General features: G+C 40.5%; 51 protein-coding genes and 2 pseudogenes (2 of these 53 running past the window's edge). 31 read left to right on the top strand and 22 right to left on the bottom strand.

The features are described from left to right. Positions 1–397, top strand: partial view of an alanine/glycine:cation symporter family protein gene (locus F986_RS09600; RefSeq protein WP_004694456.1) — the end only. The gene continues 1,079 nt to the left of window position 1, outside the view; 397 of the gene's 1,476 nt are visible here — the last part of the coding sequence; its start codon lies off the left edge, out of view; its stop codon occupies positions 395–397. A gap of 52 nt (positions 398–449) precedes the next feature. Here F986_RS09600 and chrA read toward each other — a convergent pair whose 3' ends face one another. Then, complete coding sequence (gene chrA / locus F986_RS09595) at positions 450–1,637, bottom strand: chromate efflux transporter (RefSeq protein ID WP_004694454.1); 1,188 nt, start codon at positions 1,635–1,637, stop codon at positions 450–452. Positions 1,638–1,775: 138 nt separating this feature from the next. Here chrA and F986_RS09590 point away from each other — a divergent pair, with 138 nt between their 5' ends. Next, positions 1,776–2,774 carry a patatin-like phospholipase family protein gene (locus tag F986_RS09590; RefSeq protein WP_017396838.1) on the top strand — a complete coding sequence of 333 codons (999 nt, stop codon included), beginning with the start codon at positions 1,776–1,778 and terminating at the stop codon, positions 2,772–2,774. Between the two features lie 303 nt (positions 2,775–3,077). Next, positions 3,078–3,599 carry an acyl-CoA thioesterase gene (locus F986_RS09585; RefSeq protein ID WP_004694449.1) on the top strand — a complete coding sequence of 174 codons (522 nt, stop codon included), beginning with the start codon at positions 3,078–3,080 and terminating at the stop codon, positions 3,597–3,599. A gap of 245 nt (positions 3,600–3,844) precedes the next feature. Here the strand turns inward: F986_RS09585 and F986_RS09580 are convergent, their stop codons facing one another. Then, positions 3,845–4,048 carry a hypothetical protein gene (locus F986_RS09580; protein ID WP_004694446.1) on the bottom strand — a complete coding sequence of 68 codons (204 nt, stop codon included), beginning with the start codon at positions 4,046–4,048 and terminating at the stop codon, positions 3,845–3,847. 475 nt (positions 4,049–4,523) lie between these two features. Between F986_RS09580 and F986_RS09575 the strand changes: the two genes are divergently transcribed. The 4 genes from F986_RS09575 (at position 4,524) to F986_RS09560 (ending at position 8,521) form a co-directional block, all read left to right on the top strand. Then, positions 4,524–5,528: a CobW family GTP-binding protein gene (locus tag F986_RS09575; protein WP_197926863.1), complete on the top strand. Its 1,005-nt coding sequence runs from the start codon at positions 4,524–4,526 to the stop codon at positions 5,526–5,528. Positions 5,529–5,596: 68 nt separating this feature from the next. Beyond that, a complete protein-coding gene (locus F986_RS09570; protein WP_004694442.1) occupies positions 5,597–6,127 on the top strand; it encodes a YaeQ family protein in 531 nt (176 codons plus the stop codon). Positions 6,128–6,176: 49 nt separating this feature from the next. Continuing rightward, a complete protein-coding gene (locus F986_RS09565; protein ID WP_004694439.1) occupies positions 6,177–6,515 on the top strand; it encodes an FKBP-type peptidyl-prolyl cis-trans isomerase in 339 nt (112 codons plus the stop codon). Between the two features lie 158 nt (positions 6,516–6,673). Then, entirely contained in the window at positions 6,674–8,521 is a 1,848-nt protein-coding gene (locus F986_RS09560) for a sensor domain-containing diguanylate cyclase (RefSeq protein WP_017396839.1), read from the top strand. A gap of 32 nt (positions 8,522–8,553) precedes the next feature. On the opposite strand, the gene F986_RS09555 is transcribed toward F986_RS09560, so the two are convergent. Beyond that, positions 8,554–9,000 carry a GNAT family N-acetyltransferase gene (locus tag F986_RS09555; RefSeq protein WP_004694436.1) on the bottom strand — a complete coding sequence of 149 codons (447 nt, stop codon included), beginning with the start codon at positions 8,998–9,000 and terminating at the stop codon, positions 8,554–8,556. 337 nt (positions 9,001–9,337) lie between these two features. Here F986_RS09555 and F986_RS09550 point away from each other — a divergent pair, with 337 nt between their 5' ends. Continuing rightward, positions 9,338–9,814, top strand: a complete 477-nt coding sequence (locus tag F986_RS09550; protein WP_017396840.1) for a hypothetical protein — start codon at positions 9,338–9,340, stop codon at positions 9,812–9,814. Positions 9,815–9,823: 9 nt separating this feature from the next. Here F986_RS09550 and F986_RS09545 read toward each other — a convergent pair whose 3' ends face one another. The 3 genes from F986_RS09545 to F986_RS09535 form a co-directional block, all read right to left on the bottom strand. After that, positions 9,824–10,408: a TetR/AcrR family transcriptional regulator gene (locus F986_RS09545; protein WP_004694432.1), complete on the bottom strand. Its 585-nt coding sequence runs from the start codon at positions 10,406–10,408 to the stop codon at positions 9,824–9,826. 6 nt (positions 10,409–10,414) lie between these two features. Beyond that, positions 10,415–11,323, bottom strand: a complete 909-nt coding sequence (locus F986_RS09540; protein ID WP_004694431.1) for an alpha/beta hydrolase family protein — start codon at positions 11,321–11,323, stop codon at positions 10,415–10,417. Positions 11,324–11,390: 67 nt separating this feature from the next. After that, complete coding sequence (locus F986_RS09535; RefSeq protein ID WP_004694428.1) at positions 11,391–12,188, bottom strand: crotonase/enoyl-CoA hydratase family protein; 798 nt, start codon at positions 12,186–12,188, stop codon at positions 11,391–11,393. Positions 12,189–12,387: 199 nt separating this feature from the next. Here F986_RS09535 and pnuC point away from each other — a divergent pair, with 199 nt between their 5' ends. The 3 genes from pnuC (at position 12,388) to F986_RS09520 (ending at position 13,885) form a co-directional block, all read left to right on the top strand. Continuing rightward, the gene (pnuC, locus tag F986_RS09530; RefSeq protein ID WP_004694427.1) at positions 12,388–12,963 is read left to right on the top strand and encodes a nicotinamide riboside transporter PnuC; all 576 of its coding nucleotides are present in this window, start codon (positions 12,388–12,390) and stop codon (positions 12,961–12,963) included. Between the two features lie 8 nt (positions 12,964–12,971). Then, positions 12,972–13,241 (top strand): hypothetical protein, encoded by a 270-nt coding sequence (locus F986_RS09525; protein ID WP_004694424.1) that lies wholly within the window; start codon positions 12,972–12,974, stop codon positions 13,239–13,241. A gap of 134 nt (positions 13,242–13,375) precedes the next feature. Beyond that, complete coding sequence (locus F986_RS09520; protein WP_004694421.1) at positions 13,376–13,885, top strand: DUF2505 family protein; 510 nt, start codon at positions 13,376–13,378, stop codon at positions 13,883–13,885. Between the two features lie 71 nt (positions 13,886–13,956). Here the strand turns inward: F986_RS09520 and F986_RS09515 are convergent, their stop codons facing one another. Continuing rightward, positions 13,957–15,234 (bottom strand): MFS transporter, encoded by a 1,278-nt coding sequence (locus F986_RS09515; protein WP_004694420.1) that lies wholly within the window; start codon positions 15,232–15,234, stop codon positions 13,957–13,959. A gap of 214 nt (positions 15,235–15,448) precedes the next feature. Between F986_RS09515 and def the strand changes: the two genes are divergently transcribed. Continuing rightward, the gene (gene def, locus F986_RS09510) at positions 15,449–15,934 is read left to right on the top strand and encodes a peptide deformylase (protein WP_004694417.1); all 486 of its coding nucleotides are present in this window, start codon (positions 15,449–15,451) and stop codon (positions 15,932–15,934) included. A 14-nt stretch (positions 15,935–15,948) separates the two neighbouring features. Here def and F986_RS09505 read toward each other — a convergent pair. Further along, positions 15,949–16,727 (bottom strand): annotated as a pseudogene (locus F986_RS09505) (AraC family transcriptional regulator). 104 nt (positions 16,728–16,831) lie between these two features. Between F986_RS09505 and F986_RS09500 the strand changes: the two are divergent. Continuing rightward, entirely contained in the window at positions 16,832–18,052 is a 1,221-nt protein-coding gene (locus F986_RS09500) for an MFS transporter (protein ID WP_004694413.1), read from the top strand. Positions 18,053–18,188: 136 nt separating this feature from the next. Further along, positions 18,189–18,656, top strand: a complete 468-nt coding sequence (locus F986_RS09495) for a hypothetical protein (RefSeq protein WP_004694411.1) — start codon at positions 18,189–18,191, stop codon at positions 18,654–18,656. Here the strand turns inward: F986_RS09495 and F986_RS09490 are convergent. Then, positions 18,653–18,856 (bottom strand): hypothetical protein, encoded by a 204-nt coding sequence (locus F986_RS09490; protein ID WP_004694410.1) that lies wholly within the window; start codon positions 18,854–18,856, stop codon positions 18,653–18,655. The genes F986_RS09495 and F986_RS09490 overlap by 4 nt on opposite strands. A gap of 82 nt (positions 18,857–18,938) precedes the next feature. On the opposite strand from F986_RS09490, the gene F986_RS09485 reads away from it, so the two are divergent. Beyond that, the gene (locus F986_RS09485) at positions 18,939–19,319 is read left to right on the top strand and encodes an endonuclease domain-containing protein (protein ID WP_004694408.1); all 381 of its coding nucleotides are present in this window, start codon (positions 18,939–18,941) and stop codon (positions 19,317–19,319) included. 175 nt (positions 19,320–19,494) lie between these two features. Continuing rightward, positions 19,495–20,748 (top strand): RES domain-containing protein, encoded by a 1,254-nt coding sequence (locus F986_RS09480; protein WP_004694407.1) that lies wholly within the window; start codon positions 19,495–19,497, stop codon positions 20,746–20,748. A gap of 99 nt (positions 20,749–20,847) precedes the next feature. Here the strand turns inward: F986_RS09480 and metH are convergent, their stop codons facing one another. Then, complete coding sequence (gene metH, locus F986_RS09475; RefSeq protein WP_004694405.1) at positions 20,848–24,534, bottom strand: methionine synthase; 3,687 nt, start codon at positions 24,532–24,534, stop codon at positions 20,848–20,850. Positions 24,535–24,960: 426 nt separating this feature from the next. Here metH and F986_RS09470 point away from each other — a divergent pair, with 426 nt between their 5' ends. Beyond that, complete coding sequence (locus tag F986_RS09470) at positions 24,961–26,580, top strand: inorganic phosphate transporter (protein ID WP_004694403.1); 1,620 nt, start codon at positions 24,961–24,963, stop codon at positions 26,578–26,580. Positions 26,581–26,668: 88 nt separating this feature from the next. On the opposite strand, the gene F986_RS09465 is transcribed toward F986_RS09470, so the two are convergent. From F986_RS09465 to F986_RS09455, 3 genes are all read right to left on the bottom strand, one after another. After that, entirely contained in the window at positions 26,669–28,216 is a 1,548-nt protein-coding gene (locus F986_RS09465) for a hypothetical protein (RefSeq protein WP_004694401.1), read from the bottom strand. Between the two features lie 144 nt (positions 28,217–28,360). Beyond that, positions 28,361–28,528: a hypothetical protein gene (locus F986_RS18430; RefSeq protein WP_004694400.1), complete on the bottom strand. Its 168-nt coding sequence runs from the start codon at positions 28,526–28,528 to the stop codon at positions 28,361–28,363. Positions 28,529–28,657: 129 nt separating this feature from the next. After that, the gene (locus F986_RS09455; protein ID WP_026056446.1) at positions 28,658–29,275 is read right to left on the bottom strand and encodes a rhomboid family intramembrane serine protease; all 618 of its coding nucleotides are present in this window, start codon (positions 29,273–29,275) and stop codon (positions 28,658–28,660) included. A 160-nt stretch (positions 29,276–29,435) separates the two neighbouring features. On the opposite strand from F986_RS09455, the gene nfuA reads away from it, so the two are divergent. Beyond that, positions 29,436–30,074, top strand: a complete 639-nt coding sequence (gene nfuA, locus F986_RS09450; RefSeq protein WP_004694395.1) for a Fe-S biogenesis protein NfuA — start codon at positions 29,436–29,438, stop codon at positions 30,072–30,074. Between the two features lie 174 nt (positions 30,075–30,248). Continuing rightward, positions 30,249–32,309, top strand: a complete 2,061-nt coding sequence (locus tag F986_RS09445) for a TonB-dependent receptor domain-containing protein (RefSeq protein WP_004694394.1) — start codon at positions 30,249–30,251, stop codon at positions 32,307–32,309. Between the two features lie 49 nt (positions 32,310–32,358). Here F986_RS09445 and F986_RS09440 read toward each other — a convergent pair whose 3' ends face one another. Next, positions 32,359–33,360 (bottom strand): hypothetical protein, encoded by a 1,002-nt coding sequence (locus tag F986_RS09440; RefSeq protein WP_004694393.1) that lies wholly within the window; start codon positions 33,358–33,360, stop codon positions 32,359–32,361. 15 nt (positions 33,361–33,375) lie between these two features. Beyond that, positions 33,376–34,407: an alpha/beta fold hydrolase gene (locus F986_RS09435; protein ID WP_004694392.1), complete on the bottom strand. Its 1,032-nt coding sequence runs from the start codon at positions 34,405–34,407 to the stop codon at positions 33,376–33,378. A gap of 310 nt (positions 34,408–34,717) precedes the next feature. Here F986_RS09435 and F986_RS09430 point away from each other — a divergent pair, with 310 nt between their 5' ends. After that, positions 34,718–35,332: a carbonic anhydrase gene (locus F986_RS09430; RefSeq protein WP_004694391.1), complete on the top strand. Its 615-nt coding sequence runs from the start codon at positions 34,718–34,720 to the stop codon at positions 35,330–35,332. A 30-nt stretch (positions 35,333–35,362) separates the two neighbouring features. On the opposite strand, the gene F986_RS09425 is transcribed toward F986_RS09430, so the two are convergent. Further along, positions 35,363–36,004 carry an arylesterase gene (locus F986_RS09425; protein WP_004694390.1) on the bottom strand — a complete coding sequence of 214 codons (642 nt, stop codon included), beginning with the start codon at positions 36,002–36,004 and terminating at the stop codon, positions 35,363–35,365. Between the two features lie 11 nt (positions 36,005–36,015). Here F986_RS09425 and F986_RS09420 point away from each other — a divergent pair, with 11 nt between their 5' ends. Next, positions 36,016–36,744: an ABC transporter ATP-binding protein gene (locus F986_RS09420; RefSeq protein WP_004694389.1), complete on the top strand. Its 729-nt coding sequence runs from the start codon at positions 36,016–36,018 to the stop codon at positions 36,742–36,744. 1 nt (position 36,745) lies between these two features. Next, positions 36,746–39,235 (top strand): ABC transporter permease, encoded by a 2,490-nt coding sequence (locus tag F986_RS09415; RefSeq protein ID WP_004694388.1) that lies wholly within the window; start codon positions 36,746–36,748, stop codon positions 39,233–39,235. 29 nt (positions 39,236–39,264) lie between these two features. On the opposite strand, the gene F986_RS09410 is transcribed toward F986_RS09415, so the two are convergent. Next, the gene (locus F986_RS09410; RefSeq protein WP_004694387.1) at positions 39,265–40,080 is read right to left on the bottom strand and encodes a rhomboid family intramembrane serine protease; all 816 of its coding nucleotides are present in this window, start codon (positions 40,078–40,080) and stop codon (positions 39,265–39,267) included. A 77-nt stretch (positions 40,081–40,157) separates the two neighbouring features. On the opposite strand from F986_RS09410, the gene mtgA reads away from it, so the two are divergent. Then, positions 40,158–40,832, top strand: coding sequence for a monofunctional biosynthetic peptidoglycan transglycosylase (mtgA, locus tag F986_RS09405; protein ID WP_004694386.1), 675 nt, complete (start codon positions 40,158–40,160; stop codon positions 40,830–40,832). Positions 40,833–40,942: 110 nt separating this feature from the next. After that, positions 40,943–43,027, top strand: coding sequence for a polyphosphate kinase 1 (ppk1, locus tag F986_RS09400; protein WP_004694385.1), 2,085 nt, complete (start codon positions 40,943–40,945; stop codon positions 43,025–43,027). 88 nt (positions 43,028–43,115) lie between these two features. Here ppk1 and oxyR read toward each other — a convergent pair whose 3' ends face one another. The 4 genes from oxyR to rubA form a co-directional block, all read right to left on the bottom strand. Next, the gene (oxyR, locus tag F986_RS09395; RefSeq protein WP_004694384.1) at positions 43,116–44,018 is read right to left on the bottom strand and encodes a LysR family transcriptional regulator OxyR; all 903 of its coding nucleotides are present in this window, start codon (positions 44,016–44,018) and stop codon (positions 43,116–43,118) included. A 13-nt stretch (positions 44,019–44,031) separates the two neighbouring features. Next, a complete protein-coding gene (locus F986_RS09390; protein ID WP_004694383.1) occupies positions 44,032–44,970 on the bottom strand; it encodes an alpha/beta fold hydrolase in 939 nt (312 codons plus the stop codon). 57 nt (positions 44,971–45,027) lie between these two features. Next, on the bottom strand, positions 45,028–46,206 hold the full coding sequence (locus F986_RS09385) for an NAD(P)/FAD-dependent oxidoreductase (protein WP_004694382.1): 1,179 nt from the start codon (positions 46,204–46,206) through the stop codon (positions 45,028–45,030). 68 nt (positions 46,207–46,274) lie between these two features. Next, positions 46,275–46,439 (bottom strand): rubredoxin RubA, encoded by a 165-nt coding sequence (gene rubA / locus F986_RS09380; RefSeq protein ID WP_004694381.1) that lies wholly within the window; start codon positions 46,437–46,439, stop codon positions 46,275–46,277. Positions 46,440–46,954: 515 nt separating this feature from the next. Between rubA and F986_RS09375 the strand changes: the two genes are divergently transcribed. After that, on the top strand, positions 46,955–47,497 hold the full coding sequence (locus F986_RS09375) for an adenine phosphoribosyltransferase (RefSeq protein ID WP_004694379.1): 543 nt from the start codon (positions 46,955–46,957) through the stop codon (positions 47,495–47,497). A 36-nt stretch (positions 47,498–47,533) separates the two neighbouring features. Here the strand turns inward: F986_RS09375 and F986_RS09370 are convergent, their stop codons facing one another. Beyond that, positions 47,534–48,040, bottom strand: a complete 507-nt coding sequence (locus tag F986_RS09370) for a YqiA/YcfP family alpha/beta fold hydrolase (protein ID WP_004694377.1) — start codon at positions 48,038–48,040, stop codon at positions 47,534–47,536. A gap of 277 nt (positions 48,041–48,317) precedes the next feature. On the opposite strand from F986_RS09370, the gene lysS reads away from it, so the two are divergent. The 6 genes and pseudogenes from lysS to F986_RS09340 all read left to right on the top strand — a co-directional run. Continuing rightward, positions 48,318–49,844: a lysine--tRNA ligase gene (lysS, locus tag F986_RS09365; RefSeq protein WP_004694374.1), complete on the top strand. Its 1,527-nt coding sequence runs from the start codon at positions 48,318–48,320 to the stop codon at positions 49,842–49,844. Positions 49,845–50,017: 173 nt separating this feature from the next. Beyond that, positions 50,018–51,426 (top strand): annotated as a pseudogene (locus F986_RS09360) (capsule assembly Wzi family protein). Positions 51,427–51,897: 471 nt separating this feature from the next. Further along, positions 51,898–52,812, top strand: coding sequence for a sulfate adenylyltransferase subunit CysD (gene cysD / locus F986_RS09355; RefSeq protein WP_004694369.1), 915 nt, complete (start codon positions 51,898–51,900; stop codon positions 52,810–52,812). Between the two features lie 166 nt (positions 52,813–52,978). Beyond that, complete coding sequence (gene cysN, locus F986_RS09350; RefSeq protein ID WP_004694367.1) at positions 52,979–54,595, top strand: sulfate adenylyltransferase subunit CysN; 1,617 nt, start codon at positions 52,979–52,981, stop codon at positions 54,593–54,595. A 105-nt stretch (positions 54,596–54,700) separates the two neighbouring features. Further along, positions 54,701–56,431, top strand: coding sequence for an ATP-dependent nuclease (locus F986_RS09345; RefSeq protein ID WP_004694365.1), 1,731 nt, complete (start codon positions 54,701–54,703; stop codon positions 56,429–56,431). Then, positions 56,419–57,671: the 5' portion of a UvrD-helicase domain-containing protein gene (locus tag F986_RS09340; RefSeq protein ID WP_004694364.1), read on the top strand. The gene runs 82 nt beyond the window's last position; only the first 1,253 of its 1,335 coding nucleotides appear in the window; it begins with the start codon at positions 56,419–56,421; its stop codon lies beyond the right edge, outside the window. Before F986_RS09345 ends, F986_RS09340 begins: the two co-directional genes overlap by 13 nt.

Here is a 57,671-nt window from a genome sequence, read left to right as displayed (position 1 = left end):
TTTAGAGAGCCAAATTGGTTCTTGGGGTGATGACTTCCTTGCAACGATTTTGTTCATGTTTGCCTTTTCATCGGTCATTGGTAACTATGCCTATGCAGAAGGTAATGTGCAATTTATCAATAACAATGCCAAGGTGATGTTCGTCTTCCGTATCTTTGTTTTGATTATGGTATATCTCGGCTCAGTGATGAGTGTGCCTCTCATTTGGAACACTGCAGATTTGTTCATGGGTATCATGGCCACTATTAACTTGTTTGCTATTTTGCTGTTAACACCATTCTTATTGATGCTGTTAAAAGACTATTTGGCACAGCTGAAACAAGGTGTGAAAGAGCCTGTGTTTAAATTGGATAACCATCCTAAATTTAAAGACAAAGTGAAATCAGACATTTGGTAATCTTTTAGCCATAAAAAAGCCTCTACATTGATAGGGGCTTTTTTATGGCTATTTAACCGCTAAAGTAAAAGAACAGCTGATAGAGTGCAAAACTTAAAATCAGGCTTAGCCAAATCGGGAGTTTGGTTCGAAGCAGTAAAATCACCGCGATCACAAAACCTAAGTCAGTCCAATGCTTGAAATAACTTTGTCCCATTTGTATCACTAAACACAGCAGTAAACTTACCACTGCCGCATTAATCCCAATCACGGCTTTTCGTATCGCAGCTTGCTGCATAAGCCAAGACCAATAAGGCAAGGTTGCAAAGATTAAAAAGAATGAGGGCAGAAAGATTGCTAAAGTGGCTAGAACCACATTCAGCCAAACAAAGGGCGTTAAAGGCAATAAAGCACCTAAGTAACTGGCGAAACTAAATAAGGGGCCGGGCATGAGTTGAGCCAGCGCATAACCTAAGTCAAATTGTTCGGCAGATAAAATATGGCTGACGACGAAGTCCTGATGTAAAAGTGGCAAAATAATATGCCCGCCACCAAAAACCAAAGATGCTGCTTGGTAAAAACTAAACAGGCTCTGTGAGAACAGTGAAGAAGATGAATGCCACACCATAAAAACCACAAAAGGCAAAACAAAGGCAATCAGCCAAAGATAAGCCTGCTTTGCTTGGACTTTTGATTTTAAGCTGCTGTCTTGAAGCTTTGATGTCGAATCTGCTGCAAAATAAATACCGACGAGAGCAGCAACTAAGATGACGATAACTTGGCTGAATGACCATGGTGAAAAGTAAAGAAACAAGGTGCTAAGTAGCATCAGAACATATTGCCAAACGCTTTGGCAGAAACTTGTCAACATTTGCCAAAAGGCCCAGACCACCACAGCAAAAACGATCAACTGAATGCTATGTAGTGTCATCGCACTGAGTTGATTGAAGTACTGTTGACCCAGTACCGCAAGACATGCCATGAGAAGCATAGACGGTAAAGTAAAGCCGAGCCACGCCATACACGCGCCGCGGTAGCCTTGGAGCTGATAACCAATGGCAATACCCACTTGGCTGCTGGTCGGCCCAGGGAGCAATTGTGCGAGAGCAACCAGTTGGGCGTATTCAGCATCACTCAACCACCGAAGTTGTTGTACAAAATGTCGGTGAAAAAACACCAAATGAGCAGCAGGCCCACCAAAAGACAAGCAGCCCAATTTTAAAAAGTGCAGAAAAATTTGAGTGATATGCTGAGTGCTCATGTTGAATTATGCTGACAAATTGAAACAGATTATAATGGGGGAATATGACGCTTTTACGAAAAACAACAGTACTTGGACTGCTGATTTTCATACACTATGCTGCTGGAAAACTTCGCTCTATCTCAACCTCGGTGAATCATGTTAAACATTAAACTTAGCCTTATGTCGTTTACATTGCTCGCTTTAGTCGGCTGTCAAAGCATGCCTAAAGTTGCTCAAGAAACGCCAAATCAGGCGTTTTTAGCCGAAACTGAGTTAGGTGAAGCTCAAGAGCGACTCGACCAGATCAATTTTAAACAGCTCAAAAAAGAACAGAACCGTCCAATTATTGCCTTGGTGTTGGGGAGTGGTGGTGCACGTGGTTATGCACATATTGGCGCAATTCAAGTTTTAGAGCAGTCTGGGATTCGTCCCGACTTTATCGTGGGAACCAGTGCTGGCAGTATCGTCGGATCGCTGTATGCAAGCGGTAAAAATGCCAATCAAATTCGTGATATTGCGCTGAATATGAAAGCCAGTGATGTGCGCGATATTCGTTTGGACATGAAAGGTTTCTTTGATGGTCAAAAAGTTGAAGACTATGTCAATGAACAAGTGAGCGATATGCCACTTCAAAGCTTACCTATCCCGATGTATGTAGTGGCGACGCAATTAAAAGAAGGTAAAAAAGTTGTCTTTAACTATGGCAATACTGGGCAAGCGGTTCGGGCATCGGTATCGATCCCGAGTATGTTCATTCCAACCAAGATTGGTACTGATGAATATGTAGATGGTGGTTTAGTCAGCCCAGTACCTGTTGATGTCGCACGTAAGTTAGGGGCAGATATTATTATCGCGGTCGATATTCTGGCGCAGCCGATGTATACCGAAACCTCAAATGTCTGGGGACTGTTCAACCAAAATATCAATATCATGCAAAAGAACCTTGCACAAATTGAGCTGAAAAATGCTGATATTGTGATTCAGCCAGACTTGCGCGAGAAAGTACATATTTTTGATGTGAGTGGACGTGAGTTGACTATGCAAGCTGGGGTCGATGCAACCGTTGCGCAGTTAGGACAGATTCAAAAAGTTTTTGCGCAGAAAAATTATAAGCAAAAATTGAATATTCAAAGTATTCAAGTAAGAACGCATTGATCACGCGTGATTTCGACATAAAAGCCTGAATGGGCTTTTATACATCTCTATAACTCGAATTACAATTAATCAGGCTCAAAGCCATTTATATGCTGCGAAAATATCACAGCGACAATGTTTTTGAATAAATTAAAATTTAAAGAAGGCCTATAGATTCAAAAGCTTAGTCTTCTTTATATATATTTTTTTGAATGATACTTAAATCACTATAAATAATAATGATGGTTTTGTTACCAAATTTAGCGTTCAAAACCGATATAATAAATGTCACATATCCTATTATCTTACCAATTAGAGAACGCGATGTCCCCATTAGATCAAATTGCTGCGGCTGCGGATGACCAGTCTGAACTCACTATGTCGGTCTTAATGACACCTGATATGGCGAATTTTTCAGGAAATGTGCATGGTGGCACCATTTTGAAACTGTTAGACCAAGTGGCATATGCGTGTGCAAGTCGTTTTTCAGGAAGTTATGTGGTGACCTTATCGGTTGATAAAGTTAATTTTAAAGAGCCGATTCATGTGGGCGAGTTAGTGACTTTCTTGGCAAGCGTGAACCATGTCGGTCGTACTTCAATGGAAATTGGTATTCGTGTTGAAGCACAAAATATTCAAAAGCGTACAGTACGCCATACCAATAGCTGTTACTTCACCATGGTTGCGGTAGATGAAAATGGTAAGCCAAAACAAATTCCTGCATTGAATTTGGACAATGACTGGAAGCGTTGCCGTTTTGAAGCGGCAGAACAACGTAAGGTCGCGCGCTTACAAGAGAACCATCATCCTTCGTGCAGTATTTATAAAAAAGCATCGCATAGTTAAGTTTTAAAAAAAGATCTCCTACACAGGGGATCTTTTTTAATGTCTGACGTTTATGTTTTGAATAGAAGCTTATATGGGAAAACTATGCAAATTTGGCTTTCTGCACCTGTTGATCTTGAACTGCTATAGTCCATGCGCATAAATAAAAAGAAACCAAGATAGGATATATCTTGGTTTCAAGTGACGCTAAAAAGTTGTTGCGATCCAGCAGGAGAGTAAGGCCACTGGATCTCTCAATATTTCAATTATTTAGCGGCTTTTTCTTGATTCGGTTGCTCTGCTGATGCTTCCGAAGCTGGTGCATTTGCACTTAAGTCTGTAGTTTCAGCTGTTTCTTGGGTTGAGACCACAACTTTGTCTTCTTGAGCTGGTGCTTGTTGAGGTGCAGCAAAAGTTGCAAAGCTCGCAGCTGTTAAAGATGTTGCAATAATTAAGTGTGAAAGTTTCATGGTTTTGGCATCCTTATATTTTATAGATAAAAATAGTTCAGACTGATCATCACATCAATTTGAACTGAGCTTCATGCTATCGCCTGAATATCTGCGGTTCAATCGAAGCAACAATGTGAAAAGTGCACATTACCTAAAACTACAGATGATGAAAAAATAGTAAGCTTTAAGTAACAAGTAGAAGTTTTTTGTGAATAGATTGACATAAAAAGAAGAATTAATGATCAATGCAGATAGTAGAAAACTCACATAAACTGTACAAAGCATGCGAATTAAGTGCGGAAGCTTAATTTTGGTCCTGAGTAAAATGTAAGGAAGTTTGTCTAATACGGGTATCGATGAATGGAATGTCAGCCAATTGAATGCTGAGTGTTCGATGCCATGGATTTGAGATGAGAAAATTGGTGATTTAAATTAAGATGATGGCTTATTTTATTGTGTTGTTTTTATCATATTCCATGCTAGGTATAAAATTTTGAAACTGATGTCGATGCCGCAGGCGGTTCCTACGCATATTATTTCAGGCTTTCTTGGCGCGGGTAAAACTACTTTGCTCATGCATTTGTTAGGTCAGAAACCGGAACATGAAGTTTGGGCGGTACTGATGAATGAGTTTGGGCAAATTGGCGTAGATCAACAGCTCATGCCACAAACGGAAGGCTATGCGGTAAAAGAATTACTAGGTGGTTGTTTATGTTGTAGCAGCCAACTACCGATGCAAATAGCACTGTCTCGTTTGCTCTCAGAACAAAAGCCTGATCGGCTGTTTATTGAACCCACAGGCTTGGGACATCCAGCACAGTTACTGGAGCAACTGACCGAGCCACATTGGCACTCGACCCTGCACGTGCGTGCGCCGATCACCGTGCTGGATGGTTCGCGTTTACATGATTATGCTTGGACAGCACAAAATCTCTATCAGGATCAATTAAAAGCGGCGCAGATTGTGGTGGTTTCGCATCAAGCTCAAATGCAAAAAACAGATCAAGATGCTCTTGAAAAACTGCAAAGTGAATATCAGCCTTATGCTCAGCAGTGGTTGATGGCAGAGCAGGGCAAGATTGAGCTTACGCAAATCGATTTTGAGTACATCGGAACAAAACGACTCAAGCAGCCTTTACTGAACATTCAGCAACAGTTGAAAGCGACTCAACAAGATTTTCCCGAGATTAAACAGTTGCCGTATCACTATGTAGAAACAGCGCAAGGTTATAGTGTTGCAGGTTGGAAAATGCCGAAGCGTTGGTTTTTTGACTTTTACGATTTATTAGATTTACTTTGTGAACAGCAAGATTGGCGACGGATTAAAGGAATTTTCCATACCAATCAGGGATGGAAGGCATTTAATTTCAATCCTGAACAATTTAACTATCAAGATGTCGAAGAAGGGATTGATAATCGAGTTGAATTGATTGTTCAAAACGAAAGAGATTGGATGGATTTTGAAAGCGCACTTTTTGCATGCCGCATTGAGCAATGACTTAAATTGTTTTAAGCAAAAAAAGCCGAAATCTTATATGCTAGTCGGCAAATTTGAGGATGGTATGTATGGCGCTTAAAGCTACAATTTATAAGGCAGATTTGAATATTGCCAATATGGATGTCCACCAATATGGGGACTATCAACTGACTTTGGCATTGCATCCTTCAGAAACCATTGAGCGTTTGATGGTGCGTTTGTTAGCGTTTGCACGTTTTGCGGATGAAGCTTTAGAGTTTACCAAAGACTTATTTGAAACCAATGAGCCTGCGCTGTGGGAAAAGGACCTCACGGGTCAGTTGGTGAAATGGATTGAAGTGGGCAGCCCAGACGAAGATAAAGTGAAAAAAGCCAGTGCACGTTGTAAGCAAGTGGCGATTGTCACTTATGGCACAGCGGTCGATGAATGGTATAAGCGCAACAGTAAGTTGAAGACATTGAACAATGTTGAAATTTGGCAGTTGTCGACTGCAAGTACTGAAGCAGTTCAGGCCCTGTGTGAGCGTACCATGCAACTTCAGTTGAATGTGATGGATGGTGAGTGGACCTTAATTGGTGACCATGCACAAGCCATTATTGAATGGACGAAATTGCAATAAGCATGCAGTTTAACTAGATTTATTGATTGAACAGGTTGGGAGCGAAAACATGAGCGCAGAATTAGAAATTATTGATTTGGTTGTCGGTGAAGGTAAAGAAGCGGTTAAAGGTGCTTTAATCACCACGCATTATACGGGTTGGTTAGAAGATGGAACCAAATTTGACTCATTTTTAGACCGCGGGAACTACTTTGAAACTGTGATTGGGACAGGCCGTGTCATTAAAGGTTGGGACCAAGGGATTATGGGCATGAAAGTGGGTGGTAAACGTAAACTCATCGTGCCATCACATTTGGCTTATGGTGAGCGTAAAATGGGTAATATTATTCCTGCCAATTCAAATTTGATTTTTGAAATTGAGTTGTATGATGTAAAAACACGTGATTAATCAAAAATATTGATAAATAAAAGAGTCAATTACAAGGATGTATTTGATTCATTTGTAAAAACACTTGGTTTTTAAGAAAAACATTTGTAGATTAATTATTAGGCAGAGCGTATTTAAGGGAAGAGTCGCTTTTGTATAGCTCATTGAGCAAATGGTCTTTGTTTGGGTTTGTTTTAAGCTGTTTGTTGGTTTTAAGTTTGATACCTTCGACGTGGGCACAATATGAAGCTGAGCCCACGCAGTATTATTTGCATCAAAAAAATGTCAATGACATTCAATTCACCGAACAAACCACCAGTTATTTAAAAGGTACATGGTCTTATTATGACCAAGAGCTGATTTCTCAGCCTAATCGTAAACTCCCTTCTAAAACTACCGAATTGCCAATTTCATTTCAAGAACTTACAGGTAGTAATACGGGTTATGGGACTTTTGTCGGTCATTTCAAAATTCCGGATGAATTTATTGGCCGAAGGCTAGCCATTCATATCCCCAATCAAAATTGTGCTTATCGGGTTTATCTCAATGGCGATTTTTTAGTTCGTTTAGGGGATGTCGCGGATAATGCGGGAGCACAGCAAACAGAAAATGCACCGCGGATTGCTTATTTTGTCCCTGACAGCCCCTATTTTACTTTAAGTATACAAGCCTCAAACTTTAACAATTTACGCGGCGGCCTTGAAAGCCCCATGCATATTGGCATTGCTAAAACGATTAATCGACATTATCAGCAACTGATGATGAGTATCGCCATGATCTGTGGCGTGGTGTTTGGTGTAGGAATGTTCACCACCATGTTCTCGATGTTCCGTGGTTCAGATGAACGGAATAGTAAAAGTATTTTTGTTTTTGGTATTTTTATTTTATTTCTTGCCTTACATAATCTTTTTACTGCGCCATATGCTTATACGACCTTCCTAGATATCAACTGGTTGTGGGGCATACGTTTAGAATATTTATTTATCTATTTAGCGGTCATATTTTTTTTGAGCTATATGTATTTGCTCAATCAGTACTATTTACAGCGTTGGATTTATACCGTTTCCATTTTGGTTTTGACCTTGAATATCGTCATTACCTTGTTATCCGAGCAAGTTGTTTTTGAGCAGCTGGCTTTTTATAGCGCATTTTTCAGTATTGTTATTTTGCTTAATTTTGCCTATGGTTTTTACCTTACTTTAAAGACCAAACAAAAATATTCGAAAATCAATTTATACGCCGTGGTATTGCTGTGTATATCGGTCCTTCATGACTTTTTACTAACGCTACATGTGATTGATTCTATTCATCTATCTTTTATCTCTACCAGTCTGTATGCACTTTTGGTGATGTTCCGACAATCACGTAACTATGCTTATCAGACTTACCATACCGAACGTTTAAATAATAATTTAATTGAATTGAATGATTCTTTAGAGCAAAAAGTGCAACAGCGCACCTCTCAATTACATGACTTAAATGAAAAACTCGAATATCAAATTCAAATTGATGCCTTAACAGGCGCCTATAATCGGCGTGCATTGAATCAGGAAATTCAGCAGCGCTTTATTGAAACACAACAAAATAGTCATGCAACTTTGGTTTTTGCCATGATGGATGTCGATTATTTCAAAAATTATAATGATTTCTATGGGCACCTAAAGGGCGATGAAGTTCTGCAAAATCTGGTCAAAGTGATTGGTGCAGTACTGCCACATAATGCCTACTTAGCACGCTATGGTGGGGAAGAGTTTGCCATTGTTTTATATAATGTCCCAATTGCGATTATTAGTCAGATTATGCAAACCGTTTTAGATGCAGTGCGTAGTGCGCGCTTTGAGCATCATAACCGCCTAGATGGCAAAGATTATGTAACTTTGAGTATGGGGGTGTCGTGGATGGATCATGAAACGATTTATGCCAATATTCATGACCTTATGAAAGCGGCCGATTTAAAGCTTTATCAAGCCAAAGAAGCGGGCCGTGATCAGATGAAAATGCCCAATGAATCCTATGAAAATGAGTGAATTTAGTTGAGTCATACTTCTGTTAATAAACCTTAGGATAAGAGTTTAACCATGGTCACCATTTTGGGATTTGGAATGTCTTGGACATGGATTTGAAAGCCATGTTTTTGATAAAAAGAGCATGCTGTTTGGGTGCTTTCTAAACTCATTTGGTGAATTTTTTTACGTTTAAGATGTTCAATAACGGTTTCTAATAAGGCTTTCCCAATACCGCGCTGTTGTTCAGCGGATGAAATATAATTGAGTAAAATACGACCTTGATCACTGACCATAATAAAACCCACTACGTGCTGATTGAGTACATAAACCCAGCTGTCGTTATAGTGCATCCACATAATCAGGTTGGATTGGGTTTTATTTTCTAGCCAAATTTGAATCGTACTTTCATGGCGATGATGGTCTTTGATACATGATCGAATACTGTCGTGCACGACATCTAAAATTTCAGAAATGTCCTGAATTTGGGCTGCCCGTATCATCTTTTCTTCTTAGAGCTATAGAAGCAGCTATTTCATGCTAGCGACTATATTTATTAAATTGAATTACTGTTAGTACGGATGTAACTTTGTTGTTCAATCGCACTAAGTTAATTATTTTTTATAGTGATTTTGTGAGTGAAAAATCACATATCGTGATGCCTTTCACGTTTGTACGAATATGTGTTGAATCACTTGAATGGGTCTGAGAATCAATACTCAATTACAAGTCATCGAATTGAGCATTTGATTTCATACGTAGTCTGTTTTAATTAATTTGGTGTTTATTTGAGCGATAATGCTGTATTTTAAAAGGGAATATTTGTTACGAGAGCAGAGCATGGCGACATTTTTATTGATGATTTGCATACTCATTGCTTTGGTTGCAGCATCTATTATTGTAATCAAAATTCAAAAAAAGCAGCGCTTTCTGAAGCGACAAAAAAAAGCGGTTGAATCGGAAGCAGTATCTCCGCAAATGGCAACGCATACCAATATAGCACCTCAGGTAGAGCGTGTTATTGAAGTTGATGCTTATGAACAAGAGCTGTTCGATGATGTGGCGACTCTGTTTCTAGATCAAGCGATATTGCTTACAGCTGAAGAAGATGCAACGCTGATGCAAAGTACCTTATTGGTCAAAATGCCTGCGAAAACGCAGACGCAAATCCGTAAAATGGATCTTAATGAATGGTCTATTTTTTGGAGTTTTTATGATCAGTCACTTGAATACTATGTGAGTCGTTATGGTATGTTTTATACGCATATCGACCGTAGTGGACGCGAGCATAAAAAAAGCCATCGTACTCGCGATTGAGCTCTTCGCTTAAGCCTCTACAGTATCCATCACAGCTATGGATAACTGTTTAAGAATTCGCTCTGCAACATGAGTTAAATAGAAGTCATCCTGTTTTAAACGTGTCATTAAGATTGCGCCCTCATAATCAGCAACACTGATTTTAGCCAGTGCCTCCGCTTGAGCGATAGGCATGACTTGCTGAAAATAGTGCAACAATGCCAACTCCCAATCTTGAAAAATTGACTGAATTTTGAGATGAATTTGTTCGGATAAATGCGGGATTTCCAAAGACAGCATCCCGACTAAGCAGCCTTGAACACCCGTACTAAAAAAGCTGACAGCTTGTTGGTGCAAGTGTTCAAAGCGAACGTAATGCTCCAAGTGCGTATTACGCAAGATGCTGAACAGTTTATGGTTTAAGTATTGCTGGCTGACGTGCAAGATATCTAAAACTAAAGCTTCTTTATTGGGATAATAATAATAAAATGCTGCTTTACTGAGCCCACAAGACTTTGCTAGTAAATCCATACTGGTGCCTGCATAACCATGGGTTTTAAAGGTTTGCATGCAATGCAACTGGATTTGTTCTTTACTCAGTTTTTGTGGGCGCATAGAGCTTTAACGTTCCGTAGTGGTTTGTGATGATAAATAGCTATCGAAAGTGTTTAGCATATTGTCCCAGATGACTTCGGCTCCTTGGCGGAAATATCCCATGTGTCCAATTTCTTTCAAGCCGTAGTCATTGGCTTCAATATTGAGATAATGCATGTTCGCATGCCGATAATGCTGCATAAATGCGTGCCTTGAGTTAGGTAAAGCCCAGTCATCATCCAGTGCTGAAACAGCATAGATTGGGGTTTTAACCTGTGCATATTGTTCCAGTAAGTGTTGTTGCTCGGGATCTGCAAAAAAGTAGGTTGGATTTTTACACCATTTTCGCCACTGTGTGTAGACATCTACAGGTAAATCGGTACCCATTTTCAGTAGGCTCCAAGGCAGATAGCCCTTTAGTGCAACCATCGGCGGGAAAATAATATTCCACATGATATGCACTTTCATTTTCTCCCGAAACGGCATATAGCCATGCCAACCCGCACCCGTGCCAAAGCAATACATCGCAGTGACTTGGTCATGGTTGTGGGTTAAACCGAGTGCTTGGCCTCCATAAGAGTGTCCAACCACAAAAATAGGTTTGTCATCTTTGCGGATAGAGTCAATGACAGCCGACAAGTCTAGCTGCCCCCAGTCCAAATAGGACATGCTGAAACCTTTGAGTTGTTTCGGTGCAGAAAGCCCCACACCGCGATAATCAAAAGTTAGGACTTGATAACCTAGAGCTACTGCATACTCGGCAAAGCGGCGATAGAACTGCTGTGGTACACCTGTTGCACTGGCAACAATGATGTTGGCTTTGATTGGCTCAGATGAGCGATAACGTGTACCAACAAGTATATAACCATCGGTTGCTGAAAATTTTACAGTTTGTTTCTCTATTGGGGTCGAATCTAAATGGGCGGTGGCTTGCATTATCGTTTCTTCTTTTTTGTTAAATACTAAAGTGGGTTCCAGACTTTTAAGTTTTATTGCCCTTGCTTTACTGTCCCTTAAACTGAGCAGGGCGGCGTTGCAGCATTGCCATGACACCTTCTTGGACATCTTGGGTTTTGAGTAGCGGGCTGAGGTGCTCTTGTAAATGTGCAAAGGCATAGTCTGCGCCATGTTGTACTGCTTGTTGTGCAGAAGCCAGCGTGGCTTGAACGGCGAGTGGAGCAGCATGTGCAATTGATTCTGCAAGGGCCAATGCTCGTTCTAATGCAGCATTTGGCGTGGATGCTTCTACGACCTCGGTAATTAAATTGAGATCGAAAGCTACTTGAGCATTGAAGCTGTCACCTGTGAGTAGATAGCGCATAGCCTTGTTCCAACCCGCCGCTTGTACAAAGCGAACCGTTGCACCGCCAAAGGGTAAAATACCGCGCTGCACTTCCATTTGGGCAAATTGTGTATTGGCATCGGCAATCACCACATCGGCATTGAGCATCAGTTCAATTCCCGCGGTAAAACAAAAGCCTTGGAGTGCCACAACCACGGGTTTGGTACGAGGTCTTGAACTGGTGCCCCAAGGGTTAATTTGTGACGCGGGAAAGTCGAAAACGCCTGCAGTGAGTTTGGGTTGCAACTCAACCAAATCAAGCCCAGCTGTAAAGTGTTCCCCGTGTGCAAAAATCACGGCACAGCGCAGTGAAGGATCATCCTCATATTCGGTGAGGGCCAGTGATAAGTCATGAATCATATGACTATCGAAAGCATTGCGCTTGGCTGCGCGATCTAAACCAATTAAAAATAACGAACCGCGAACTTCGCGACTGACACGACCTTGTTGTTCTGACATTTTGATTATTCCTACATCGTTTTATAAGTTTTTAAACGATTGTTAGAAAACTGTCAAAACTTATGCGTATTCATTCTGTGACTCGATAGTTTGATCCGATTCCCCGAAAAAAGAGCGACGTTTAGATTGAGCGGAATTGTCTTGCCTTTATTGAGTTTTTTTTCATAATAGCAGCACTTCTTTGAATACCAGTTGAACCATGTCTAGCCTTGAAATATTTGCAGTCATCATTAGCTTAATTGGGGTGACGTTGACCATTAAGCGCAATATGTGGTGTTGGTGGTTTAACTTCGCTGCTTTCTTGTTATATGCCTATTTGTTTTATACCTATAAGCTATATGGCGAAACCATTTTGCAGTTTTTCTTTGTAGTGGTGAACTTTTACGGTTTTTATCACTGGCTCAAAGGTAAACAACAAGATCATGATATTCGGATTGAACCGATTACAGCTCGGCAAGTGATTTTGCAAATGCTGCTTGCCGCTACGGCTGGCGGAATATTTGGTCTGAGCTTAAAGTATTTGACCGATGCAGCTGTACCGCTACTGGATGCGCAGCTCGCAGCGTTTAGTCTGTTGGCGACCTATTGGACCAGTCGTAAACATATTGCGACATGGGTGCTGTGGGTATTTGTCGATATTGTTTATGTCGGTATGTTTATCTATAAAGATTTGTTCCTAACCGCGGCTTTATATGCAGGCTTTGTTGGCTTGGCGGCTTTTGGCTGGTGGCAATGGACTCAGGTACGTCATAAACAACAGCTCAAAAGTGTATAGGCTGGGTAGTGTTGATTGATTTTAAACAAATACAATTGGCTCAATTTGAGTCGGTCATTGAACGGTTAAAAGGAAGTCCACAGCAATATTTGGACTTTGCTTCGGTTGCGGATTTTTATCAGGCCACTTGGCTGGATGACTTACCCAGCAGTGCAAGTTGGGCGGTTACAGGACTGGATGATGGGGCCGAGCATTTTGATATTCGCTTGGCTTGTTTTGAGCGCGTGGTTTTTATTTATATTGCAGATGATATTGTCATACAGAATGGCGCACATTGATATCTAGATCAAGGTATAGTCGGTGCTGGAGCATCGTCTATATTTGACCCTTCTACAGGATGACGAGATCCAGTTTTTCAGTCCTGATCAGGGCATGGATGTTTACAAAAACAAAAAATAAAGGATTTAATGCTATGGCACATCAGTTTGTAGTCAATGCCACCATCAACGGTGTTTCGTTGGATGACTTCCGTCGACTCGCAGCCAATATCAGCTTACATGAAAATGTTTGTCGTCGTATTCCCGGTGAGAAGTTGGAAATTTTGGAGTCGAATAAAGTCGGCGATATTTATACCCTTAAGCGCGCGTATAATTTGGATGTCAATATTCCCGATATTGCGAAGAAATTTCTAAAAGATGCCTTTCGCTTACAACGTACCGACGTCAGCAATTTAGTTGTGCTCAGTTCGGAAGTCCGTTTAGACCCCAATCTACCTTTAGAAGCTGTGTGCCAACGTAGTGTATCGGGTAATGATGAGCAGATTCACTTTCAACTGGAGTGGACGGTAAAAGTAAAAGTGCCATTGATTGGTGGTATGTTAGAAAAACATGCTGAAGGCGAAATTCGTAAGTTTAGCCAAATCGAGCTTGATATTGTGGAAGATGAACTGCGCCAAAATCTGCATGCAGAAACCTTAAGCTAAAGGTTTTGACATCATATTTTCAAATTAGGTTATATAAAAAGAAAACCCTTCGATTGAAGGGTTTTATCATTTTAGTGCTTCGTCTCGAACCGAGTTCGATAAACCAAAGCTGTGAAGAAGCAAACCAAACAAACCAGCCAAATATAATACATCGCGCCAATGTTGCTATAGAGGCTGAGCCATTGAACCAAAGGCAGTGTGATGCCTCCTGCAATGGCATAGGCAACATTGTAGGAAAACGAAATGCCTGAAAAGCGGATCGGAGCAGGGAACATCTTGACCATGCTATAGGACACAAGTCCAACCGTGCCTGAAAAGAATCCCAAGAGCATATACAGTACAAAAACCGTAGTTGGACTGACCGCACCTAAACTGTGATAGAAAATGGTTGCGATAGCGGCGACACCGAGCGAGCCAAAAATCAAGACCTTGGCTGCACCAAAACGATCTGCCAATGTCCCAGCGAGTATACATCCCAACATTTGCATGATGATCGCAGCACTTTGCATTTGAAAAGCATCGCTACGTTCAAATCCAAAGGCACCCGTCAGTAAGTTTGGCATGGCTAAAATTAGGACTACCACACAAGCAGTTAAGAACCAGGTCAAGAGCATGCCAATCACCACGGCGGTTTTATGGCTGCCTAAGACTTGTTTCACCGGCATTTCTTTAGACAGCTCTTTACGTGCTTGGATGGCTTTGAATACAGGCGTTTCTTTCAAATAACTACGTAAATACAAGGCCACTAAGCCAAAAATACCGCCCACAATAAAGGGAATACGCCATGCCCAATCATGTATAGCTGCTTCACTAAACTGAAGAGAAATGAACAGTGACATTAAAGCACCGAGCAAGATGCCGAGAGACAAACCTGCTGTGAGCAAGCCATTGGCAAAACCAATTTTTTCAGATGGGACATGTTCGGAAACAAATGTCCATGCCGCTGGAATTTCTCCACCAATTGCAATGCCTTGTATCACTCGCATAAGGAGCAAAAGCAGCGGCGCAGCATACCCAATTGTTTCAAAAGTTGGCATGACCCCGATCATGAGGGTGGGTAAAGCCATGAGTAAAATAGACAAACTAAAGAGTCGCTTACGACCAATGAGGTCACCAAAGTGAGCCATGACCACCCCGCCAAGTGGACGGAAGAAGTAACCTGCGGCAAAAATACCGTAAGTATTTAGCATGGCCCAAAATGGGCTGAGCCCTGCGGGAAAGAATAGCTCAGAAATAATTTTGGCGTAAAAAACATAAATAACAAAGTCATAGAACTCAAGTGCACCACCGAGTGATGACAGCCCAAGGGTACGCTTGTCTTCTCTGGTCAAACGTGGTGTTGCATCCATGCGTATATTTCCAAAGCTGAATAAAGGTTTATATTTGATTTTAAAGAAGTCTTTTTTGAATGAATAATCAATCTTTCTTTACTGGGTTCGAACTAAAAATTATACATGAATCAACATCGTTGATTTGACGGTCAACGTAAATTTATAACGCAGGTGAGATAAAAGGCTTATGATATAAAAAGAATAAATAGGTATAAAAATTTAGGATTTGTGTATGAGCGTCATTTTACCTGTTGCACAACGTGGTGAAGATATTTTAAGACTCAAAGCTGCTCGCGTCGCAGATGCAGAATTTAATAGCGACTGGCTCATGCAGTTGGCTTCTGCCATGATTGCGACCATGTTGGAGCGGAGCGGTGTGGGCATTGCCGCACCACAAGTCTATATTTCAAAGCGGGTCATTATTGTGGCTTCACGGCCAAATTTACGCTATCCCGATGCACCTGAAATGGACGCCGTGGTGATGGTCAATCCTGAAATTTTAGAGTTTTCGCAAGCAACGACCTTAGGTGAAGAAGGCTGTTTAAGCGTACCGAATGAGCGTGGTCAGGTACAGCGTGCGCAAAGCATTAAGGTGCTGTATCACACTTTGACTGGTGAGGTAATGGAAAGCACTTTTGAGGGTTTTCCTGCACGCATTGTGCAACATGAAATCGATCATCTAAATGGTATTTTATTTGTCGATCGCCTGAGTGCTTAGTCGCGAGTGTCATTTTATTCATCTTTATATTTAAACTGTTGTGGGGTCTGCCCCAAATGACGTTTAAACATGGCACTAAATGCACTCGGATTGCTATAGCCAAGAGATCTTGCAATCTGCGCGACAGATTCACCACTGGCAATTTTACTTAAGGCATGGGCAATATGCATTTGCTGAACCCATGCGCGATAAGACAGCCCCGTTTCCTTTTGAAACATGCGCATCAAGGTTCTGGAGCTGGTGCCAATTTCATCTGCCCATGTGCTTAAATCTTTTAACTGATCGGGCGTACTTAATAGTGCTTGGCAAATATTCATTAAGCGTTTGTCTTGTGGCCACGGAATTTGAATGGGCAACAGATTGGCTTTATGAATTTCATCAAAAATTAAAATCTGTAAAGATCGAGACAGTTCATCAGAGCTGATCAGCTCGGAAGGTGGAATGTGTTCAATCGCATTGAGCCGAATAAGCAGTTCATGCAATAACTTACTGACCCGAATAATAAAACAATGTTGCCCCAGCAGTGCAGCTGCATCGGCTTGAACCAATGCCGTATTGAGCTTTGGCTTAATGAAATCACACTGTGCTCGACATGGGTCGGGATCCATAGCGCACACATTGGTGGCACGATCCAGACATGATTCGGGGTGAATACTTGAATCATCCCGGTCGAAGCATATAGAAACTGCGCCCGTGAATGGGTATGCGCAGGGGTAATCTCTCGATAGGTATGCTCAGAAGAGAGTCCAATCACCAATTCGGACATTTCGGTTTGAATCAGAGAATTTGGCATGTGTGTCTTTAAGTTGTCAGTTATACAATGATTATTGGAAGATAGTCTTATGAATGACATTTTACAATCAATGCCTGATGAAAAATACATGGAGTTTGCGAGGTATGTCGTCTTCAATTCAAATGAAAGAAGGTATGGGCGAAGCTACGATCAATGAGCAACAACAAGGCATGATCATAAAAGTGGTGGGAGCTGTGGCGGTTGCACATCTGCTCAATGACTTGATTCAAGCCGTTTTGCCAGCCATTTACCCGATGCTGAAAACCAATTTTTCCTTAAGCTTTGCACAAGTGGGACTGATTTCATTGGTGTATCAAATTACGGCATCGCTACTGCAACCTTGGATTGGACTCTATACCGACAAACATCCGAAACCTTATCTATTGCCACTCGGCATGGTAGTGACTTTTAGCGGCATTTTACTGTTGGCTTTTTCTCCGAATTTTATTGTACTGCTCATGGCTTCGGCATTGATTGGTGTCGGGTCTTCAACCTTTCATCCTGAAGCCTCACGTGTGGCGAGAATGGCTTCGGGTGGGCGCTTTGGCACAGCACAATCGACTTTTCAGGTCGGTGGCAATGCAGGTACAGCCATTGGGCCTTTATTGGCAGCGTTGATCATTGTACCGTTTGGACAGCACGCCGTGGCATGGTTGATTGTATTTGCCTTACTGGCGATTTGGGTGCTATTCGGTGTCAGCCGTTGGAGCATCAGCCACAGTAAAAAACAATTGGCTGCGAAAGCGTATCAAGTGCAAAGCAAACTGCATGGGCGTCAACTCGTCATCGCGCTGTCGACCATTTGCGTTTTGATGTTTGCCAAATTTACCTACATCGCCAGTATCAGTAACTATTTTACTTTTTATTTAATGCACAAGTTTCAGCTCAGTTTGCAAAGTGCGCAGTTGCATTTGTTTGCCTTTTTGGCAGCGGTGGCTTTAGGTACATTTGCAGGTGGGCCGATTGGAGACCGAATTGGACGTAAAGCAGTAATTTGGGTGTCTTTTGTTGGCATGGCACCGTTTGCTTTAATGATGCCGCATGCCAATCTATTTTGGACGACTGTACTGTCGATTATCACAGGTTTAGTACTTTCCTCTGCCTTTGCCGCAATGGTGGTTTATGCACAAGAAGCCGTTCCGGGACGAGTTGGCATGATTGCAGGTTTAATGTTTGGTTTAATGTTTGGGGTGAGTGGCATCGCCGCAGCAGGCTTAGGATATTTGGCTGACGTCAAAGGCATTGAATGGGTGTTTGGTGTGTGTTCGTTATTGCCTTTACTCGGTTTAGCGACCTTCTTTTTACCGAAGACCCAAGCAAACTAACTAAATACTGCTGACCTATAGTTTCAATCGCGCTATCTTATCAAACTAAGATGGCGCGATTGCATTTTGGCCTGATGATTATTGTTATGTATAAATGCACTGGGGTTGTGTGGTTTGATTTTAGAGGATTGATGTAATGACTGATCTGAATGCTGTACTCAAATTTTCATTAGGCGTAGATCGACTTTCATTTGAAATGGATGGACAGCATATTCGGTTAGACCACGGTTTAAGCTTTATACAGTCAAACAGTATGCGTCATGGGTTACTGGATGAACTTGCGATTGAGTCGATGATTTATGTGATTGAAGAGTTGTTAGAATCCGTTCAGATGAAGTATGTCCAACCTAAGACCGCCATGACTTCAGATGTATTATTCCAAAAGGTTTTAGCATTATTTTTCTCAGATCAGCAGCAACTTGACCGTGTGCAACTTGAAAGTGCTTTTAATACCTTTGTTGAGCGCAGGGAATACTATGTGTCTCAAGTGGCTGATGATGGTCTTTCTAGTTTGGTTTACTTTATTGTACTGCGGGAGATGATGCATCACTGGAATGTGGTCGACATTCAATTTGAATCGCTTGAAGCGGCTCAATTGCATTAAAAACGTAAAAAATAGGGAATGACAGACAGCAGAATCCCAATGCCACTCAGCAAGAAATGGCTTTCTATAAAATAAGGGAAAACCATTAAAACCAGACCAGCAACTAAGGGCACAGTCATTTTTTGTTTTTTGCCATAGAGAAAATAGCCTAAACCAATTGAGCTAAAGATCACGCCGAGTAAGAGTTGAGTGCTGTTCATGATGATGTTTCGTGCATTGTTATTCTCTGGAAGATATTATGCCAAGATTTTTAAAAGAAGATATAAAAACTAAGAGCGTGTGATGCAACCTTATAACAAGAGCTTAAAACTTCCATCGCGTAATTTACGTAGCAATATGACCGATGCAGAACAATGGCTATGGCAAAGATTACGCCGTAAACAAATTTTAGGATTACAGTTTTATCGGCAAAAGCCAATTCTCAACTTTATCGTGGATTTTTATTGTTCCGCTGCGAAGCTTGTTATTGAGTGTGATGGGGGACAACATTACACCGAAGATGGTCGTTTAGCTGATCAAATTCGAGATCAGGTTTTAAGTGAATTAGGGCTTGTGGTGCTGAGGTTTAGTAATAGGCAGATTTTGACTGAAACTGATGCTATGGTGGAACAGATTTATTGGATTGCGAAACAGAGATTGGAATCCCTCTCTTGCGAAACGTAGTTTCTCACTTTAAAAAAGGGGGACTTTACGTGAATTTGCTGATTGTATTTGATTCGTGAGGCTCCTTCTTTTTAAAGGGAGGTTGGGAGGGATTACTCATAAAAACATAGGTTAATATAATTGTTTGTAATATATTGAATTTACTGTGATAAAGAAATCAGAGGTGGTTGTCTAAATGTTGCTTTGTAAAATGTGTATTGAAAAGAAATTACCACCTTATAAATATAACAATAATGATTTTGAGCTTAAATTTTGTGAAGAGTGCCAGTGTGAAACTCAATATTTAGATTATGAATTGTTTAAAAATAAATTATTCGATGTGATATCTACTAATTATAAATTTTTAAGTGATCTACCTTATAGAGCAGGTTGGTTTTATGAAGTGCATGATGAAGATGGTGTAAATGATTACTATAATTTTATAGAGTCATTAGATTTAGGTGAGGTTTTAACGGAAAAATTAGCAGAGGACTGGGGGGAGAAGTTTGGGGATGAATTATTAGTACTTTATGATGATTCTTTAGAGGAGTATGAAGGGTGTAATAAGGAATTTGAATGGGAAGGTATTCAGGAAAGTTTTAAACATGAATTCAGATTCTTTAACACTAAACTAAAGGATTTTTTAGATCATACATTTGAATACTTGCTAGATAATCAAAATATCAATCAATCACTTTTGAATAATATTCAAGCAAATACTATTTTATATCGTGGCAGAAGTTTTGATAGCCTTAAAGATCTGATGAAAGAAGTTAACGAGGATAATTTAGCAATAGAAGTGGAAATAGAAAATGAAATAATAGCAAAAAATATTAGGGATAAATTTGGATTAGTACCCTCATTCTTAGCTAGTGATCAACGAATGACACCTTTTGGGATATCTGCTCTTTATTTATCTACAGAGAAAATGGCATGTGTCGCTGAAATTAGAGCTTTAGTTGGACAATATGTTGGTATTGCAGAATTTTCGAATAGGATAGAATTGAAATTATTAAATCTAAATAAATTAGCGGAGGGTTTATATCCTCATCATTTAGATGAAGACTATTTAGGAAAATTGGATGTTTATATATTTTTCAAAAAACTCATAGCAAGTGTATCTAAGCCAAAACTTGAGAATGGAAAATTTGATTATTTAATAAGCCAATACTTTTTTGAGTACTTGAGAGTGAAATTCGGAGATCAGATTCAGGGGATTTTTTTGAAATCAGTTCAATTACCTACTGCAGATAATATCATCTTATTTCCTGAGGTTACCGATGAAGGAATTGATAGTTCTTTTTTAGCAGGAAATAATAAAATTTATTTTTCATGGAATAAGGAATCAAGGCTTGGTTTAAGTATTTCACAAGTTAAATCAATAGCAATTACAACTGAGATTGAATATATCTCTCATCCAAGAATGAAAGAATCAACGGACTGGATTTAATCCCTCCCAACCTCCCTTTGAAAAAGGGAGGAGCAGTCACGAAACAAATTGAATCACATGACATCCCCCTCTTTTTAAAGAGGGGTTAGGGGAGATTATTTAAACAATCGAATCATCTAAATTCGGTGCTAACCAACGCTTCGCTACATCCAGTGTCCAGCCTTTACGCTTCGCATAATCCTCAAGCTGATCTTGAGAAATCTTGCCCACATTAAAGTATTCACTTTCAGGGTGCGAGTAATAGAAACCACTTACAGAAGAAGGCGGCATCATTGCAAAGTGTTCAGTCAACTTCGTACCAATCTTCGCTTCCGAACCTAACCAGTCAAACAACACCGCTTTTTCAGAATGTTCAGGACAAGCAGGGTAACCAGGAGCAGGACGAATACCGACATACTTCTCTTTGATCAATTCTTCATTGCCCAAAGTTTCATCGGCTTTATAGCCCCAGAACTCTTTGCGGATACGCTCATGCAAATGTTCGGCAAACGCTTCGGCAAAACGGTCAGCCAAAGACTGAACCAAGATCGCAGAGTAATCATCACCTTTGGCTTTATATTCATTCGCCAATTCCTCTGCACCAAAGATCGACACAGTGAAACCACCGAGATAATCCGTATTGTCTTTAGAGGTGCTAATAAAGTCGGCTAAAGATAAATTCGGCTTACCCGTGACTTTGTCAGACTGCTGACGCAAGTGTTCAAAAGTATGCGTAACCTTCTGCGCTGTTTCATCAAATACACTGACTGTATCTGCACCTGTACGTTGTGCAGGGTATAGACCAAATACAGCACGAGCATCGAAACGATTATTCTCGATCACATCTTTGAGCATGGCTTGCGCTTGATTATACAAATCCGTTGCAGCTTCACCGACAATCTCATCTTCTAAGATTTTCGGGAATTTACCTGCCAAGCTCCAAGAAATAAAGAATGGTGTCCAGTCAAAATATTCCACCAATGTTGCAAGTGGGTAGTTGGTCAGTACATGTGTACCCATCGTATTTGGAATAGGTGGCACATAATTCGCATCCACTTTAAAGCCATTTTCAATTGATTCTACATAACTGAGTTTGGCTGCTTTTGGTTGCTTATTGGCTAAACGTTCACGAATCTTGGCATATTCAGCACGATGCTCAGCAATAAAATTACCGCGCATTTCTTTCGAGAGTAGGGTGGTTGCCACACCAACTGCACGCGATGCATCAGCCACATAAATCACTGCATCATTTGAATATTGCGGATCAATTTTAACGGCTGTATGCGCTTTCGATGTAGTTGCACCACCAATCAACAGCGGAATGTTAAAGCCTTTACGCTGCATTTCTTTGGCAACAAACACCATTTCATCTAAAGATGGTGTGATTAAACCTGATAAACCGATGATGTCACATTTTTCATCAATTGCGGTTTGCAGGATTTTTTCCGCAGGAACCATGACGCCAAGATCAACGATGTCATAGCCATTACAACCTAAGACCACGCCAACGATATTTTTACCAATATCATGTACGTCACCTTTTACGGTTGCCATTAATACACGACCTTTGGATTGTGCATTGCCTTTTTCAGCTTCGATGTACGGGTTCAGCCATGCTACGGCTTGTTTCATCACGCGTGCAGATTTTACTACTTGCGGTAGGAACATTTTACCCGAACCGAACAGGTCACCGACCACGTTCATGCCATCCATCAATGCACCTTCAATGACATCTAAAGGACGTTTGGCTTTCAGGCGAGCTTCTTCAGTATCTTCATCAATATAAGTGGTGATACCTTTAACTAACGCATATTCGAGACGTTTTTCTACCGACTCATTGCGCCATTCAAGGTTTTCAGCTTCGCGTTGTGCGCCACTATGGCCACGGAATTTTTCTGCGACTTCAAGCAGTTTTTCTGTGGCATTTTGACCTGATTCACCTTGGTTTTGATTCAGAACCACGTCCTCAACGGCTTCTTTCAGTTCTTTTGGAATATCGTCGTAAATCGCCATTTGACCCGCATTGACGATACCCATAGTCATGCCTTGTTTAATGGCATAGTAAAGGAACACAGAGTGAATCGCTTCACGTACAGGTTCATTACCACGGAATGAGAAGGAGACGTTAGAGACACCGCCTGAAATCATGGCATGCGGCAAGTTCTGCTTAATCCAACCTGTCGCTTCAATAAAATCGACGCCATAGTTATTATGTTCTTCAATCCCTGTTGCCACGGCAAACACGTTCGGGTCAAAAATAATATCTTCGGCAGGGAAGCCAACTTCATTGACCAAAACATCATAAGAACGTTTACAGATTTCACGTTTGCGTTTTGCGGTATCTGCCTGACCTGTTTCATCAAAGGCCATGACGATAATCGCAGCACCATACTGGCGACATAAACGTGCTTTTTCGACAAACTCGTCATAACCTTCTTTTAAGGAAATCGAGTTTACGACAGGTTTACCTTGAACACACTTTAAGCCTGCTTCAATGATTTCCCATTTCGATGAGTCAATCATGATCGGTACACGAGAAATATCAGGCTCAGATGCCACTAGATTGAGGAAATGCACCATCGCATTTTGCGAATCGAGCATCCCTTCATCCATATTAATGTCGATAATTTGTGCGCCAGCTTCGACTTGTTGCTGCGCCACTTCTAAAGCTTCAGCAAATTTCTCTTCACGGATTAAGCGGAGGAACTTTTTTGAACCTGTAACGTTGGTACGTTCACCGACGTTAACGAATAGTGAATCATCATAAATATTAAATGGTTCTAAACCACTTAAACGGCAGGCAGGTCTGGTTTCTGGAATCTGACGTGGCTGAATGTCTTTAACAGCATTGTAAATGGCACGAATATGATCAGGCGTCGTACCACAGCAACCGCCTGTAATATTGATCAAGCCACTTTCAGCAAATTCTTTGATGAATGCTGCGGTTTGTTCAGGGGTTTCATCATATTCACCAAAGGCATTTGGTAAACCTGCGTTTGGATGGGCAGAGACAAAAGTATCAGCAACATCCGCAATGGTTTTCACGTGGGGGCGCATCGCATCCGCACCTAAGGCACAGTTAAAACCGATCGAGAGTAAATCACCGTGACGAACTGAGTTCCAGAACGCTTCTGCAGTTTGGCCTGTTAAGGTACGGCCTGATGCATCGGTAATGGTACCTGAAATCATCAATGGCAGTTCATGACCGATTTGTTTGAATACTTCTTTGACTGCAAAGATCGCGGCCTTACAGTTTAATGTATCGAACACGGTTTCGATCAAGAGGATGTCTGCACCACCCTCGATTAAGGCATGCGTTGCTTCAATATAGTTTTCTTTGAGTTCATCAAAGGTAATATTACGAAAAGCAGGGTCATTTACATTGGGTGAAATTGAACAAGTACGCGATGTTGGACCCAATACACCTGCCACAAAACGTGGTTTATCTGGGGTTGAATATTTGTCACATGCCGCACGTGCTAGACGTGCAGCTTCACGGTTGATCTCTGGAACGAGGTCTTCCATGTGGTAATCCGACATTGAAACACGTGTGCCGTTAAAGCTGTTGGTTTCAATAATGTCTGCACCTGCATCGAGGTAAGCTTCATGAATGCCTTGGATAATTTGTGGCTGAGTCAGTACCAAAAGGTCATTGTTGCCTTTGAGGTCAGAAGCCCAATCTACAAAGCGTTCACCACGATAATCTCCTTCTTCGAGCTTGTGACGCTGAATCATGGTACCCATCGCACCATCGATAATAAGGATGCGCTCGGCAAGAAGTGCTTTTAAGGTGGCAAGTGTAGACATTCAAAACTCACAAACAGGTTTTCAAAACGTGCAATATTTTAGCAGAAAAGCAGGTTGATTGATGCCTAATTCAAGTGGTATTGGCTATATGGCAAATAAAAAAGGCTGATTTAGCTTTAGTTTTCACGAAAGTGAAATATAGACCCGCTATGTTTATAGATCAGAATAAATAGAGATGAAAAATATTGATTGGAGCAGATTGTTACAGACAGCATAGTCAAATGTAAGAAAATAATTCAGCGTAATCCGCACCGAAAAGTTAAATTTTGAGCCAGTACATTGCGTTCAAGGCTTATAAGCGATTTACTGCTGATCTAAAATAAGCCAATTATGAAAAAATTGGCTTCATGTGACACGCATTTGTCATATAATTGTCACAATTAAATTGAACAATAGGGGATATTGATATCCTCTTTAGCCGTCTGCATGAATTCTAATATTCCTCCCGTCCAAGATCAGGTGCACGTGACACAGGTCAAGTCGACGAATGTGCACGTACCTACACCGAAATTTTTTATGCCGGTGTTTTTAACGGTCATTATTTCAACGCTAATTTATATTGGCTTTCAGCTTTCTGCTGACTTATCGCATGTTCCTGCACTGAATCTTTACTCTTTAATTCTTTTAGCGACGGCATTGTTCATTGCTTTGGGTTTTGAGTTTGTAAATGGCTTCCACGACACTGCCAATGCGGTTGCAACGGTCATTTATACCAATGCACTGTCTGCACCTGTTGCGGTGATGTGGGCTGGTTTCTGTAACTTCCTTGGGGTTATGGTCGCAAGTGGTGCAGTGGCTTACGGTATTATTGCGTTGCTGCCTGTTGAGTTGATTATGAATGCCAGCTCAGGTGCAGGTTTTGCCATGGTGTTTGCCATGTTGATTGCTGCGATTTTGTGGAACTTGGGCACATGGTTCTTGGGTATTCCAGCATCAAGTTCGCACACTTTAATCGGTTCGATCTTGGGTGTGGGCATCATGAACTACCTGATGCATTCAGGCAGTGGTGCTTCGGGTGTCGATATGGATCAGGTGATTAAAGTCGGTAAAGCTTTACTGTTTTCACCCATGATCGGTTTTGCTTTTGCAGCAGTGTTGTTCTTATTGGTGAAAAAAATCTTTAAGAAACAACTGGAACTGTTCCAACCACCTGAAGGCAACAAACCACCACCTCCACTGATTCGTGCCATTTTGATTTTTACCTGTACAGGTGTGAGTTTTGCGCACGGTTCAAATGACGGTCAAAAAGGTATGGGGCTAATCATGCTGATTTTGATTGGTATCGTGCCTTTGGCTTATTCTTTAAATAAGAATTTAGATTCACAGCATATTCAGTCATTTGCTCAACTTTCAGATCAAACTGCGGCTGTGATTTATCCGAATCATAACGATATTGCCGATGAAAAAGCCCGTACGGTGATCACGCAATATATTCAAACCAAAGAAATGACCCCAGAAGTCGTACCTGCTTTAGCCAGTTTGACAGATCATTTGGGTGAGCGTGTTGGTCATTATGGAGATCTTAAAGATATTCCTGAAGCTGAAGTTTCTGCACTACGTAATGACATGTACTTAAGCACGACAGCGTTCAAACGTTTGGATAAAGCGGATCAATTGCCAGCGATGTCGGAAGCGGACAAGAAGACAGTAAAAGAATATCGTAGTAACTTAGATTCATTCTTACAGTACATCCCAACATGGGTGAAAGTGGCTGTGGCATTGGCTTTAGGTCTTGGTACGATGGTCGGTTGGAAGCGTATTGTCGTGACTGTAGGTGAGCGTATTGGTAAAAACCATATGACTTATGGTCAAGGTATGTCAGCCGAATTGGTGGCGATGACCACAATTGCAGCCGCTGATGGCTTTGGTATGCCCGTATCGACTACACACGTATTGAACTCTGCGGTAGCAGGGACCATGGTGGCGAATAAGTCAGGTCTAAACTTTGCAACAGTGAGAACCATTCTTTCGGCTTGGATCTTTACCTTGCCAGCAACGATCTGTTTATCAGGTGGTTTGTTCTGGTTGTTCCTACAGTTTGTTTAATCTGATTGGTAAAAACCAATAATAAAAAACGCTACCCAAGGTAGCGTTTTTTTAGCTCAGTATTTTATTGAAGCGGGTATTCAAGGTCTTATTTTTTGAGTAAAGCAAATACTTTGTTGAGTGGTAGCTTGTCTGCGGCAAAGCCATAAAGTGCTGCAAAGGGCAGTGCAGTGCGTGCTAAATAAGCTACACGCCATAAGCCGCCGTGATTGGCACCGTGCATCATTAGTTCTAAAGGATGTTCAAGTTTGTTCTCTGGATTGGCTACAGACGCAGGATTACGCAGGTCATGGATCCATAAAGCTGCCATGATGGCATTGGTCGTTTCAGGCTTAAAGGCTTCAACATCAAACAAGCTCGCCCCATTAAATGCGGCTTTGAGCAGTGGATTTTTGGTGACGGAATGCGTGGTGGTTGATGGTGCAATGTTGATGCTGACGCGCTGACCTTCTGATCGAGCAAGTATTGCACGCCATTGTTGAATACGTTTAGCCAATGCGTAGTTCGGCCCTTGCTCAATCACTAAACAGTCGGTGATGCCATAAGACTTGTCATTATCCGACTCGACGAGCTCATGTAAGTTTTTCTTAAAGAACAGTTGCCCGCTGAGGGTTGAAATACTTTTACTGATCATCTGCTGCGTTTTAGAGCGACCACTGAACTTTTGCTCAGACGCTGTAATGACTTCCTCTGGAACTGCATAGACATCGGTAGGTGTACACATATACATCAAACTGGTATCTGCTTTTTGTGCACTGACATATTGCATGATCGCATCCATTGCAACGGAAACGCGGACATGTTTTTCACCATCCAAATAAGCAATCGCAGCCAAATCTAACTGATGTGGGTTTTGTACTAACCATTGTGCAATTTCAGGCACTTGTGTCAGTAAGTTCGCACCAAGTTTTTCTTTAAGCACAGACGCAGGTGTTTCCGCGCTCAAAGCTTCAACTGATGGGGCATATAACGTGGCATTGCCGTGTTGAATGGTGTCTAAAATTTTGCCCCATACACGGCTATTGGGTAAATCAACCGCCACAATATTGGCTTTCCATTGGGCTAACCATGTGAGTGGACCAGCTTCAGATGCCGCACCGAACAAAACCATAGTGCGGTCAGATAAATCAAACCATTCAGGATGTTCCACACAGGCAATCAGTGCTTCAGCATGACTGGGTTCAATCACACCTGCATCTAACCACGTTTGGATTTGTGCAAGTAAAGCACCTCCTTTGAGTTGTTGGCCTTTATAAGGCACTGACCACTCAGGTGCAGCATCACTTTCACCTTTGAGTTTGATGGTGTGTAGCGGTGTCGTTTTAAGTGACATTACATCTTTGAGGAGATGCTTTTGGCCATCGCGATAAAACTCAAACACATTCTGTGCTTTGTTGAGCCCATCTTGTGCCATTTGAATCGGTGCAATTTGATTACGAATCCCAAATTCAACTAAGGATTTAAAATAGCGTGGATATTGTTTACGCCAGTTCTTTTCTGTAAGTGCAGTAACAGAGCTTTGGTGATCAACATTGGCTAAGGCCTCTGCAATAATCTCTTTCCCTGTACGTGAGGTGCTAACTTTTTGTGTTTTCGAGTAAATTGGAAATTGAAGACCATCTAAGGGATTGGACATGCAAGAAATCTCACTGGCATTTGCTATTTATATACAGTTGTAAACATTATCTATGCCAAATCAAATTCCTGCTTGGCATTTCATGCCAAATTTATGTAAAAATATATGTAATAAAAAAGCCTTCTGAATAGAAGGCTTTTGAGTTTAGCAGCGACCTTTTTTGGCCTGTCCGGGTGGGCAGAAATCGCCTTGGCCATGAGGATAATAAGAACGATCAGGATCGACGATGATACTCCCTTCAGGGGTGTGTACCGCACAGGCTGTAAAACTGAGGCTGATCATTAAGGCTGCAAATATAGACATTATTTTCATCGCAATTTCCTTGGTTTATAGTTGTCCTGATGTTTATTGTAAAAATCAGGACCACCCATTGCTGTGAAAAAATGTTACTGAGCCTATATGCGTACTAAAGCAATTCATTTGCAACTTAGGTGCTGAGCTTTAAAAAGGTAATTGGGTTAATTTGCTCAGAAAATGTGGAATAAGACGCGGCTCTAAAATTAAGGTCATGATGACCCCATAAGCAGCTCCCCAAAGATGGGCGCTATGGTTGATGTTGGAGTTGCCTTTTTTACCTGACCAGATGCTATATGCCACGTACAACACTGCAAAAATAATCGCAGGTACGGGAATAAAAAATACAAAAATCAGCTTCCAAGGTTCAAACAACACATACGCAAACAATACCGCGGAGACCGCACCAGAAGCACCAAGGCTTGCCCAGCGCACATCATTCTTATGTTTTAAATAACTTGGTAAAATGGCAAAAATTAAGCCACCCAGATAAAACAAAATAAAACCTAACTCATAGAAGTATTGACGGTAAAAACTTTCAATAATGCTACCAAAGAAAAACAAGGTGAACATATTGAACAGGAGATGCATACCATCGGCATGAATAAAGCCATGTGTAATAAAACGATCGTATTGTCCACGTTGCATCGCAGGAGGCCAGAAAATCAGACGGTTCATCACGTTCTGATTTGAAAATGCCACCATAGAAATAATGACCGTAATAATAATGATCGTAACTGTATGATTAAAAGGTAAATCCAACATTTCTGAGATGTTCTGCATATAACTATCTTGTGGTCATAATGCCATTAAATTCAGCGAAAAGATGAACTTTCACAATAAATCCGACAATTTTGGTTGATTTTTTTTAATTACCCCGCATCTTCAGTTAAAATAGCAACTTCAGCTTGAGGAAATGATTGTTATGTCGACTGAGAACAGCAGCACTGCAGTTGCAGAGGAAATTCCAAACTTATTGATTACTCCGACTGCACAAGAGTATTTACGTGATTTATTAGAAAAACAAAATACACCGGGCATTGCTGTACGTGTATTCGTTGAAAATCCGGGTACACCACGTGCTGAATGTTGTATGGCATATAGTGCGCCTGAAGAAGTGATCCCAACCGATTACCGTCAAGATTATCCAGACTTTCCTGCGTATATCGACACACCGTCTATTCCATACTTATTAGATGCGGTGATTGACTACAACAAAGACCGTTTTGGTGGGCAGTTGACATTCCGTGCACCAAACTCGAAAGTACCACGCGTTGGTCCTGATGCATCGATTGAAGAGCGTATTACATATATTCTTCAGTCTGAAATTAACCCAGGTCTAGCAGGGCATGGTGGTAACTGTGCATTGGTTGAAGTTGTTGAAGATGAAGAACATGGTTTAACGGCTGTACTGAAATTCGGTGGTGGTTGCCAAGGTTGTTCAGCAATTGACGTCACCTTGAAACAGGGTGTTGAAACGACCCTGCAACAACACATTCCTGAGTTAGGTCGTGTGATTGACCAGACGGATCATACGCAGGCTGAAGGCGCGTACTTCAAATAAATTTGAATCCACTTTACCAAATAACCTCCTTAAATTAGGGGGTTATATTTTATCTAAAGCTAAAATGTAATTAAGAATAATTATCAATATTTATTGCAATATGTTTATCGTTTGTTAAAATGCCCTACGAAATTTACACAATCTCTCCTTTTTTTGTATTTGGGTGTATGCGTTATGGGTAAAAATCTGACGAGATCAACTTTGGCTTTAGCGGTTGTAGGGGCAATGAGTTCATTTACGATGGCAAATGACGTTGTGGAAACCACAAAAGAGAAAGAAGCAACACAATTACAGACGATTGTTGTATCGGCAACGGGTTATGAGCAGGATGTTTCAAAAGCACCAGCATCAATTACTGTGATTAGCCGTGAAGAATTAGATAAACGTGAATATAACGATATTACAGATGTTTTGAGAAGTGTTCCGGGTGTTGTTATTACGGGTGAAAATGCAAGTCAAACAGTTAGTATTCGAGGAATGTCTTCGAATTACACCTTGTTCTTAGTCGATGGAAAGCGTCAATATTCTAAAGACGTTAACCCAAATGGCGATGACTATGGTATGGAGAAAAATATTCTTCCTCCAGTTGCATCCATTGAGCGAATTGAAATTATCCGTGGTCCAGCATCTACATTGTATGGTTCTGATGCTATGGGTGGTGTAATTAATATTATTACTAAAAAGGTGACGGATGTTTGGACTGGGAATGTTGAGTTAGGCACAACTATTCAGGATAAAAATAATTCTGGAGACATTCGTAATGGTTCTGTTTATTTAGCAGGGCCGATTATTCAAGATAAAGTTGGCTTGCAGTTAGGTCTAAATCGTTTAGAGAGAAAAGAAGACTCTTATTTAGGTGGTTTTACAGGCCATACAACGGAAAGTTTAAATTCACGTTTAACTTATGTGCTTAATGATCAACACGACTTAGCTGTAGAGGCAAATTTCTTCACACAAGAGTCTGAGGCTACGGCAGGTAAAACGGTTGCGGCAACAAGTACTGACTCTGCAAGTCGAAATATACGTAGTGTTTATGCCTTAACGCATAATGGGCGATATAACGATAATTTGGATAGTAAATCTTATATTCAATATGAAAATTCTAAAAACCCAGATCGTGAAAATACAGTCGTGGGAACGAAGGGTATTGATTTAGAAACATGGACTGCAAATACACAATGGAATTGGTTGTTAGGTAATCATACACTGGCTTTTGGTGGGTATTATAAAGATGAAAGTTTGTTAGATCGAGCAACAAACCGAAATCCGTTGGTTCCAGAGTTTGATGAATTGACACGCTGGTCAGCTGCTGCATTCTTAGAAGACACATGGAGTTTAACCGATCGTTTTAATTTAACGCTTGGGGCTCGTTATGACCATGATGAACTATATCAAGGAAATATTTCTCCGAGAGTTTATGGTGTTTATAACTTTACTGACCAATTTACCGTGAAGGGTGGGGTTTCTACAGGTTATAAACAACCAGATATTCGTTCTGTGACTGACGGCTTCTATAGTGTGACAGGAGGAAGTGGTTCTCCAACAACAACGGGTCGAGGAATTATTAAAGCAAATCCAGACCTAGAACCAGAATCAACTGTTACTTCAGAATTAGGTTTTTACTGGAACAATGATTACGTTAATACCTCTATTACAGGTTATTTAACTCAGTTTAAAGATCGAATTGAAGAAATTCGTGAATGTGATTCAACGGGTAATGCTGACTACAACCGTAATGATGTTTCAACGTGGAAATGTTCTGAAAACGGTATTCCATTTGCATTTATCAGCACACGTGAAAACATTGGTAAAGCTGAGTTACGTGGTGTAGAGGTGACATTTGATGCCAAATTAGCTGAATATACAACCTTAACTGCAAATTATACGTTTACAGATACAGAAATTAAATCAGGTCAATTTAAAGGGCAGCCTTTAAATGGCATGCCTGAACATGTATTTAATGTAACAGTAGATCATGACTTAACCGATGCTTTGAATATTTGGAGCCGATTACATGTGCGCGGAGAAACTACACCGTATTTAGGTCGTTCAAGTATGTCTGACCCAATTCCTGGATATAACTTCCTCGATGTTGGTTTTAACTATAAATTTGCACCAAACTTGAAAGGTAAATTTGGTGTTTATAATGTGTTAGATGAAACTGCACAGAATGCTGATGGCGAGCAAACTTTAGATGGTCGTCGCTATGGTGTAAGTTTTGTTGCTAATTTCTAATACATAGAAATTAGAATTAAAGACCCGTTTCTTCAACGGGTCTTTTTATTTAGGGGATTAAAATACTCTGTGCTTGGTCAGAATAATAAAACTGTTCTAAATAATAGCGTGCTCGATCACGTAAGTAATCAGAACGAATGAGCTCTTGAATAATAGGGTTCAACAAATCTTGAAGTTCATTTTGAATTAAAGCTTCGTCGATATTTAAGTCACGTAGGAGTAAATCAAAAGTTCGTTCTTGGTTGCGAATGTACCAAGCGTAAACACCGTCATGCACCTGTTGTTGGAGGTAGTCGGTTTGACGCATGTGTGCCCAAATTTCGTGACCCATTGCGACGGTTTGAGTTAAGTCCTGTACTTCAATATAATTTTTCAAAACTGATAAAGGCATGTCTTTGATTTTGTGCCAAAGGTTGGCTTGAAAGTGATATAGCTTTTCATCATTAAAGTTTTGATTTAACACCTGTTCGCTCATTTGACTGAGTTTTAAAATGTTCTTTTGTAAATAATGCCCAATAGTGTCATTTAGGTTTGAGTCTGTGACGGTTTCCAGTACGGACTTGCCCATTTTCATAAAACTAGAAACACCCGGCACACGTTTAGTCATCACCGAGTTGTTCAAATAGTCTTGAATCGAGTGTTGAATCAGCTGGGTAATCATGGCTGAAAAAGCTGGGTTATTTACCACAGTTTTAATCAGGCGTTGACGGTGCCCACTTTTACTCGCGACATACTGCGCAATTTTGTCGATGGTAAGTACAGGAATCACATCGGCAATTTTTGTTGATTCATTGATGGGATGAATTAAAGCAAACTTGATGTGCTCTGCAATTTGTGAAATTAGATGCTCGGTCGCAGGTGTGGCTAGGATTTGTTTTTGCAAAAGCGCATTGATGTCTTCAAAGCTCCACAGTTGCTGCAAAGTTTGTTTTCTAAACCAGTGATAAAATAGGATGAATTCATTTTGTACGGTACTTGCTTGCGAAAACTCATGATCTAAAAAATTAAGATGAGCTTCAATGAGTTGCTCAATCATCGGGTGTTTCTGCATACGTACTCAACAAAATTAATTTAGTGGAATCAGTTTATCAGCCAATGGATTTTTTAACTTTTGTGTTTTTGCAAGAAAAGGCAGGTAGTGCTGTGCAACTGCTTGTTCTGCCTCCAAAAGTGGCATATGACCAACATTGTTAAGGATGACAGGAGCTTCAGCACGTTTCAATAAGGATTTGAGCTCATTCGCCACTTCGACATTGATAATTTTGTCCTGCTTACCCCACAAAATGAGGGTGGGTGCTTCAATATTTCGGGTCACTCGAGCAAAGGAGTCAGTGGTATAAATTCGGTTCAAGGTCACCAATTGATCAATCACTTTACTGTTTTTTTCAGCCTGAGTAATTAACTGTTTTTCTTGGGCGCGTTTTAAATAATAGGGCATTTTGATTGGGGTTTGCATGACACGTTGCATCACATCATCCAAATCGCCCGGCTTGCTCACAATCAAGTGCTTTAAATATTGAGGGTCTTTGGCATAGTTGGTGTTGGCGTTTTTATAAATGCCCGCACTGTTCAATAAAAACAAACTTTGCGTGTCAAAAGGGTATTGTGCGGCATATAGAGTTGCAATTGAACCACCAATGGAATGTCCTGCAACATTCAGCTTATCTTGTATATGAATAGCTTCAACAAAACGACGGAGTCGCTCTGTGACATTTGGCATAGAGAGATCAAAATCATCTGGGACTTTGGTGTCGCCGTTGGTTGGAAGGTCAGGGATAACCACGTGGTAATAAGGCGTTAGAAACTGTGCTACACGGTTCCAATTGTCTCGATTTCCAGCAAAACCATGAATCAGCAAAATCGTTGGCTTATCAACGGCACCGCCTTCGTTATAGCTCCAAACGATATCATCCACTTTAAGTGTTTTGGTTTTTAAGCCGGCGGTGACGCGTTCTTGTAGAAGGTAGCTTTGTAAACTGAGTTTGTCTTTGATGATGGTATTTTCGACCGCATGGCTGGCGAAAGAAAATGACAAAGCTAAAGCGAATAGACTGGCCTTTAGACTTTGTTTCAAGACGGATTTTAAGCGCATCATCATGGTTCATCCTTAAACGGAGATGAATGAAAAAACTGACCGAATAAGATAAAAATGCTCTGATTTTGAATAGTTTTTATGTTTATTTATAGGTCTGTTTGATTCTAATAGCTTTCATGCAAATGTCATTAATTATTTATTTGAAAGGATATACTGCATTTGGATAAAGTGTGAACTGCGTAACGATTTGTTTGAGATAAAATGCAAATTTAAAATTAAGCAAAAAAAGAAGCCGCTATGTTTTTTGCAAGTGACAATCAATTTCGCTGGGATTAAACTAGTCCAACTTAATAACAATCGGGTGGGAAAGGGAATGCTAACAGCTCAAGAAGCTTTAAGCCGTCTAAAACAAGGTAACCAACGTTTTGTAGCGGGTGAGACAACCCACCATAAGCAATTGTCTCACCAAGAACGAGCAGAGATGGCGGAAGACCAAAACCCATTTGCAATTGTACTCGGATGTTCTGATTCTCGTGTGCCTGCAGAAATGGTGTTTGACCAAGGCTTGGGTGATTTGTTCGTCATTCGTGTTGCTGGAAATGTGGTTGCACCTTCGCAAGTTGGCAGTGTTGAGTTTGCGGCTGAGCGTTATGACTGCGCGGTCGTTGTGGTTCTTGGTCATAGTCACTGTGGTGCGATTCAAGCCACCATTGACACCCTGATGAACCCAGATAGCCCACCATCTGCAAACTTGATGTCGATTGTAAACCGTGTCCGTCCTTCGGTTGAAACCTTGATGCAAACCGAACTGAAACATGACTTATGCAAACTGTCTAAACACGCGGTGCGTTCAAATGTATTTGCCTCTGTAAATCAGTTACGTCATGGCTCAGCTGTGCTTGAAAGTTTGATTGCCAAAGGCAAGTTACAAGTGGTTGGCGCTGAGTACTCACTTGAAAGTGGTGAAGTGGTTTTTTTTGACTTCTGATCAGCGGATATGATCAGAATAAAAGGCGCTTTACAAAGCGCCTTTTATATAGGGATAAGCTAAATTTAATAAAATAGGCTGTGCCTTGCCATTTGGATGAACCAAATCTTTTTGCATCAAGCTGTTATTTCCCGCTACACCTTCTAAGAAAAAGGGCAGCAATTTAACTTTGTATTGTTGACTGACTACTTTGTAATTATTTTCAAATGCCTTGCTATAGGCTGTGCCATAGTTTGGTGGCATTTTCATTCCCAAGACAACCACAGTGGCATTGGTTTTTTGACTCTGTTGAATCAATTGCGCTAAATTTTTTTGAATCATCTGAGGGGGTTGACCCCGTAGCCCATCATTCCCGCCAAGCTCAATCACCACCACATTTGGCTTATGCGTTTGCAACAGTTTGGGTAAACGAGCCAAAGCACCACTGGTGGTTTCACCACTCACACTGGCATTGACCACTTTGTGTTGTTTCGGATACTGTTGGTCTAACCGTTTTTGCAGTAAATTTACCCATGCTTGCTGTGGTTCTATGCCATAACCTGCACTAATGCTATCTCCTAAAACCATCACGGTTTTTGCAAAAACCCAAGTGGGGCTTAAGCACAGTGCAAGCAAAACCAAGTATGAACTGATACATTTTTTAAATTTGCGATTTTGCACGAATATTTGCATATAGGGATGTTATGACCCAAGTTCATAGTGATGTAAGCATCATGCCACAAGTGATTATTTCTGCCCAGCAACTGACACAAAAGATTAAACTTCCGCAAAAAGAACTGACCATTTTCTCAGATTTGAGTCTCAGCATCGCAGCAGGTGAACAAGTCGCAATTACAGGACGTTCAGGTTCAGGAAAGTCTACCTTACTGGGTATTTTGGCGACCTTAGATCAGGCTAGCGGTGGTGAGTTAATCGTTTGTGGTGAAAGTATTTCCAAGCTCAATGAAGAACAGCGTGCACAGGTGCGTTTAAAGCATATTGGCTTTGTGTTTCAGTCCTTTCAACTGCTACCACACCTGACTGCTGTTGAAAATGTGATGCTGCCGTTACGGCTTCATCCATCATTTAACTTCGCTGAAGCGGAGCAACGTGCTTTGAGTTTGTTGCAAAAGGTTGGATTAGAGCGACAGGCCACCCAAACACCGAAGGTACTTTCGGGTGGGGAGCAGCAGCGCGTCGCAATTGCCCGTGCGCTGATTGCTGAGCCAAAAATTATCTTTGCCGATGAACCAACAGGAAACTTAGACAGTCAAACTGCGCGAGAAATTGAGCAACTATTGTTTCAGTTGAACCGTGAGTTGGGTACGACCCTGATTTTAGTGACGCATGACCATACGCTTGCAGAACAGTGCCAGCGCCATTTTGAATTACTCGATGGTCAGTTGATCGAACATCCTCGAACGGGAGGATAAAATGAATTCTCTATTTCAGCCCTTACTGAAGCAAAGTTTTAAAAGTAGCGGTGTGTATTTATTGATTATTGCGTTGATTCTCGCGATCAGTGCAACGACCGCGCTGAAGTTTAGTAATGAGCAAATTCAAAATGCCGTAGCGCTTCAAGCCGCTGAGATGCTAGCAGGGGATTTGGTTCTAACGGACAGTCAAAAGCTCGATCCGAAATGGAAAGCGCAAGCGACAGCTCTTAATTTAAAACAATCCGAAGTCACTGTCTTTAGTTCGATGGCATATACCGATGATCAGTTTGTTATGGTCAATGTCAAAGCCATCGATCAAGCCTTTCCTCTGCGTGGAGAGTTACGCATTCAGCCTGCTGCGAAGCATATTGCTTCAGGTGAAGTTTGGTTGAGCCAGCGTGCTATGGATTTGCTACGGGTTAAACTGGGCGATCAGCTGAATATTGCAGATGGTACTTTCAAGGTGACAGGCTTGATTGAGCATGATTCCAATCAAGAGTTGGGCTTTTCAGGTTTCTCGCCAACGGTGATTATTTCTGAAGCGGATATTGCCAAGACCAATGCCATACAAGTCGGTAGTCGTATTGACTATCGTTTACTGATGGCAGGTGCAACACAAGATACCCAGCAGTTTGAAGCAAATTTTAAGAAGCAGAATGTAGCATCTGAAGAGGTCAGTGCGACAACTCAAAGTCCTAATGCGGAAGAACCACAAAACAGCTTACGCTTACGTAATGCCAGTGAGGGCAATACCCGTTTAATGAAACCGATTGAAAATTTGGACACATTTTTGCAGTTGGCGAATATCTTAACGATTTTACTATGTGGAATTGCGATTGCTTTGACCAGTCAGCGTTTTGTGCAACAAAACCAAGATCACATTGCGCTATTACGTTGTATGGGGGCTGCGAAGTCACAAATTCTCTGGGCTTATCTCAGCTTGTTGGGTGTGGTGTTCTTGCTTGCCATGCTGGTCGGGAGTGCAGTGGGTGTCGGCCTGGGCTATGGCCTGTTACAGCTGATGTTACAACTGATTCCACACTTAAGTATTGCGTTTTCAGCTTGGGATATGTTGCTCGGGCCGATTCCGATTGCCATGTTGACCAGTGCCGTAGTGCTTCTGGGTTTTGTCTTACCGAGTTTTTGGGAACTGTTGAATACCCCACCGATCCGAGTCATTCGCAGTCAAGAAAAATCAGTTTCGTCTATGTTTTGGATGTTACTTGCAGGCACGGCAAGTCTGGTATTATTTAGTATTGTTCTGACTGAAAACATGGTGCTGACAGCCATGGTCATTGGTGCGATTATTATTCTGTGTGCAGTGTTATACGTTGTGGTCTGGCTGAGTTTGAAGTTCCTGCGCGGCTTGAAAAATGCGGTTTCTGCCTATGTCCGCACGCCTTACCAAACTGCGTTTCAGATTACTGCTTTGGCTTTGGGGCTCAGTTTAATTACGGTCTTAGCCGTGCTACGCACTGATTTGTTAGAGCGCTGGCAACAGCAAATTCCTGTAGGAACGCCGAATCAGTTTGTATATGGTTTACCGCCTTTTGACATGCCTGAGTTAAAAGCGAAAATTGAACAAAACCATTGGAACAGTACGCCGCTCTATCCGAATATTCGGGGCAGGCTGATTGCCAAAAATGGACAGCCTTTTGCTACGGATTTGGTGAAGCAAAATAATTCCTTACGCCGCGAATTAAATCTGACCCAAGCAGACAGTTATCCTAAAGACAATGTAATTGTCTCTGGAGTATCAAAACTGACAGCAAAAGGGCAAGTTTCGGTGGAAGCCAATACCGCAACAGAGCTTGGGATAAAAGTGGGGGATCAACTGACCTTTAGCTTACCAGAGGGCGTTATTCATGCCAAAGTGGCGAATTTAAGAACCGTGGAATGGGAAAGTTTTAGTCCAAACTTCTTCTTTATTTTTGCGCCACAGACCATGGATGAAAATGCGGGCAGTTATTTAGGCAGTTTTTATGTACCTGAGTCTGACAAAGCGAAATTGGTCAGTATCATTCAACAATTTTCCAATACCGTCTTTATTGATGTCAGTTTAATTTTAGATGAAATTAAGCGCATCGTGACGGTACTGGTACAGATTGTCACGATCCTTGCAGTTTTAGTGAGCATTTCGGGCATTTTGGTTTTAATTGCTTGCCTGAACTTACTTATGGATGAGCGTAAACGTGAAGTCGCATTGTTACGCTCATTTGGGGGTTCCAAGCAAAAACTTAAAACTATGCTTAGCTTAGAAATTGGCTTTATTGGTTTTATGGCGGGTGTAGTTTCTTGTTTGTTTGCTGAAGCGATAAGTGCGGTCGCATGTTATCGCATGGGCTTAGCTATTCAGCCACACTGGGAAATCTGGCTCATTTTACCGCTCTTTATGACTGTACTTTGTGCGTTGATTGGGCGTTATCGCTTAAGTTATCTCAGTGATATTCCACCCTTACAAAGTTTGAGAGAGATCAATCAATCGTGATTGATCTCTTATGTGTGAAGAATTGAATCTTAGAAATTGAGCTGTTGGCGCATCATCATTAATACTTCAGACCATAGGGGCTGAATGTGGGTTACCAGATTTTGGCAGTGTAAGTAAAACCAATACGAGCCGCAGGCCGCCAAAACAAGGCTCAGTGGCATAATCCAACGCTGTTGGGTTTTTTGGGAGAGATACCAAAGTGCTGCCAAAATAGCACCCATTAACATGCCGCCAATATGTGCGGCATTGTTAATCCCTGAAATCATAAAGCCCATGGCTAAGTTGATTCCCATCACGATGAGCAAAGTCTTTTTATCTAAAATAAAACGTTGCTGTGGGAGCATCGGCAGTAGCGATAGAATCGTCAGTGCTGCCCCCAGTCCCATGACGGCACCTGAAGCCCCTGCACCGACACGCGGCAAGAGTTCAGGGTTTGCTAAACCCACACGAATTAGTTCATAACTGTCTTGAATGGCAATATAACCACTGAGCAAGCTACCCATGAGGCCCGCAAGGACATATAGCACAAGAAAATAGACACGTCCAAACATTTGCTCCAGCACACTGCCAAAAATATACAGCGCCCACATGTTCAACATGAGGTGAACCAAGCCAAAATGAAAGAACATACTGCTCAATAAACGCATCGGTTCAGCCAAGAAGGTAAGTGGTGCATAGTCTGCTCCCCAGCGTATGGCATCGGCTGTACTTGGATTGCTGACATCCATGCCCTGCAGGACTTGCCAAAAAAACAACCCAACATTCACGGCAATAATGACGGCGGTAATCCACCATAAATGTACGTCAAATTTTGTTTTGATTTGCGGAGGTGTAAGCTCGGTCATGCTATTCTTGCTAAAATTTTGCTATATTTGCCCAAGCTTAGCATGAATAAAAATGATTTTTGGAGTAAGCCACTGGCATGAAAGCTTTTATTGTTCGTAGTTTGTTAGTCGTTGTCAGCTTCGTGCTTTTGGTACAGTTGTGGATTTTTGCAAGTCTAGCGTGGTGGCGTTACAAGCCAGTGGAAACCACCATGTTTATGCGGATTGATTATTGGTCTGAGCCATCTAAGCCTATTCAACATGAATGGCGTGATTATGACGAAATCAGTGAGTACATGAAAAAAGCCATTGTTGCGGCTGAAGATGGCAAATTTATGCAACATCATGGTTTTGACTGGGATGGGATTCAAGCAGCGCTTGAACGTAATAATGACACGGGCAAAGTGGTTGCGGGTGGTTCGACGATTTCTCAGCAATTGGCCAAAAACTTATTTTTATATAACAAGCGTTCATTCATTCGTAAAGGTCAGGAAGCTGTTGCAACTTGGATGATGGAACGGATGTGGAGCAAAGAACGCATCTTAGAGGTATATCTGAACTCGGTGGAGTTTGGCGATAATATCTATGGCGTGGAAGCTGCAACCCAACACTACTTTGGTAAAAGTTCACGTAGCTTAAGCCGAGAGCAGGCGGTCTTTTTAGCGGCCATTTTACCCAATCCGAAATACTACCAAGATCATCAAAATGACCGTAAGTTACAAAACCGTGAGCGCATGATTCGAAAGTATATGCGCTATAGCGATATCCCTTAATTTGATTGATGTGAAAAAGCCCAAATTTAAGGGCTTTTTTTTATGAAATTGTCACAAAATTGAAGCATACTTATCATGATAAAACGCATTCAAATAATCAAAGGTTAGCTATGAATACGGCAGCAAGCACATCTCCAATACTACAACCTGAATACGCGTATAACGATCGCTATATTAACCGTGAGTTATCGATATTAGATTTCCATTTACGTGTATTGGAACAAGCCGTAGATCCTTTACATCCGCTCTTAGAACGGATGAATTTCTTACTGATTTTTTCACGTAACTTAGATGAGTTCTTTGAAATTCGTGTTGCTGGCGTCATGGAACAGTTGGATCTGGGTAATGAAAGTCGTAGCCCCGATGGCTTAACCCCACGCCAAGTACTCGATCAAATTTCGCAAACTGCACATGCTGCAATTGAACGTCAGTATCGTATTCTCAATGATGAAATTTTGCCAAAACTGCGTGAGGAAGACATTTGCTTCTTACGCCGTGGGGAACTGACGCCTGCACAGTCTTCATGGGTGAAGAAATATTTCCAAGAACAGGTTGCACCTGTCTTAACACCGATTAGCCTTGACCCTGCGCACCCATTTCCGCGTTTAGTGAATAAAAGTCTCAACTTTATCGTGACTTTGGAAGGGAAAGACGCATTTGGTCGTCAGATTGATTTGGCCGTTGTTCCTGCACCACGTTCATTGCCACGTGTGGTTCGTCTACCGGATGAACTCACAGGTGGAAAAGAGCATCATGTGATGCTTTCAGCTATCATCCATGAGCATGTTTCTGACTTGTTCCCAGGGATGACAGCAACAGGCTGTTATCAGTTCCGTGTCACACGGAATGCCGATTTGGCGCTCAACGAAGATGTTGAAGACTTAGCCAAAGCACTGAAAGGTGAGTTAAGTTCACGTCGTTTTGGACGAGCAGTACGTTTGGAAGTTACACAAAACTGTCCAGAACATATTTATAACTACTTGCTAGATGAATTTGATCTGCATCAGGAGCAGTTGTATAAAGTCGAAGGACCTGTGAACTTGGCGCGTTTATTGTCCAATTTTAAACGTCCACATCTACGGTATGACGCACATATTCCTGTTATTCCTAAAGTGTTGAAAAAGTCGGAAAGCATGTTCTCTGCAATGCAGAAGCAGGATATTTTACTACATCATCCGTTTGAGTCTTTCGCACCTGTGATTAACTTGTTGCGTGAAGCTGCACGTGACCCACAAGTGTTGGCGATTAAGCAAACCCTATACCGCAGTGGTGCAGACTCTGAAATTGTACAAGTCTTAGCAGAAGCGGCGCGTAATGGTAAAGAAGTTACCGCAGTGATTGAGCTGCGTGCGCGTTTTGATGAAGAGTCAAATATCGAAGTGGCAAATGTGCTACAAGAAGCGGGTGCAGTGGTTGTTTATGGCATTGTGGGCTATAAAACCCATGCCAAAATGATTCTTGTGGTACGCCGTGAAAATAATAAACTCGTTCGTTATGTGCACTTGGGAACGGGTAACTACCATGCGGGTAATGCACGAATTTATACCGACTATGGCTTGCTCACGACCGATAAAGAGTTGTGTGAAGATGTACACCGTATTTTCCAAGAATTGACAGGCATGGGGAAAATGGCGAAGCTGAAAAAGCTACTTCATGCGCCATTTACGCTCCATGCTCAACTGATCCACTTTATTGATGATGAAATTGCCAATGCGAAAGCAGGTAAGAAAGCGCAGATTATTGTGAAAGTGAATGCACTAACCGAAGTGCAACTAATCAATAAGCTGTATGAGGCATCACAAGCAGGTGTACAAATTGATCTCATTATTCGTTCAATTTGTTGTCTACGCCCGGGCTTGCCAGGGCTTTCGGAAAACATTCGTGTACGTTCGATCGTGGGGCGCTTCTTAGAACATACGCGTGTTTTCTATTTTAGTAATAATGGCGATGCGCGTATTTATGGTTCGAGCGCCGACTGGATGGATCGAAATCTATTTAATCGTGTTGAGGCATGTTTCCCAATTGAAGATCCAGCTTTGAAAAAACGTATTTATCAGCAAGGGTTGTTGACCTATTTGCAAGATAATCAACAAGCTTGGTTACTACAGGGTGATGGAACTTGGCTTCGTGCGACGCTAGCTGAAGGCGAAACCGAGCATAATGCACAGCGTTATTTGCTAGATGTGATTAAATAACTTTAGGGATTGTGCTTGAGTCTACTAAAGATTTAGGCACAAAAAAAAGGAGTCATGTTTGACTCCTTTTTTATGCACAAAAATAAGCTTAGTGCAGATCTTGAGTAATTTTTTTCAGGATTTGTAATAGCACATCAAATTCGCTTTGTAGTGGGGTGCTTTTACGTGTCACCAAAGCCAAGATACGGCTTGGAGCAGCTTCAATTTGTTTGACCATCAAATCTGGATTCGCTTTAATCATATTGGTATGAATTGCGATTTCAGGTAATAAGGTAAAACCAAGATTAGCCGATACCATTTCCACAAGGGTGGGTAAAGAACTCGCTTTTAAACGATGATCGTTTTTACGCTCACCAATTGGGCAGGCACTTAGCGTATGGTCACGTAAGCAGTGGCCTTCTTCAAGCAACATTAAGCGTGAAAGGTCTAAGTCATCCAGCGATTTGGCTTGGCTTGCGATATCTGATTTATTGCAGACCAAAAACAAACTTTCTTTTGCGACTTCAGCAACTTTTAAGCCACGTGTATCAAAAGGTAGAGCCAAAACGACCATGTCTAAATTGCCATGTTCGAGTTTTTCTACAATTTTCTCACTTTGCGCTTCGTGTAAATGTAGTTGAATTTTAGGGAGTTGCTTATGCACTTCATCTAACAATTGCGCCAGAATAAATGGCGCAATGGTTGGAATAACACCTAGATGTAAATCACCAGTTAAAGGCTCGCTCATTTCTCGGCTTAAACGCATCAGGTCTTGAGCATCTGCCAGTAGAACACGAGCACGAGCAACGACTTGCTCGCCTAGAGGAGTTAAGCGCACATTTTGGCGATCACGCTCTACAAGTACGCCACCGAGTAGGCGTTCAAGCTCCATAATCCCGCCCGATAAAGTCGATTGGGTTACAAATGAACGGCGTGCAGCTTCAGTAAAATGCAGCGTTTCTGACAGTGTAACGAGATATGACAGCTGTCTTAAGGATGGTAATGCAGCCATAGTGTCCTAATGATTATGATTTAAAGTGTTGTGCAAATAATTCGCTAAGATTTGGAATGAAGTGCGGTGGGATATCATGCCCCATTCCATCAATTAATTCAAATTTAGCGCCCATAATTGCCTTTGCAACGGCCTTTCCGTGACTAGGCGGGAGTAAACGGTCTCGCGAACCGTGTACCACAAGGGTCGGTTGTTGAATCTGTTTGTCCAGTTGCAATAAAGAACCTGTACATAATATTGCTAAAAACTGCTGAAGTACACCCGCAGGGTAATAACTTCGGCGATATAATTTGCGAGAAGTCTGAATTGACTCGATTGGATTGTGATAATCAGGCGAGCCAATGATCTTAAACACTTTCAAAGAGTGGCTTACAATTCCTTCTTCATCAGTCGATTCAGGTCGACCAATTAGACTAAAGAGTTGCTTTGGAAAAGGCGGCGGCAGTAAAGGTTGGTTGTTACTGGTGAACATTAGGCCGAGCTTTTTGACCTTCTGTGGATGACGCGCTGCTAGAATTTGCCCAATCATACCACCCATGGATGCACCAATCACATAACTTTCATCTAAACCTAAACGGTCTAAAAGCAGTGCCACATCGTCAGCCATGTCGTATAAGTCATAAGGTGCACCACGGTTATCTAAACCTAAAGCAAAACGCCCCATCAGTTTGAGGGTGTTTAAGCGTGGACCTTGATGTTTAATTTTTGAAGATAAACCAATATCGCGGTTATCAAAACGAATGATACGAAACCCTTGATCAATCAGAGATTTACAGAAGAAATCAGGCCAAAATAAGAGCTGTGCTCCTAAACCCATGATCAAAACAATGGTCGGATGATGGTCTTCGCCACCGATTTCGACATGGAGTTCAATACCATTGCCTAAGTCGACTTTGGTTTCGCGCATGAAAGAGGTATAGGGTGAAAGATTATATTGGAGTGCGCTATTCATTATTGTAATCCTCACATAAAGGACATCTATTGTTATAAATGTCCTTTTATTTAAACTCTAAACCTGTGCTGGAATCAAGTCTGGAACCAGTTTTGTTAATGCTAAACGTTGTTTCGCTGCGGTTGCACCGAGCAGTACGAAGCCGCGAAGTGTACCTTGACTGTCTAGGGCTTTGGCAATCATGCCATCGTCTAATTCCTCAGTTTCCCAGTTCACCTCTGCATCGATTGGCGCAGGCAAAACAGTGAGCGGCGCAGCGGGTGTTTTAACTGCTACAGGCATAGCAGGGTAATGCACCGCAGTGGTCTCACCATTTAAGGTTTTGGCTAAAGCGCGTGCTTGTTGCATGATTGGCATCACATAAGGCAGCAAGAGTCCGCTCACTTCAGCACAATCTCCTACAGCATAGATATGCGGTTGATTGGTCTCAAGCTGTGCGTTGGTCAAAATGCCACGACTGGTTTGAATATCTGCTTCTTTTGCCAGAGAAATGCTCGGTTGTAAGCCAATCGCAGATAACACTACATCTGCAACCAAAGACTGACCATTGGCCAAGGTCACAACATAGTCGCCATTTTCAATTTTAGACACTTTTTCAACTGTAGTGCCAAGGACAAAATGAATACCCGTTGCTTCAAGGTTTTCTTTAAAGGCACTTGAAACATGCGCTGGCAACAAACGGCCCAAAGGCTGGTTTGCCAAGTCGATGACGGTAGCTTGATGGCCTGTATGTTGTAAATCATTGGCAAATTCGCAGCCGATGAGACCAGCACCTAAAATGACTACACGTTTGTCTGCACGCTTTTCAAGTTCTGCACGGAAGGTTTTATAGTCGTCTAGATTGTTTACAACTTGAATGTCATTGCTTCCATCACCTGCAATGGCTAAGCGAATTGGATTTGCACCTACTGCTAAAACCAATTGAGAGTAGGGCTGTGTAGATTCAGTGCCATCTTTAACAAGAGTTAACTGCTGTTGTTCAGCATGAATTTCTTTTACCCAAGTATGCGTAGCAATCTGCATTTTCAGTTGTGTTGCCATTTTCTCTGCATCACCCAAAGCAATTTGTTCAGGCGCTTTGTTGGCAACAAAGGCATTCGACAACGTTGGTTTGGCATAATTAGTCGCATCATCTGCACATAGCATGAGCAGCTCTTGTTCAGGGTTCAGCTTGCGAAATTCACGTGCTACAGCATAGCCTGCCATACCTGAGCCAATGATGACGATGGGATGCATAAGGTTCTCCAGAGATTATTTTAAAGACGTAAAAAAAGACCATGCAGCATGGTCTTTAACACTATGAATTAGATTTCAACCATTTCAAAATCGATTTTTGACACGCCACAATCTGGGCAAGTCCAATCGTCAGGGATATCATCCCATTTCGTTCCCGCTACGATGCCATCTTGTGGCCAACCTTCTGCTTCGTCATAAATCCATCCACAAACGATGCATTGATACTTCTTCATTTGACTCTCCAAAACGCTGAACAAGAAAGGGTTCAGCAAAATAATCCATTACGCAAGCTGCTATTCATCTGAGTGGTTAGCATGCTTCGCTAACCTAAATTTTTACGCAGTTCTAATACGAATGTAAAGTAAATATCGGAGTTTAATGATTGAATCTATCTGCTAAAAGCGATGATCAGGACAAAACGTATCATTTAAAACCAGATCGTGTTTTGCGAATGTGTGAAGGTTATAGATGATTACATCTAAAAAAGATGTGTTTTTTCAATCAACTCGTCTTTTAAAATCCTTAAAAATATAGACTATGGTCGTGATGCAAATGTGGAATTGAATTGCTATTTTAATATTGAGTACATCTATACCTAATATTTATCAAATAAATGATTTAATTGAAAACAATAACTTACATAAATATTTTGGTTGTTCAGTCGGCTGCATAGCCAGTGCTTGACTGTTTTTTTGACAGATAACGCTGTAAAATTCATCTATTCCTTTTCAAATTTTATTGATCTCCTATGAACAACTTGTCTACAACGTTGTGGTCGCACATTCGTACGGTCCAAGATTTTCCAAAACCTGGGATTTGTTTCTTCGATTTAACACCATTGTTTATGAGCAATATTGAGCCTTTAACTGACGCGTTAATTGCAAGTATTCCTGCTGAGCAGTTGGCGGAAGTAGATAGTTTTGTTGCTGTAGAAGCGCGTGGTTTTGTGCTTGCGAGCTTATTGGCACAACGTTTAGGTAAAGGTTTATTGTTGGTACGTAAAGCAGGCAAGCTGCCACCACCGGTGGTGGGTGTGGGTTATAGTTTGGAATATGGATTAGACCGCTTAGAAATGGCAGCCAATACTCCATCGCAAAAAGTGATTATTGTAGATGACGTTTTAGCGACAGGTGGGACATTAAAAGCCGTTAATCAGCTGGTGGAAAAATGTAATCATGAAGTGCTCGGTGCCAGTATTTTTCTTGATTTGCCTGATTTGCATGCTGACTTAGGTTTAAAGATTTGGTCAGTGTTAGATGACAAATCGAAACCAGAATCTGTTGCTGCATAAGCACATTAAAAAGCCTTGGGACATCCAAGGCTTTTTTTATTTATATAAATATTGTTGTTCTAGATGTTCAATCAGTTGATTAATATTTTCAGGTTTAAGTAGTCGGTGGTGTCCACCTTCAACTGCTTGAATCAACATATAGTTTTCTAAAACTTCCTGTGCTGCATACATATCAATTAATTCATCTCCCAGCTCTAAATAGGCCACTTGCGGTACATTGTGGTCTAAGTCAGTATCATTAATGCTTGGGTAATCTTCGCGAAAGTCAGGGGCTAAGCGTGGGTTGGCAATCACACACGGAATTTGATGCAGCAGCGACATTTTCAATGCCCAATACGCACCAATACAATGCCCAACAATAATTTCAGGTTTTATTTTTTCAATAATATCGTCGTAGAAGCTGGCTACGGTAGAAAAATTGAGATAGCGATAATCGATATCGATACAAAATTTCTGCTTTGCATCAATGGCATGGAATTTAGTGGACTCACGTGAGGAGTCTAATCCATGCAAAAACAAAATTTTAGATTCGCATCTGCTCATGATTTATCATTCAATTAAAAAACTAAATTATTTTATGAGTGGAGAAAAGTTTACTTTTCCACGATTTATAATGTCCATTGTAGAGGGATTAACCGTGAAATGAAGTTAGCTTTTGGTCTAAGAAATAGACAGACCTTTTATACGGTGGGTGTCTTAGCTCTGAAATAAACAGGATGTATACTTTTTTATATACCGCGTGGTTTTTGATGATGCTCATTCGTCTGGAATTCTGCTATGCTATGCAACTTCCGTTTTTTAATACATATACGAGGCAGAGATGACGCAACAAAACGCTCAATCGACTTCTGAACAAGCCATTTCCGAAAACGATTTAATTGCACAGCGTCATGCCAAGTTAAAGCAGATTGAAGATCAAGCCAAACAAGCGGGCACTAGCCCATGGCCAAACACCTTTAAACGTGAACATTATGCGCAAGACTTACAAGATCAATTTGCAGACAAAAGCAAAGAAGAAATTGAAGCAGCAGAGCATGTTTATGTGTCTGTAGCGGGTCGTGTGATGTTGAACCGTGGTTCATTCATCGTGATCCAAGATATGACGGGTCGTATCCAGTTATATGTAGCGCGTAAAGAGTTAGCACCAGAAACCTTAGAAACTATTAAGAGTTTAGATCTTGGCGATATTATCGCGGTGAAAGGTTATATTGGTCGTTCAGGTAAGGGTGACCTTTATGTACATATTGAACACTTTGAGCTTTTAACCAAGTCGCTTCGTCCACTTCCAGATAAATTTCATGGTCTAAACGATACTGAAGTTAAATATCGTAAGCGTTATCTTGACCTGATTGTGAACGAAGAAACACGTAAGACTTTTGAAATCCGTGCCAAAGTAGTTTCAGGCATTCGCGCGTTCTTAACTGAACAGCGTTTCATGGAAGTAGAAACACCGATGATGCATGTGATTCCAGGTGGAGCATCAGCGCGTCCATTTGAAACGCATCATAATGCTTTGGATATGCCACTTTTCTTACGTATCGCGCCTGAGCTTTACTTAAAGCGTTTGGTGGTTGGTGGTTTTGAGCGTGTGTTTGAAATTAACCGTAACTTCCGTAACGAAGGCGTTTCGACGCGTCATAACCCAGAATTCACTATGATTGAATTCTATCAAGCTTATGCAGACTATAAAGACTTGATGGAACTTACCGAAAATATGCTTGAACGCTTAGCGCTGGACATTTTGGGTTCAACTGATGTGCCTTATGGTGAAGAAGTGTATAGTTTCAAGGGCCCATTCAAGAAAATTTCCATGTTTGATGCCATTCTTGCGCACAATCCACAGTTCACGCCTGAAAATGTCAATGACCGTGAATTCTTGGCAAAATTTGTGCAAGAAGAGCTGAAAGAACAGGTAAAACCAGGTTTTGGTCTGGGCAAACTTCAAACCATCGTATTTGAAGAAACTGTTGAAACTCAGCTACGTCAACCGACTTTCATTACAGAATATCCTGCTGAAACTTCGCCATTGGCACGTCGTAATGATCATAATCCGCACATCACTGACCGTTTTGAGTTCTTCATTGGTGGTCGTGAACTTGCGAATGGTTTCTCCGAGTTGAATGACCCGATTGACCAAGCTGAACGTTTTCAAGCACAGGTTTCAGAAAAAGACGCAGGTGATGATGAAGCAATGCACTACGATGCAGACTTTGTTGAAGCACTTGAGTACGGCTTACCGCCGACAGCGGGTGAGGGTATTGGTATTGACCGTTTAGTCATGTTATTCGCTAATGCAGCAAGTATTCGTGATGTAATCCTGTTCCCGCACATGCGTCATAAAAATTAAGTTTGATATGAACATAAAAGCCCGCATTATTGCGGGTTTTTTATTGATCTTTACAACATTACTAAATAGAAAAGCTTGAAAAAAAGAGATAAAAAAAATAAGGTAACACTTAGCTTTAAGTCCTGAGAATAAAACGGAATGTTTCTAAAAAAACACTTGCAATTGCTGTGCTAATGGGTGCAACAACGAGTATCTTTGCTCAAGGTCTCGTTTTAAATGATCAAAATTTAAGAACGGATCTAAACTGGTTAAATCAGCAGGGTGTGATTCAAATTAGCACATCTACATGGCCAATGAGTGGTGATGAAATTCAAAGAGTATTGTCTCAGGCTAAAGTAGCGACTCCTGCTCAGCAAAAAGTTATTGAGTCAGTGCGAGCTCATCTCGATCGTGAAAACACGATGTTTAAAGCACGTTTATTTGCTGAGAGTGATCAAAAACAAATTCCGCAAGCTTTTGGGGATCAAGAAAAAGCACAGTACCAAGCAGGTTTGGAATTTAATGCCGGTGGTGAAAATTGGGATGTTCGCCTTAGAGTGAATGGAGAAAAAGACCCACAAATTGACAACGATCAAGACGTTAATGTTGAAGGGTCTTACATAGCTGGAAAATTGTGGAATCAATGGTTGATTGCTGGTCAGATACCAACATATTGGGGGCCAGGTCATGATGGGAGTCTTTTACGAGGTGATGCGAGCCGCCCAGTCTATGGCTTTACCGCACAGCGTGCAGATCAATCAGCTTTTGAAACAAAATGGTTGTCATGGATTGGTCCGTGGCAATATCAAGCATTTGCAGGTCAATTAGATGACTATTCTGCTGTACCTGATGCTAAATTAGTGGGTCTACGTCTTACGGCACAACCTTTACCTTATTTAGAATTAGGCGCTTCACGTGCTTTTCAGTGGGGGGCGAGGGACGACCAGAAAGTTTTAGCTCATTCTGGGATGCTATGATTGGAAACAAGGATAACGGTGGTACAGGAGAACCAGATCCGTCTAATCAGGTTGCAGGATTTGATGCTCGATTAAATTTTCAGCAGTTGTTGAGTGTGCCTATAAGTCTGTATGGACAATATGTAGGTGAAGATGAGGCTGGTGGTTTACCTTCTAAAAAAATGTATCTTGCTGGCGTGGACTATTCGTCATCTTTTAAAAACATGCCATATCAACTTTATACAGAGTGGGCTGATACTCGAACCAATCGTGAAGCACAAGGTATTTCATATAACCATAGTATATATAAAGACGGATATTACCAACATGGTTTCCCATTAGGCCATGTCATGGGTGGAGATGGTGAAATGGTATCTTTGGGTGGTGATATTCGATTCGATGCAATGAACCGTCTAAATGGTCGATTATTATTTGCAAAGGTTAATCAATCTGGTCGTATTACCAATGCCGCCTTTCCTGAAACAGATGATATTAAAGCTATTGATTTAACGTGGTCACATTACTTAAGACCATTTGTACCAATCAAAATTAATGGTTGGTTCAGTGATTCTGATTTACATGGTAATGATGCTGGTGCATCGATTGGTATAGAAATACCTTTAGATAAACGCGTTTTTCATTATTAATATTTGAGAGTGATAGAACCCGCATTTATTGCGGGTTTTTTATGGCTTGTGCAATTAGCTTAACTTTCTTTGGTATCATGTTGATATATAAAACGAACAAGCTGGTCTGTATTGAGTGTTATTTTTAGTCTTCTAGATTGAGAGTTTGGTGAGTCATATACATAGAACCTAAATGAAACCGACTTTAGGTATTTGTAGATGTATTGCCAAGCAGAAACATAGATGAAGAATCGAAGCGTGGAGGAGTGAGCAGGCTGAATACTTTGAATGAAGTTGATGTAATATTTGAGTTTATTTGGGGATATCTAATTGTTGAATAAAACTTATAGGGCTTATCAATTTTGTTTTATATGAGGTTTTTGCATATAAATATAATAAAACAAGCAATAGTGTGTATAACTAAATCTTTATAATGAATATATATTTTTAAAAGTGTAATAAGTACACGATTTTTGTGAGTTGGTGCTGTCAATGTCATTAAATGAGGAAAGACTTACTCATCTTAAACAGCTTGAAGCTGAGAGTATTCATATTATTCGCGAAGTAGCTGCTGAGTTTGAAAACCCAGTGATGCTTTATTCTATTGGTAAGGATTCAGCAGTGATGCTGCATCTGGCGCTCAAAGCGTTCTATCCTGCCAAGCTTCCATTTCCGCTTCTGCATGTAGATACGGGCTGGAAATTTAAAGACATGATTGCTTTCCGCGACAACATGGCAAAAACCCATGGCTTTGATTTGATCGTACATCAAAACAAAGAAGGGAAAGATGCGGGTATTAACCCATTTGACCATGGTAGCTCAAAATATACCGACATCATGAAAACTCAAGGCTTAAAACAAGCGCTTGATAAATACGGTTTTGATGCGGCATTTGGTGGTGCACGTCGTGATGAAGAAAAATCACGTGCGAAAGAACGTGTCTATTCATTCCGTGACTCGAAACACCGTTGGGACCCAAAAAACCAACGTCCTGAACTTTGGAATCTTTACAACGGTAAAGTGAACAAAGGTGAAAGTATTCGTGTATTCCCACTATCAAACTGGACTGAGCTTGATATTTGGCAATATATCTACTTGGAAAGCATTCCATTGGTTCCACTTTACTTAGCTGCAGAACGTCCTGTGGTTGAGCGTAGTGGTACCCTGATTATGGTTGATGATGAACGTATGCCTTTAAAAGAAGGCGAAGTTCCACAAATGAAATCGGTACGCTTCCGTACACTTGGTTGTTACCCACTTACGGGTGCAGTGGAGTCAACGGCAAATACCTTACCTGAAATTATCCAAGAAATGTTGCTTGCAACTAGCTCTGAACGTCAAGGTCGTATGATTGACCATGATGAGGCGGGCTCGATGGAGAAGAAAAAGCAAGAAGGTTATTTCTAACTGTTGATAAATCTCTCCCCTTGCGCAGCAGTGCTGCTCATCTTTTTCTAAGAGAGGAGAAAAGCCCTTCTTTTGTAAAGGGGAAAGTCTCCCTTAACAAAGGGAGATTTAGAGGGGTTAAAGAGATTAAAAACCGATTTCTAAAGAATATGTGGAGTTTTGAGCAATGTCTCATCAATCAGAACTGATTAGCCAAGATATCTTGGGCTATCTAAAACAACATGAAAATAAAGACTTATTGCGTTTTCTGACTTGCGGGAACGTCGATGATGGTAAGTCAACTTTAATTGGTCGTTTGCTTTACGATTCAAAATTGATTTATGAAGATCAATTGCAAGCAGTAACTCGTGACTCTAAAAAAGTCGGTACGACAGGCGATGCACCTGACTTAGCACTCCTTGTAGATGGTCTACAAGCTGAACGTGAGCAGGGTATTACCATTGATGTGGCTTATCGTTATTTCTCAACTGAAAAACGTAAGTTCATCATTGCCGACACGCCAGGACATGAGCAATACACGCGTAACATGGCAACGGGTGCGTCGACTTGTGACCTTGCGATTATCTTGATTGATGCGCGTTATGGTGTACAAACTCAGACACGTCGTCATACTTATATTGCAAGCTTACTGGGCATTAAGAACATTATTGTTGCGATTAACAAAATGGACTTGGTTGAATTTTCTGAAGCGCGCTTCAATGAAATTCAGAAGGAGTATGCAGGTTTTGTGGCGCAATTGGGTGACCGTAAGCCAAACAACATTATCTTTACGCCTATTTCAGCATTGAATGGTGATAACGTTGTCAATAAATCACCAAATACGCCATGGTACACAGGCGAAACTTTGATGGGTACGCTTGAGTCTGTGGAAATTAACCGCAGTTCGGTGACTAACGATTTCCGTTTCCCTGTGCAATATGTAAACCGTCCAAACCTCGACTTCCGTGGTTTCTGTGGCACGGTTGCGCTGGGTGATGTATCGGTAGGTGACAAAATCGTGGCTTTACCATCAGGTAAGTCGTCGACCGTCAAAGAAATTGTCACTTATGATGGTAATTTAGAGCGTGCTGTTTCAGGTCAAGCGGTAACCTTGACTCTGAATGACGAAATTGATATTTCGCGTGGTAACGTGCTTGTGCGTGCGGATCAAGCTGCGCCAGAAATTTCACGTTCGGTCAATGCCACTGTGGTTTGGATGGCAGATCAACCGCTGGTGATTGGTAAGTTGTACAACCTAAAAGTGGGTACGCAAACCGTTCCTGCAAAAGTCACTGCTATTAACTACCGTACCAATGTGAATACATTGGAAAAGGCACAAGTGGATAGCCTTGAGCTGAACGCCATTGCTAATGTCACTGTTGAGTTTGATGCACCTGTGGTATTTGATCGCTACCAAGACAGTCGTTATACAGGTTCGTTTATCTTCATCGACCGTTTAAACAACGTGACGATTGGTGCGGGTATGGTGGAAGAGTCTGTGGAATGGTCTGCGCATAGCAACCCTGTCACAGCGGAAGACCGTGCTGCACGTTTAGGTCAAAAACCTGCTGCGGTAACTGTATCTGTGAAAGCACTTGAAAATGCACAAGTACTTGAAAACTTGTTAATTCAACAAGGTGTGGTTGCGATTGCGAAAGCAGGTCTAACTGCTGATCAGGTTGCACTAGTACGTGAAACAGGTGTGGTTGTGGTGACTGACCTTGTCGATGGTACAGATGTCGCATTCACTCAAGATGCGGTTGAAGAGCTGGCTGATAAAATTGTTGAATTGGTTCGTCTGTAACTGATTGAGCGAATTTGAAAAGGAACCCACCGTAAGGTGGGTTTTTTATTGAAAAAATTAAAAAATAGTGGTAATAATGCATGAAAAATAAACGAGTTTAGTTAAATGTTTAAAAGTTTGATATTGAAAAATTTCAGAAATTTTGAGCAGATAAATATTGAATTAAAAGATAAAAATATAATTTTAGGAATGAATGATGTTGGAAAAAGTAATTTATTACATGCTTTGAGATTGGTCTTTGATAAGAAGATAAGATTAGAAGAAATACATTCTACTGATTTTCATAATAAAAATGATAGAAATCCAATTGAAATTATTGTTGGGTTAGATATATCCCAGCCTGAAAAAGAAGATGTCCAAAAACTTAAAGCTAGAGCACATGAAGCTGTAACGCAAGAAGAATCTGAAGTTTTTTATATCAAACTAATAATAGAAAATAGAAAAGAGGAAGGAATATTAAAACAGTTTTTTTGGGGAGATGAACTAAGTGCTTTAAAAGAAATAAAGGGTAAGGGGGTTAATTATTTAATTTTAGATGATGTATTTAGTGTGATTTATATTCCGTCACATGTTGAAACTTTAAAAGTCTTTAGTGATATAAAAAAAGAGGTATTAAAAGATATAGTTTTAACTGAAGATGATTCAATATTAAAAGTTGAAATTAAAGATAACTTTGAAAATATAAATGAAAATATTCAAAAATTAACATCTGTTAGTAGAATAGAAGAAGAAATTAATCAAAATTTGAAAATTTTTGATGAAACATATAAAGTGAAAATAACTTCACAATCAATAGTTGATGACTTATATAAGCAACTTAGAATTTATACCATAGAAAATGATCATGATCATTTGTATCCTGCTTCTGGGGATGGTAGGCAGAAAAAGATAATGTATGCCATGTTACATTATTTTTTAGAGAAAGAAGCTATTAAAAAAATTCCCATCTTAATTCTAGAAGAACCAGAAAATCATTTATTTTTAAGTGCGCAAATAGACTTATCTAGAACATTATTTGATGATTTAAATATTAAGTATATTTTTTGTTCAAGTCACTCATCTGAGTTACTGTATCATATTGATATTGATTGTAATTTGGTTAGATTGTATCGCCAGAAAAATATGCCCTTAAGAAAAACTATCAGTAGCTCGGCACAGATAAGTAGTGAATATCATAATCTAAAAAAGATGTATGCTGAGGGGCTCAGTAAAGGATACTTTGCGGATTGTGTTTTATTGGTTGAAGGATATTCGGAAAAACTTTTGTGTGATTCTATTTTAAGTTGTGTACTCAGTAAAAACCAGTTTCAAAAACTGTATGTTTTACCAGTACTTGGTACAAATTTTAAACCATATAGAGATTTACTTAAAAAACTGGGAATCAAGATTATTGTTCGAACGGATAATGATATATATAAGAATGATATTTATGGATTAAAACGCTGCTTAAAAATAGTTAATAAGAACCTTACTGAGATCATTCCTGAAGAGCTAAAAGGTAGGAAAGATGAAGGTGAAATAATTTTGAATAAGAAGAAGAAAGATCTACACAAGCACTTTCAACCTTTAATTGAGAATCTCAAACTGGAACATGATATATTTTTGGCTGAAATTGATTTAGAAAATGATATTGTAAATGCTTTATTAGATGAGGGAATAAGTGATTGTTCGCTTAATGGGGAAGTTGTTGATTTAGAGGAGTTGAAGTCAGAACTTCAATATAAAAAATGGCACAATATGTTTTTATTTTTAGAAGAAAATGAAGAACTATTTGAAATAATATTCAAAAATTCAAGATTTGATTTTTTAAAAGAAGTAAAAGCATGCCTAGTTTAGATTTTACATTGGAACAACAGAGAATATTAGATTGTACTTCGGAAAATATAATTGTTTCAGCTTGTGCTGGATCTGGAAAATCTTCTACATTAGTTGAAAAAGCAAAAAGGGAAATATTGCTAAGTCGTCCATGGAAGAAATTGGCAGTACTTACGTTTACAAATAAATCTAAAGATGATTTGATTTCTAAAGTAAATCATCCATCAATTATCATTACAACATTTCATAGTTTTATTTTTGAAAATTTATTCCCATTTGATCCTCAAGTAAGTGATCAATTAAAAGAAATGTTCCGTGTAGAGGTTGATAATTATACTAAGTGGTTAGATATCTTATATAATAAAAAAACTATAGTTGGCTCGAAAGGAAAGAGTGACTTTGTATTAGAACATGCTATAAAACTTTGTAATAAGAAAAATGTACAACACTTTTTTAAATCTAAATTTCATGCAATTTATATTGATGAAGCACAGGATAATAATATTCAACAATATCAATTGATTGAGTTTTTTATAAGATTAGGTATTAAGATTTTAATGGTAGGTGACGCAAACCAAACATTATATGGATTTAGAGGAGCTTGTTCTAATACTTTTACTCGCTATGTTCATGATAATAGATTCAGTAGTTACGACCTAAAACAAAACTTTAGATGTCATCATATCATTAATAGAATTGCTAACTCCTATAGTTTTCCTGATGAGCATGTATATGAAGAGAATATGGGATATTTTGTAATAAATATTAATATGCTAAATCAAGTTGTTGAAAAGTTAGTAGATGAGTCCATTGTTTTTTTGAAAAAGACTAATTATGAATTATCAGATCATGATGGTAAATTTTCTATTCTAAAAGATATTTCTTTTTCTCCTGATTTAGATGTTATGGTTAAAAAAATAGTAATTTGTCTTTTGAAAATTAAATTCAAAGAAAACTATTTTATGTATAACTTTTTAGACGAATTACAAATAGATATTGAGAAATTTAAAAAAAATGAAATAGATTTTTTTAGAAACTGTGTAGAAAAATATATTTATGAAAATGGCAATTCATTGGATGGTGCTTTGAGTTTAATAGGTTTTGCAGAATTGAATAATCAGATTTGTGAAACGTACAGCTCTTTAAGCCAATTAGAGGAAACAAAAAACTTTTTTCAAAATACAAATAAGCATGTAACTATGACTATTCATTCTTCGAAGGGACTGGAATTTGATAACGTTATCCTAAAAAAAGATGATCT

The organism is Acinetobacter johnsonii CIP 64.6, assembly GCF_000368045.1.
In the GTDB taxonomy this organism is placed as follows: domain Bacteria; phylum Pseudomonadota; class Gammaproteobacteria; order Pseudomonadales; family Moraxellaceae; genus Acinetobacter; species Acinetobacter johnsonii.
This window is presented reverse-complemented; position numbering and strand designations above follow the sequence as displayed.

Excerpts from the sequence above, each read along its gene's own strand:
- chrA (WP_004694454.1), bottom strand. The coding sequence starts at position 1,637 with ATGAGCACTCAGCATATCACTCAAATTTTTCTGCACTTTTTAAAATTG.
- F986_RS09590 (WP_017396838.1), top strand. The coding sequence starts at position 1,776 with ATGTTAAACATTAAACTTAGCCTTATGTCGTTTACATTGCTCGCTTTA.
- F986_RS09585 (WP_004694449.1), top strand. The coding sequence starts at position 3,078 with ATGTCCCCATTAGATCAAATTGCTGCGGCTGCGGATGACCAGTCTGAA.
- F986_RS09580 (WP_004694446.1), bottom strand. The coding sequence starts at position 4,048 with ATGAAACTTTCACACTTAATTATTGCAACATCTTTAACAGCTGCGAGC.
- F986_RS09570 (WP_004694442.1), top strand. The coding sequence starts at position 5,597 with ATGGCGCTTAAAGCTACAATTTATAAGGCAGATTTGAATATTGCCAAT.
- F986_RS09565 (WP_004694439.1), top strand. The coding sequence starts at position 6,177 with ATGAGCGCAGAATTAGAAATTATTGATTTGGTTGTCGGTGAAGGTAAA.
- F986_RS09555 (WP_004694436.1), bottom strand. The coding sequence starts at position 9,000 with ATGATACGGGCAGCCCAAATTCAGGACATTTCTGAAATTTTAGATGTC.
- F986_RS09550 (WP_017396840.1), top strand. The coding sequence starts at position 9,338 with ATGGCGACATTTTTATTGATGATTTGCATACTCATTGCTTTGGTTGCA.
- F986_RS09545 (WP_004694432.1), bottom strand. The coding sequence starts at position 10,408 with ATGCGCCCACAAAAACTGAGTAAAGAACAAATCCAGTTGCATTGCATG.
- F986_RS09540 (WP_004694431.1), bottom strand. The coding sequence starts at position 11,323 with ATGCAAGCCACCGCCCATTTAGATTCGACCCCAATAGAGAAACAAACT.
- F986_RS09535 (WP_004694428.1), bottom strand. The coding sequence starts at position 12,188 with ATGTCAGAACAACAAGGTCGTGTCAGTCGCGAAGTTCGCGGTTCGTTA.
- pnuC (WP_004694427.1), top strand. The coding sequence starts at position 12,388 with ATGTCTAGCCTTGAAATATTTGCAGTCATCATTAGCTTAATTGGGGTG.
- F986_RS09520 (WP_004694421.1), top strand. The coding sequence starts at position 13,376 with ATGGCACATCAGTTTGTAGTCAATGCCACCATCAACGGTGTTTCGTTG.
- F986_RS09515 (WP_004694420.1), bottom strand. The coding sequence starts at position 15,234 with ATGGATGCAACACCACGTTTGACCAGAGAAGACAAGCGTACCCTTGGG.
- def (WP_004694417.1), top strand. The coding sequence starts at position 15,449 with ATGAGCGTCATTTTACCTGTTGCACAACGTGGTGAAGATATTTTAAGA.
- F986_RS09500 (WP_004694413.1), top strand. The coding sequence starts at position 16,832 with ATGTCGTCTTCAATTCAAATGAAAGAAGGTATGGGCGAAGCTACGATC.
- F986_RS09495 (WP_004694411.1), top strand. The coding sequence starts at position 18,189 with ATGACTGATCTGAATGCTGTACTCAAATTTTCATTAGGCGTAGATCGA.
- F986_RS09490 (WP_004694410.1), bottom strand. The coding sequence starts at position 18,856 with ATGAACAGCACTCAACTCTTACTCGGCGTGATCTTTAGCTCAATTGGT.
- F986_RS09485 (WP_004694408.1), top strand. The coding sequence starts at position 18,939 with ATGCAACCTTATAACAAGAGCTTAAAACTTCCATCGCGTAATTTACGT.
- F986_RS09480 (WP_004694407.1), top strand. The coding sequence starts at position 19,495 with ATGTTGCTTTGTAAAATGTGTATTGAAAAGAAATTACCACCTTATAAA.
- metH (WP_004694405.1), bottom strand. The coding sequence starts at position 24,534 with ATGTCTACACTTGCCACCTTAAAAGCACTTCTTGCCGAGCGCATCCTT.
- F986_RS09470 (WP_004694403.1), top strand. The coding sequence starts at position 24,961 with ATGAATTCTAATATTCCTCCCGTCCAAGATCAGGTGCACGTGACACAG.
- F986_RS09465 (WP_004694401.1), bottom strand. The coding sequence starts at position 28,216 with ATGTCCAATCCCTTAGATGGTCTTCAATTTCCAATTTACTCGAAAACA.
- F986_RS18430 (WP_004694400.1), bottom strand. The coding sequence starts at position 28,528 with ATGAAAATAATGTCTATATTTGCAGCCTTAATGATCAGCCTCAGTTTT.
- F986_RS09455 (WP_026056446.1), bottom strand. The coding sequence starts at position 29,275 with ATGTTGGATTTACCTTTTAATCATACAGTTACGATCATTATTATTACG.
- nfuA (WP_004694395.1), top strand. The coding sequence starts at position 29,436 with ATGTCGACTGAGAACAGCAGCACTGCAGTTGCAGAGGAAATTCCAAAC.
- F986_RS09445 (WP_004694394.1), top strand. The coding sequence starts at position 30,249 with ATGGGTAAAAATCTGACGAGATCAACTTTGGCTTTAGCGGTTGTAGGG.
- F986_RS09440 (WP_004694393.1), bottom strand. The coding sequence starts at position 33,360 with ATGCAGAAACACCCGATGATTGAGCAACTCATTGAAGCTCATCTTAAT.
- F986_RS09435 (WP_004694392.1), bottom strand. The coding sequence starts at position 34,407 with ATGATGATGCGCTTAAAATCCGTCTTGAAACAAAGTCTAAAGGCCAGT.
- F986_RS09430 (WP_004694391.1), top strand. The coding sequence starts at position 34,718 with ATGCTAACAGCTCAAGAAGCTTTAAGCCGTCTAAAACAAGGTAACCAA.
- F986_RS09425 (WP_004694390.1), bottom strand. The coding sequence starts at position 36,004 with ATGCAAATATTCGTGCAAAATCGCAAATTTAAAAAATGTATCAGTTCA.
- F986_RS09420 (WP_004694389.1), top strand. The coding sequence starts at position 36,016 with ATGACCCAAGTTCATAGTGATGTAAGCATCATGCCACAAGTGATTATT.
- F986_RS09415 (WP_004694388.1), top strand. The coding sequence starts at position 36,746 with ATGAATTCTCTATTTCAGCCCTTACTGAAGCAAAGTTTTAAAAGTAGC.
- F986_RS09410 (WP_004694387.1), bottom strand. The coding sequence starts at position 40,080 with ATGACCGAGCTTACACCTCCGCAAATCAAAACAAAATTTGACGTACAT.
- mtgA (WP_004694386.1), top strand. The coding sequence starts at position 40,158 with ATGAAAGCTTTTATTGTTCGTAGTTTGTTAGTCGTTGTCAGCTTCGTG.
- ppk1 (WP_004694385.1), top strand. The coding sequence starts at position 40,943 with ATGAATACGGCAGCAAGCACATCTCCAATACTACAACCTGAATACGCG.
- oxyR (WP_004694384.1), bottom strand. The coding sequence starts at position 44,018 with ATGGCTGCATTACCATCCTTAAGACAGCTGTCATATCTCGTTACACTG.
- F986_RS09390 (WP_004694383.1), bottom strand. The coding sequence starts at position 44,970 with ATGAATAGCGCACTCCAATATAATCTTTCACCCTATACCTCTTTCATG.
- F986_RS09385 (WP_004694382.1), bottom strand. The coding sequence starts at position 46,206 with ATGCATCCCATCGTCATCATTGGCTCAGGTATGGCAGGCTATGCTGTA.
- rubA (WP_004694381.1), bottom strand. The coding sequence starts at position 46,439 with ATGAAGAAGTATCAATGCATCGTTTGTGGATGGATTTATGACGAAGCA.
- F986_RS09375 (WP_004694379.1), top strand. The coding sequence starts at position 46,955 with ATGAACAACTTGTCTACAACGTTGTGGTCGCACATTCGTACGGTCCAA.
- F986_RS09370 (WP_004694377.1), bottom strand. The coding sequence starts at position 48,040 with ATGAGCAGATGCGAATCTAAAATTTTGTTTTTGCATGGATTAGACTCC.
- lysS (WP_004694374.1), top strand. The coding sequence starts at position 48,318 with ATGACGCAACAAAACGCTCAATCGACTTCTGAACAAGCCATTTCCGAA.
- cysD (WP_004694369.1), top strand. The coding sequence starts at position 51,898 with ATGTCATTAAATGAGGAAAGACTTACTCATCTTAAACAGCTTGAAGCT.
- cysN (WP_004694367.1), top strand. The coding sequence starts at position 52,979 with ATGTCTCATCAATCAGAACTGATTAGCCAAGATATCTTGGGCTATCTA.
- F986_RS09345 (WP_004694365.1), top strand. The coding sequence starts at position 54,701 with ATGTTTAAAAGTTTGATATTGAAAAATTTCAGAAATTTTGAGCAGATA.